A 57028-nucleotide genomic window follows, 5' to 3' on the forward strand; every position below is an offset into this window, starting at 1 on the left:
GATCAACGTGATCGTCGCGCCCGCGGTCGTGGCGGAGCAGCTCCAGTGGGCGTCGAAGCTCGACACCATCGTCGCGGACGCGTCCGGCTTCGCGGTCGGCGCGCTCGTCCTGACGAGCAAGAAGATCGACGCGCTGCCGGGCGATCTCAAGACCATCCTCCAGGACACGGGCAAGGTCGCCAGCGCGGCGCTCACGAAGCGCATCCGCAGCGAGGATGACGCCGCGTTCGGCCGCCTGAAGGGCAAGATGACGGTTGTCGAGCTGACGGCCGATCAGAAGGCCAAGTGGCAAGGCCTCTTCAAGCAGGTGCGCGGCCGTTTGGCGCAGGGCACGTTCCCGGCCGAGGTCGTCACCAAGCTCGAGGGGCTCGGCGGCTGACAGATTTCCAGAGACATTGCCCGCGTGCGCCGGGTCGCCTTTGAGAGGCCCGGCGCTTCGCTTTTGTCGTGTTCGGCGCGTTGACGGTGCATCGTCCACGGCGTATGCGTACGCCCCGTCCGTCCCAAGGAGCATCCATGCGCCGTTACCAGTTCACGTCCGAGTCCGTCACGGAAGGCCATCCCGACAAGATTTGCGACCAGATCTCCGACGCCATCCTCGACGGCATCCTCGCGCAGGATCCGACGGCGCGTGTCGCCTGCGAGACGATGGTCAAGACCGGCATGGCGATTGTGGCCGGCGAGATCACGACCTCTGCGTGGGTCGACATGCCCGTGGTCGTTCGCAGCACGATCAAGGACATCGGGTACACGGACTCGTCGATGGGCTTCGACTACGAGACGTGCGCGGTGCTCACGGCGATCGAGAAGCAGAGCCCGGACATCTCGCGCGGCGTGACGGAGGGCGAGGGCCTGTTCAAGGAGCAGGGAGCGGGTGACCAGGGCCTGATGTTCGGGTACGCGACGGACGAGACCCCCGAGCTCATGCCCGCGCCGATCTCGTTCTCGCACCGCATGGCGCGCAAGCTCGCCGAGGTCCGCAAGTCGAAGAAGGTCAACTGGCTCCGGCCGGACGGCAAGACGCAGGTGACGGTCGAGTACGAGAACGACGTCCCCGCGCGCATCGCCGCGGTCGTGCTCTCGACGCAGCACGGGCCCGACGTCAAGCACAAGGAGATCGTCGAGGCGATGCGCACGCTCGTCATCGACAAGGTCCTGCCGCAGAAGCTCATCGACAAGAACACGAAGTTCTACATCAACCCGACGGGCCGGTTCGTCATCGGCGGCCCCTACGGCGACGCGGGCCTCACGGGCCGCAAGATCATCGTCGACACGTACGGCGGCATGGGCCGGCACGGCGGCGGCGCCTTCAGCGGCAAGGACCCCACGAAGGTCGATCGCTCGGCTTGTTACTACGCGCGGTTCGTCGCGAAGAACGTCGTCGCGGCGAAGCTCGCGGCGCGTTGCGAGGTGCAGATCGCCTACGCGATCGGCGTCGCGCAGCCGGTCGGCGTCCACGTGAACACCTTCGGCACGGGCCGCGTCGCCGACGAGGTGCTCGAGAAGTACATCCTCGAGAACTTCGACATGCGGCCGAAGGCGATCATCGAGCAGCTCGACCTGCTCAAGCCCATCTACCGCAAGACCGCGGCGTACGGGCATTTCGGCCGGGACGAGTTCACCTGGGAGAAGACGGATCGCGCCGCGAAGATGGCCGACGATCTGCTCCGCCCGAGCGTGTCGGCCACGAACGGCTCCACGCAGGCGAACGGCAGCGGCAAGAAAGATCAGAAGAAGCGCAAGAAGGCTTCCGCGGCCTCGCCCGAAGCGTGAGCACGCGCGCGCCCGCGCCACGTTCCCACCCCTCCCGCGTCCTCCCGACGCACTCTTCTCCAGCACCACGGTAGCGCCCCGAGCGCGTGACAGCATGCCGGCCGTTCGGCTAGGCTAGGCATGCTTGCGCTCGCCGTGTCCATCGATACGCGCGTCTTCCTTTCCCCGAGGTACCGCTCGCTCGACGTGGCCGATCCGGCAGGCCATGGGTCGACGACGGCGACCGTGAGTCCCCGAGGAATCCTTTTTCATCACGAGGGCGTCGTCATGAAGCGGTCGAGAACATCCACATGGTTCGGGCTCGTCGGGTTGTGCGTCGTCGCCGCGACGGCGGCGGGCGCATGCGCCGCGGGCGGCGGCAGCGGAAACATGGGGGGCAACGGGGGAGAGGCTGGATCCGGCGGCGCTGGCGGTGTGGGCGGCACCGCCGGCAACGGCCAGGGCGGCGACGTCCTCATCACGACGAGCAGCTCGTCGAGCGGCACCGGCGGTGCGGGCGGCGGCGCTTGTGATGAAGGCTTGCCCGATAAGGACAACGACGGCGACGGCTACACCGAGCTCGAAGGCGACTGCAACGACTGCGACAAATTCGTCAATCCGAGCGCGGTCGAGGTCATCGCCGAGGAGGACGAGAACGGCAACCTCCCCGAGCCTGCGGACGAGGACTGCGACGGCACGGTCGACGTCCTGCCGCCGGCCTGCGACAGCGGCCTCGCGCTCGCCAGCCTCGATCCCATCGACGCGGCCAAGGCGATCGGCGTCTGCAAGTTCCTGAAGAGCGCGAAGTGGGTGCTCTCGGACGGCAGCCCGCCGCCGGTGAACGAGACGCAGAAGGCGAACTTCCACCTCGGGCACGGCATCGTCGCGAAGCTCGGGACGAACAACAACCCGCAGGAGGGCAACTCGATGCTCTTCCTGTCGTCGGGCAAGGCGCGGGACAAGGGCGACGCGGACGCCACGTACCGCACGTTCGACAAGGGCTACACGAGCAACGCGCCCTTCGGCTTCCCGAAGGCGAGCCCTTCGTGCCCCAACGTGATCACGGGCCTCCCGCACGACGCGACGGGCCTCGAGATCGAGGTCGACGTCCCCTCGAACGCGCTCAGCGTCTCGTTCGACTTCCAGTTCTTCAGCTACGAGTGGCCGGACTTCTTGTGCCGCGAGTACAACGACTTCTTCATCGCCTACATGATCCCGTTCCCGATGGGGCAGAGCGACGGGAACATCGCGTTCGACATGCTCGGCGCGCCGATCAGCGTGAACAACAAGTTCTTCGAGGCGTGCGGTTGTCCGGGCAACCCCGTGGGGCCCACGGGCGAGTGCGTGGCGAGCACCTTCCCGTTCAAGTGCTCCCTCGAGACGAAGCAGCTCGTTGGCACCACTTTCGAGAAGGACGAAGCGAACGCCGGGTGGAGCCATGGCTCGACGGGGTGGCTGCGTACGACGACGGCGGTGACGCCTGGCAGCCCGATCCGGTTGCGCCTGGTCACCTACGACTCGACGGACGGGAAGGTCGACTCGTCCACGTTGATCGACAACTGGCGCTGGTCGGGCAAGCCCGGGACGACGGTGACCGAGGTCATCATCCCGAAGTGACGCGCCCGGACGTGTCCGGAGCGTCCTCGAACCTGTGTCGCTCCGGACGCGATCTCTCTTCACGCCCCGACGTGCATGGGTACACTTTCGAATGCGGTCCGCGCGCGGGGTGTACGGCTCTGTGTTCGCGTCCGGCTTGGCTTGTCCTCCGTGCGAGCGGGGATGGAGAAGGATCATGAAGCGTAGCCATCTTGTTCTGTTCGGTCTCGCCGCAGTTCTGGGCGTCGCTGCGGCAGGCTCCGCGGGTTGCCAGGCGACCGGCGGTCGTAGCGTCTTCGACAGCGATGGCGGGTCCGGTGGAGAGGACTCGAGCGGCAAGGGCGGCTCGGGGGCCACCGGGCAAGGGGGCAACGGCGGTTCGGACAGCGTGGGCGCGTTCGTCGGCCCCGGCGCGACCGGCTCCGGCGGCGGCGGAGCGCAATGCAGCAACGATCAGAACGTCGACGACGACGGTGACGGGTTCTCGGAGGCGGCGGGCGACTGCAACGACTGCGACCCCAACGTCTCGCCGGGCTCGATCGAGGTCGCCACCAATCCGGACGATCCGATGGCGACGCCCGCGGACGAGGACTGCGACATGGTCGTCGACAACGTCGCGCCTGTGTCGTGCGACGACAACATCGCGCTCACGGATTCGAATCCGGAGAACGGCGCGCGCGCGCTCGACCTTTGCCAGTTCATCACGCCGGCCGACAAGAAGTGGGGCGTGCTCAGCGCGCAGTACGTGCGCGCGAACGGCAGCCCCGCCACGTACACGCAGCACATCGGCATCCAGAGCAACTTCGGGCCGAACGTGAACGTGCAGAAGGGCACGCGCATGCTCACGCTCTCCTCGGGCTACGCGCGCTTGCCGAACCAGCCTGGCGCTTGCGGCGGCCTGAGCTGCAGCCAGATCGGCGCCGGCACCGCGCCGGCGGGCTTCCCGCAGGACGTGCCGGGTTGCGCGGGCGAAACGGACATCAACGACGACGTCGGGCTCGAGCTGAAGATCCGGTCGCCGAAGAACGCGACGGGCTACAAGTTCAAGTTCAAGTTCTACTCGATGGAGTTCCCCGAGTACGTCTGCACGGCGTTCAACGATCAGTTCATCGCGCTCGTATCGCCGGCGCCGCAGGGCTCGATCAACGGCAACATCTCCTTCGACAAGAACACGAACCCCGTCAGCGTCAACATCGCGTACTTCGACGTCTGCGCGTACGACCCGATCTACCCGCAGTTCACCTGCCCGTCCGGTCCGGGCGAGATGGAGGGCACGGGCTTCGGCACGTGGGACGAGGCGGGCGGCACGTCGTGGCTGCAGACGCAGGCCCCGATCAAGGGTGGCGACGAGGTGACGATCCGCTGGGCCATCTGGGACACGGGCGACGACGCGTGGGATTCGACGGTGCTCGTCGACGGGTTCGAGTGGGTCGCGAACGGCGGCACGGTCGTCGTCGGCACGGATCCGATCGAAGATCCCAAGTGAGCTGAGCAGCTCGCTCCGAGGGAAAACGCCCTGTTCGCGCGGGGCGTTTTTCTTTTGTGGTCCTACGATCGATCCCGGCAGGCGAGGAGATCGGCCATCGTCGCGCCTTCGAGCGGGATCTCCGAGAGGCCCGCGTCTTCTCGTGCTGCGATGCGAGCGAGCGCCCAGCGCGGCGCGAGCACGTCTCCACCGAGCCAGGCGCGCCGCCCGCCTTCAGGCTCGACCGCGGCTTCGATCCAGCCGATCGGAACACGCACGGCCGGGCGAAGGATCAGGCCCTCGGGGACAGGATCGAGCGCGTGCTCGATCGGAGCGAACGGACGCGTATCGAGCTCCTCCGATGCGATCGTCATCGTTGCGCTCATCGGCTCGGCGCGTGTCCGCAAGCCTTCGAAGAGCGCGTGTGCAAACCGCTCGAGGTCGAGTGGCGCGTCGGTCGCGAGCTCGGCGAGCGAGGCGGGCTTCTTGCCGAGGAACCGATCGACCGCGCGTTCGCTCTCCGTCGTGATCTCTTCCGGCAGCGCGATTGCCGCCTCGTACCCGACGAACGCTTCCACGAGCACCGCGCCCGACGCCGCGACGTCGAACCCGAGCAGCACCGCCGGCCGACGACGCAGCGAGATCCATTCGCGTCCGAAGTAATGCGCGATGAACCCTGCGCGGGTAAACCCTCCGAGGAGCGGGCGCACGTTCCGGTTCAGCAGCGTCCGCGGCGTCGCGTCGGCGACCAGCGCCGCGACGTGCGGCAGCGCCAGTGTCACCACGAGGCCACGTCCGCCGAGCCAGGCAGCCGTCCCCGTCGTCGCGCGTCGCAAGATCGGGATGCCTCTCTGCGCGCACGCTGCGAGGTCCACGACGCGGCCTGCGCGTTGCGCCGCGCCGAGCACCACGGCCGATCCATCGATCAGGCTCAGCGCCACGTGCGCCGCCTGCGCTTGCTCGGCCCGCTCGAGAAGCGCGGGGCCGAGCGCGAGCGCTTCGGGGATCGCGCGCTTCTTCAGCTCGATCGCGTGCATTTTCGTCCTGCTCCGGTTGACAGCCTCCCGAGGCCCGCCTAAACCTTCCGTTAGGTAACCCTAACGCGTGCGTGAGGGTTGGAGTTTCGGATGCGGCCGGTTCGCCACCTACCTTTAGCGCGGGGTTTCGAGAGAGGTGTCCTTCCTCTCCCGGATGACGTTCGTGCGCATGGTGGTGTGCAGCGGGCCGAGGCGGGGCTCGTGCCGCCGGATCTCGACGACGATCGGGACGGGCACGGGGGCGAGCGCCTCCTTCAGGTCGGGGACATCGCGCGTGCCGTCGGCAAGACGGTGCGGGCGATTCACCATTATGAGGAGGTCGGTTTGCTTCGGCCGCACGCGCGGTCGAAGGGCCGGTATCGGCTCTACGATCGGGCGGCGGTCACGCGGGTCCGGTGGATCGGCAAGCTGCACGATCTCGGGCTCAGCCTCGCGCAGATCCAGGAGATCGTCGCGTTCTGGGAGAACGCGCCCTCGGCGCCCGAGGCGATGGCGCGGGTCCGATCGATCTACCTGCAGAAGCTCGAAGAGACGCGCGCGCAGATCGCGCGGCTCTCCTCGCTCCAGCGTGAGCTCGTGGCGAGCATCGACTACCTCGACACGTGCGACACGTGTGCTCCCGACGAGATCGTGGCCGCTTGCACGGACTGCAACGTGCACGATCGGACGCAGGCCGAGCCCGAGCTGGTGGCCGGAATTCACGGCGGAAACGGGCATTCCCGAGGTGGCGCGGACCGCTAGAGGGTGCTTCGAAGAGAGACGAAACCGATGTCGATCCAGATCCCGATTTACATGGACTACCACGCCACGACGCCGGTCGATCCGCGCGTCGTGGAGGCGATGCTCCCGTATTTCAACGCCCGGTTCGGCAACGCGGCCAGCCGGAGCCACGTCTTCGGGTGGACGGCGGAGGAGGCGGTCTCGCGCTCGCGGGAGATCCTGGCGAAGCTCGTGGGCGCGTCGAACCCGAAGGAAATCATCTTCACGTCGGGTGCGACCGAGAGCAACAACCTCGCGATCAAGGGCGTTGCCGAGCTCTACAAGGAGAAGGGCAACCACATCATCACCACGGTGATCGAGCACAAGGCCGTGCTCGACACGTGCAAGCGCCTGGAGAAGCAGGGCTACGAGGTGACGTACCTGCCCGTTGGCAAGGACGGGCTCGTGAGCCCGGACGACGTCGCGAAGGCGATCACGGACAAGACGATCCTCGTCTCCGTGATGCTCGCGAACAACGAGGTCGGCACGGTGCAGCCGATCGCGGAGATCGGCAAGATCACGCGCTCTCGCGGCGTCCTCTTCCACTCGGACGCGGTGCAGGGCGTGGGCAAGGTGCCGTTCGACGTCGAGGCGATGAACGTCGATCTCGCTTCGGTCACCGCGCACAAGATGTATGGGCCCAAAGGGGTTGGTGCGCTCTACGTGCGCCGGTCGAAGCCGCGCGTGCGCCTCGTCGCGCAGATGGACGGCGGCGGCCACGAGTACGGCATGCGCTCGGGCACGCTGAACGTGCCGGGCATCGTGGGTTTTGCCCGGGCCGCCGAGATCATGCTGGAGGAGGGACGCGCGGAGAGCGCGCGCATCCTCGCGCAGCGCGAAAAGCTCCGCCGGCGCATCACGAGCGAGCTCGACGAGGTCATCGTGAACGGTTCGCTCGAGCACAGGCTCCCGGGCAACCTCAACGTCTCGTTCGCGTTCGTCGAGGGCGAGGCCCTCATCATGGCGATCAAGGACGTGGCGGTCTCGAGCGGTTCGGCTTGCACGAGCGCGAGCCTCGAGCCCTCGTACGTCCTGCACGCGATGGGCATCGGCGACGACCTCGCCCACTCGTCGATTCGTTTTGGCCTCGGTCGTTTCACCACCGAGGAGGAGGTCGACTACGTAGCCGACCTCGTGATCCGCAAGGTAAACAAGCTCCGCGAGATGTCCCCGCTCTACGAGATGCACAAGGAAGGCATCGATCTCGCTTCCGTGCAGTGGGCCGCGCATTGATTTGAGGTAGGAGAGTTTCGAGCCATGGCATACAGCGAGAAAGTGATCGAGCACTACGAGAACCCGCGCAACGTGGGCACGCTCGACAAGAACGACGAACACGTCGGCACGGGGCTCGTCGGCGCGCCCGCTTGCGGCGACGTGATGCGTCTTCAGATCAAGGTGAGCGACTCCGGCGTCATCGAGGACGCGAAGTTCAAGACGTTCGGATGCGGCTCGGCGATCGCCTCTTCGTCCCTCGCTACGGAGTGGCTCAAGGGCAAGACGATCGACGAGGCCGAGCAGATCAAGAACAGCATGATCGCGGAGGAGCTCCACCTGCCGCCGGTGAAGATCCACTGCTCGGTGCTCGCCGAGGACGCGATCAAGAGCGCGATCGCCGACTTCCGGTCGAAGCAGGCGGCGAAGAAGGCCCTCGCGGGGCAGTGACGTCGCCTTCGGGACGGCGGACGGAGAACGTACGATGAACGCCAGCAGCGAAGTTTCGCAGGGCAACCAGACGGAGCAGCGGCCCGCGCCGACGGACGCGAAGAAGACGATCGGCGTGACCACGTCGGCGGTCGAGGCGATGCGGACGAACCTCGCCAAGCGGGGCACGCCCGACGCCGCGATCCGCGTCGGGATTCGCGGCGGCGGCTGCTCGGGTTTCTCGTACGTCATCGAGTTCGACGACGACGCCCCGCGCAAGGGCGACCTCGTCCTCGAGTTCCCCGAAGACGGCAAGAGCACGGTCCGCGTCTACTGCGACAAGAAGAGCATCCTTTACCTCGGCGGCTCGGTGCTCGACTGGGAGAAGACCCTGATGTTCCAGGGCTTCAAGTTCAAGAACCCCAAGGAAGCGAGCCGTTGCGGCTGCGGCCACTCCTTCACCGTCGGCTGAGCACGCGCCGCGCGCCGCGGCGCGCACGCTGCATTCCACCGCTCCTCTCACGATGATCGATCCCTTCCAGACGCTGGGCGTCGAGGCCCGCTTCGACCTCGATCCGGACGACCTCGCGCGCCGGCATCGTGACCTCTCGCGCGCGCTCCACCCCGATCGTTACGCGGGCGCGCCCGCGGCCGAGCGCCGTTTGTCCCTGTCGCGCGCGATCGAAGTGAACGACGCCTTCCGCGTGCTGAAGGACCCGATCCGCCGCGCCGAGGCGCTCCTTCGCCGCGCTGGCGTGCCCGTCGGAGAGACCGCCGAGCCCAAGCCGTCACCCGATCTCCTGATGGAGATGATGGAGCGTCGCGAAGAACTCGGCGATGCGCGGCGGCGGAAGGACCTTGCGGCTGTCCATGCGCTCGCGGATGCGATCCGCCTGCGTGAGCGCGAGGTGCTCGCATCGATGGGCCGCCAGTTTGCAGTTTCCGATCCGGACTCGACGAAGCTCGCGGCCGTCCTGCCCGAGCTCGGCGAGCTCCGTTATCTTCGGCGCTTCCTCGACGAGGCGAGCGCGATCGAGGAAGAGCTCTCTTCCTGATCCTGAAAGGCCCTCATGGAAACGATGGGGGCTCCCGGAACCCCCATGGCTCTACTCGAAATCTTCGACCCCAAGGCAGCCCCGAGGCCGATTGGCATCGACCTCGGCACCACGAACTCGCTCGTCGCGCGTGTCCGTGACGGCAAGCCCGTCGTCATCACCGACTGCAACGCGGAGAAGCTCGTCCCTTCGGTCGTGCACTACGACCCGCGCGGCCGCGTGATCGTCGGCGCCGACGCGCAGCGCCTCGCGGTCGATTTTCCGCGCGAGACCATCGTCAGCGTGAAGCGCTTCATGGGGCGCGGGGCCGACGATCCCGAGACGCGCCGGCTCGGCACGTACGAGTTCGTAGAGCCGAAGACGCCCGAGGAAGCGAAGAGCGTGCGGTTCAAGGTCCGCGATCGCTCGGTCACGCCTGTCGAGGTCTCGGCCGAGGTCCTCAAGGTTCTCCGTTCGCTTGCCGAGGACGAGTTGCGCTCCGTCGGCGGCGCCGTGATCACCGTGCCTGCGTACTTCGACGACGCGCAGCGGCAAGCGACGAAGGACGCGGGCAAGCTCGCGGGCCTCGACGTGTTGCGGCTCCTCAACGAGCCGACGGCGGCGGCGCTCGCGTACGGGCTCGAAAAGCAGAAGAACGGCCTGTTCGCCGTGTACGACCTCGGCGGCGGCACGTTCGACGTGACGATCCTCCTGCTCGACGACGGCGTCTTCCAGGTGCGCTCGACCGGCGGCGACAGCGCGCTCGGCGGCGACGACATGGATCGCGCGCTGGCCGAGCGTCTGCTCCAGGACCTCGGCGTTCCTGCGGACAATCGCCCGCGTGAGCTCGTGCGACTCGCGCTCGATACGGCGCGCAAGATCAAGCACGGGCTCACCGAGAACGATCGCGTCGAGGCCGAGATCGAGGTCCCGGGCGGCACGCGCAAGCTCGCCGTCACGCGTGACGAGTTCGAGGCGCTCATCAAACCCATCGTCGAGCGCACGGGCGTCGCTTGCCGGCGCGCGCTCCGCGACGCGGGCATCTCTGCCGACGAGCTCGACGGCGTCATCCTCGTCGGCGGCTCCACCCGCGTGCCGTATGTGCGGCAGTACGTGGAAAAACTTTTCGGCAAGCCGCCGCTTTGCGACCTCGATCCCGAGGAGGTCGTCGCGCTCGGCGCCGCGATCCAGGCCGACATCCTCGCAGGCACCAAAGAACGCGCCGACGAGGTCCTCCTGCTCGACGTCCTGCCGCTCTCGCTCGGCCTCGAGACCATGGGTGGCGTCGTCGAGAAGATCCTCCCGCGCAACACCACGATCCCGGCTGGCGCGCGACAAACCTTCACCACGTACGCGGACAACCAGACCGGCTTCGACCTGCACATCGTCCAGGGTGAGCGTGAGCTCGCGGTCGATTGCCGCTCTCTCGCTCGCTTTGTCCTCAAAGGAATCCCGCCCATGCCCGCGGGCCTCGCGCGCCTCGAAGTCACGTTCCGCGTGGACGCGGACGGCTTGCTCAGCGTGACCGCGAAGGAGCTCACGACGGGCGTCGAGCAAAAGGTGGAGGTCAAACCAAGTTACGGCCTCACGGACGAAGAGGTCGAGGCGATGCTCATGGCCGCGCTCGATCACGGCGAAGAGGACCTCGAAAAACGTCAGCTCATCGAGGCGCGCGTCGAGGCCGAACGGGTCGTGCTCGCCACGCGAAAGGCCCTCGTCGCCGACGCCGATCTGCTCGAAGGCGACGAGGAGCGCGCTCGCATCGACGAGGCGCTCGCCGGGCTCGAAGAGGCCATCCGCGGCACGCGCGCGGCGATCATCCGCGGCCGCACCGAGGTCCTCGACGACGTCACGCACGGCTGGGCGGGCAGGCGCATGGATCGCGCGATCGCGCGGGCGATCGCGGGCAAGGACGTGACGGCGATCGAAAGCACCGTGGCGCAGGCGAGGGGCGTCGAGGCCCACCTCGCCGAGCATGCGGGGCATAACGCACCGGAAGGCGACGCCTCCGGGACGGGGAGCTGATGGCAAAGGTACGGTTTCTGGCGCACGGGTCGACGTACGACGTCGAGGTACCGATCGGGACTTCGCTCCTCGAAGCGGCGCGCAAGGTCGAGGCGCCCGAGGGCTCGGCGTGTGGCGGCGTGTGCGCGTGCTCGACGTGCCACGTCTACGTTTTGCGCGGCAAGGAGCTGCTCTCCGAGGCGGAGGAGGACGAGGAGGACATCCTCGACAAGGCCTTCGACGTGCGGCTGAACTCGCGGCTCGGCTGCCAGGCGAAGATCCATCGCGAGGGCGACATCGAGGCCGAGATCACGCGCGAGAGCCTCGACGCCTTCTACAACGAGCACCCGCAGTACCCGGACCCGCGCAAGGCGAAGAGCTAGCGCTCGTGTCCGCCCGCGGGCTTCGGCTTCGCGTCGGGCAGGGCCGGGGCGCGCTTGGCTCGTTCGACGTTCGCGGCCACCTCGTGGGCGAGGTCGCGCGCCGCGTGCGCGAAGGCTTGCGCCGCCTCGCGCGCCGGCTTCGTGGAGAAGATCGCCACGACATGTTGCGCCGACGTCTTGCCCCCGACGGGGACGAGGAAAAACGCGAGGGCCCCGAGCAGGAGCACCACCCCGTTCACCAGGCGCTTGACGAGATCACCGAGCACGCAAAGCCGACCGTAGCCCGTAGGGCCCCGAACCCCCCAATTTTCGGCCGCGATCCTCGCCAGGGAGTAAGCTCTTCCCGCGATCGCGGCCCGCTTGAACATCCGGGGGCGCTCGCGCACCTTAGGCGGAGCCGGCCAGCTCGGCCGCTCCTCGACTTGCCACCGTGACGGACGCACCTCGAACCTCGACCCTGACGCCCAAGCCCGCTGCGGCCGTGGAGCGCGCGCCCGAGGGGGCCCTGAGCCCTGCCGTCGTCTGGCAGATGGTGCGCAAGTACTGGTCCACGGCGCTCGCGGCGGCGCTCGTGGTCTCGCTCGCGGCGACGTTCAATACGCTCGGCCAGGTCAAGATCTACCAGGCGCAGTCGACGATCCTCTTCGACCCGAACCCGCCGCGTCCCCTCGGCCAGAAGGTCGAGAATATCGTGGACCTCGGCGCTGGCAGCTTCTGGGACAACCGCGAGTATTACGAGACGCAATACAAGATCATCCAGTCGATGAAGGTCGCGACGGCCGTCGTGAGCGAGCTCGGGCTCCAGCACGACGGCAGCTTTCTCGGCAATCTCCCGCCGGGCACGCCCGCGCCGGATGCGAACGTGCCCGAGGAAATCGCGGCGGAGGTGCTTCGCGGCCGCGTCAAGGTCGACGCGATCAAGGAGAGCCGGCTCGCCGTGGTGAAGCTCGAGGACGCCGATCCACAGCGCGCCCAGCGCATTCTGAACGTCCTCGTCGATACCTACGTCCAGCAGAACCTCGACGACGCGGTGACCTCGACCGCGACGGCGGCCGATTGGCTGCGCAGCCAGCTCGACAAACTCAAGGTCGACCTCGAGTCGAGCGAAATGGCGCTGCACGAATACAAGGAGACGAAGAACATCCTCTCCGTCGCGATCGACGATCAGTCGAACATGCTGCGCGAGGAGATGAAGCAGCTCAATGACACGCTGACGTCGGTCCGTACGCGAAAAGAGGAGGTCCAGGCGCGGCGGGACGAGCTCGCGAAGGTGAAGGGGGAAAACCCCACGGATTTGCCGGCGAGCGAGCTTCTGGAGAGCCACGTCCTGATGGGCCTCCGGACCTCGTACGAGGAGGCGATTCGCACGCGCGACGGCCTGCTCGGCGAGGGCAAGGGGCGCAATTACCCCGACGTGAAGGAGGCCGACGCGCGGGCCGAGGCGGCGAAGAAGGCTTTGCTCGCCGAGGTGAAGAACATCCAGCGCGCCCTCGACAAAGACCTCGCCGTCCTGAAGCGTCAGGAGGCGGGGCTCTCGGGGCTCTTCGAGCGGGCGAAGAAGCAGGCCCTCGATTTGAATCTGCTCGAAATCGAGTACAACCGCCTCCGCCGCTCGAAAGAGAACAACGAAAAGCTTTATTCGCTCGTCCTCGAACGCACGAAGGAGAGCGATCTGGCGCGTGTGCTCCGCGTCAACAACATCCGCGTCCTCGATCGGCCGCTCGTCCCGCGCGCGCCCGTGCGGCCGCAGGTCACGCGCAGCATCGCGATCGGGGTTTTTCTGGGCGTCCTCCTCGGCATTGCGACAGCGCTCGCCCGGGGGCTGCTCGATCGCAGCTTGAAGACGCCCGACGAGGTCGAAAAAGACCTCGGTTTGCCGTTCCTCGGCCTTTTGCCCGAGATCGACGAAAATGGGGCCCGACCCGGTTCGTATTCGCCGCGGCGGCAGCGCGGCAAGCCCGTGCGCGTGGCGAACTCCGAGCTCATCGTGCACGAGCAGCCGACGAGTGGCATCGCCGAGGCGGCGCGCACCATCCGGACGAACCTGCTCTTCATGGCCCCGGACAAACCCTACCGCACCCTGCTCGTCACGAGCGCGGGGCCTTCGGAGGGCAAGACCACGGTGGCCACGTGCATCGCGATCGTCATGGCGCAGGCGGGGCAGAAGGTCGCGCTCATCGATTGTGATCTGCGCCGGCCGCGCGTGCACCGCGTCTTCCGGAAGACTTCCGAGGTCGGCGTGACGACGGCGATGCTCGAGGATTCGCTCGACGAGGCCGTGCTCGACACGGACGTGCCGAATCTGTGGGTGATTCCCGCCGGCCCGATCCCGCCGAATCCGGCGGAATTGCTCCATAGCGAGAAGTTCAAGAAGTTCCTCGACGACGTGAAGAAGCGCTTCGACCGGGTGATCATCGACAGCCCGCCGATCGTGCCGGTCACGGACGCGGCCGTGCTCTCCACGCTGGTCGACGGCACGGTGCTCGTCGTGCGCGCGTTCAAGACGACGAAGGATCTCGCGCGGCACGCGGTGCGCGCATTGCAGGACATCGGCGCGACGAAGGCGGGCGCGGTGCTCAACGCCGTGAACTTCAACCGCCACGAATACAAGTATCGATATTATTATTACCGCCGCGAAGGGTATTACGAGGGCGACGAGGCGGCGGCGGCGCGGCCCGCGCGGAAGGCGGCGGCACGGGCAAAAGCGGCCGAGGACGAGCACGGCGCAGGGAGCGCTCCGCCGGCTTGAATCGATCGGCATCCGCGTCCCGCGGCGCTCTCCTCGTCGCGGCGGCCTTCTGCGCGACCAAGCTCCTCCTCTGCCCCCTGCGCAGCGGCGATTGGCTTTCCCGACCTCTCGGCGACGACGCATTTTATTACCTGACCATCGCGCGGAACATCGGCGAGGGGCAGGGGATCACCTACGACGGCGCCCCGACGAACGGCTTTCACCCGCTCCAGATGGTGGTGTGTGTCGTGGTCGGTCTCGTCACGGGCTTCGACTTGCAGCTCGCGCCGATGGCGCTCGTCCTCTTCAATCTGGCCGTGTTTCACCTGCTCGGGACGTGGTTCCTCGTGCGCCTCGTGTCGCGCTTCGTGCCCTTGACCCTGCCGCTCGCGGCTTCGCTCGCCGTTCTCTGGAATGCTTCGGGCGCGGGACTTTCGAGTTATACGGGGCTGGAGACGCCCCTCGCGCTTTGCGGCTGGCTCTGGGTCCTCACGGCGCTCCACGATTACCACGCAGGCCCGTCCCTGCGCGCCGCGGGCTCACTCGGCGTGGCCGGGGGTTTTGCGTTTCTGGCGCGGAACGACATCGCCGTCCTCTGCGGCCTGGCCGTGCTTTCCATGGTGTTTCCGCGCATGCTCGGCGCCGCCTCGGCGGGAGCTCCACTCGGAGCGCGGGCCCGGTTCGCGTCGATCGCGGGCGCCGTCATGGCGATCCTCGCCTCGCCATGGCTCCTCCGAAACCTCGTCCTTTTCGGCTCACCCATGCCGCAGAGCGGGGCCGCCGAGGCCGTGGGCAGCCTGTACGACGCCGGTCGAATGGCGCAATGGCACGCCGTCGCCGTGTCCGCCGTCGTCAATCTGGCCGTCGCGATCATCCCCGTCGATTCGCTCGTGTGGCTCGGGCACGTCATGATCCTCCTCGGCGTCCCCCTCGCTCTCGCGGGCCTCGTGCTTCTGTGGCGCATCGAGCTTCGTGCTTCCACCGTGCTCCGTTGCGCCGCGGCGGCCTCGCTCGTCCTCGTTCTCGTCTACGGAACCGCGTTTGGCGCGGCGCACATGGTCCGGCGGTGGCTCGCGCCGCTCGTGGTGGTCGGGATCCTCGGGGCGACCGCGTTTGCGGCCTCGAAGCGCCCGCGCGCCCTCCACGCCTTCGCGGCCGCCGTCGGTTTGCTTTACGTGGCGAAGCTCGGCATCGAGGCGCGGCGCATTTCGAGCGGCGGCGGGAGCTTCCGCACGAATACCGTGGATCTCGCCGCGTTCATCGCGCGTCAGCCGGCGGGGACGCGGATCGGCGCGCTGCAAAGCGGGCTCCCGGGGTGGGTGCGTCCCGGCGTCACGAATCTCGACGGCAAGATGGATCGACGCGTCCTCGCGGCCATTCGGGCAGGAAACTTTCCCGCGTGGCTCGCCGCCTCGGACCTGGATATCGCCGTGGATCACGGCTTTTTCGGGCGGGACCTCGATCCCGCCGTCCTCGCCCGGTTCGACCGGTGCGTCGCGCCGCACGGCCTCATCGTGCTCCGGCGGCGAAGCAAGGACGTGGCCGCCTTGGATCCCTGCGCTGCCGCGGATCCTCGATAGCGGAGAACCGGCTCAAAACATGTCCATGTCCGCGTCGCGGTACTCCCACGCGTGATACGGCGAGAGATCCGCGTTCGTCGTCGCGATCCCCACGATGGGCGTCGAGGAGCGCCTCGATAGAAAACCCAGCGTCGCGAGCGCGCTCCCGATCCGGGCCGAGCGGGCGATCGTATAGACCTGCTCGAGGGAACGGCGGCGGGCTTCCATCGCGCAGGCCGCAAAAAGCGCTCGAAGCGCGCCGCGGCTCCGCGGGTCGACGAGGAAATCGCCGACGTGCAAGCGCGGCGGCTCGCTCGGGATGGGGAGGCGCGCCGCTGCCCAGCCGCGGAGCACGCCACGCTCGTCGCGGAGCAACACCTCGATGTATTCGCGCCGCGGACGGGACAGGCGCCAGCGGACGTACGCATGCGGGCGTTCGAGCATGCAATCGGAGGCGGCGAGCACCCTCGCCATGAAGCCTTCCCATTCGTGCCCGCCGGCCGGTCCGATCTCGTGCTGGTAGCGCCCGAGGCGCAGCGGCAGCATTCGATCGAACGCGGCGCCCGCGCATTCCGCAACGAAGACGCCGGGCCTGCCGAACCGCGCGCCGAGCGGGCCGAAGGACACCGGACGAGCGGATCGGTCCACGTGGAACATCGCCGAGAAGCCGAGGCGGCCCAGATAAATCCGCAGCGCGGTTTCGTTGGGCCAGCCGAAGACGGCTTCGTAGCCCCGTGCGCCCGCAACCTCGACGAGGTACCGGATCAACCGCTGGAAGAGCCCCTTGCCGCGGTAGTCAGGATGCGTGAACGCGCTGCTCAGGATCGCGGCCGAGACACGCCGCCCGTTCACGCGAAGGTGCTGCGCCGCGAAACCCACGTAACCGACGAGCTTGTCGCCATCGAACGCGCCCGAGAGCAGCCCCTCGTGCGTGGGGTTCTGGAAGAACCACCAGTCCATGAAATCGGCGTCGAATTCCTCCGGCCGCACGCCGTGGAGCAGCGCGAAGGACGCGACGTGATCCCTGACCTCGTCACGCGCGATTGCACGAACCAAAAGCTCCGTCATGGGCTCCTCAGGCGCGGCGGTGCAAGCTCGCGCGCAAGCGGCGCTCCACGCGGAACGTGAGGAGCTGCCGCGCCACGGGCGAGAGACGATACCGATCCCGCGGGCTCTGCATCGACGCGCTGATCACGTCGCGGTAAAGCCAGAAAATCGAGGTGGCGTCGTTCCGCGCCGGACCGAAGCTCGAGCACGCGGCCTCGTAGCCGGCGCGGCGCACGGCGCGGACCACGCGCGCGGAGAGCGAGCCGCCCGGATAAGCGAAAAGGGTGACGGGTTTGCCGAGCAGATCCTCGAGATCCTGCCGGCTGCCGCGGAGCTCCTCTTCCAACTGCGTATCGTCGAGACGCACGAGATCCGGATGCGTCCGCGTATGCGAGCCGATCGTCATGCCCGCATCCACGAGCGCCCCGAGCTCCGCGGGGCCCATCCGCTTCGGGCACGAAACGCCCTTCCGCAGGTGGTCCGTCGTGACGAAAAACGTCGCCGGGATCCCGAGCGCCCGCAGGATCGGCAGGGCGTGCTCGTACTGGTTTTGCCAGCCGTCGTCGAACGTCACGAATGCCGAGCGATCGTCCTCCGCGATGCCGTCGTCGATCTGGCGAACGAGGCCATCGAGCGAGCCGAACCGATATCCCCGCCGCTCGAGCTCCTCCAGGTGAAATCGGAACGCCTCGGGGCTGTGCCGGAAAAAGAGCCCATCCTCGTCGGAGAGGCCCGCGGCGTCGCCCTCGGGCAGGATATGATGATAAAGCAGAATCACCGCGGGAAAGCCTTGGCCATCCGAAAGCGGCCGTCAAGCCTTCTCAGGTCCCCGACGCGGCCTCGAGCGCCGGCGCTTCGGCCGCCTCCGCTTCCGCGAGCACCCGCGGCGCGAGGCGGCTCTTCACGCGCGCGAGGCTCGCCTCCACCAGGTCCGTCACGACCTGGAGCAGCACCTCGGTCTGCGGCGAGACGTCGCCAAAATCGCTGCGCAGGCCGAATTTGAGCTCTGCGCGCGCCGCGTCGTCCCGGCCGATCGGATAACGCGCCGACACCACGTCGCGGCCGTAGGGATCCTCGTCCGTCGGGTTCGTCCAGCGAAACGCCGTGGGCTCGCCGTCGGTCACGGGGAGAATCTCGACGTATGCGAGATGTCCTTCGAGCGCGAAGGTCCCGATCGCCGAGAGCACGTCGGCCTCGGACCGCGCCGCCTCGAAACGCGCGGGGAGCCGCGGCAAGAGGCGACGCAAGATCTCGCTGTCGCGCGAGCGCAGCCGTTCTTTTTGCCGCCGCCGCCCGTGTACCTGCTCGAAATACCCCACGGTGCGCACGAGCCCGATGAACACCACGCTGCTCGCCACGAGCGCGAGCCCCACTTGCCAGCTCCGGCCGAGCGAGATGCCGATCGCCGCCACCGTGAGCAGCACGCTCACGCCGTAAATGATGAGCACCGCGCGACGGTGCGTGATGCCCATGTCGAGCAGGCGGTGATGGATGTGCCCGCGATCCGGGGAGAACAGCGGCCGGCGTTCGAGCCAGCGCCGCACCATCGCGAAGAGCGTGTCGAAGATCGGCACGCCGAGGGCGACCACGGGCACGAGCAGCGAGACCGTGGTCGACGCCTTCTGCGTCGCGCCGATGAGCGACGTCGCGGCGATGATGTAACCGAGGAAATAACTCCCCGAGTCGCCCATGAAGATGCGCGCGGGGTTGAAATTGTAAAAGAGAAACCCGATGATCGCGCCCATCATCGTAGCCATGAAGAGCGCGGGCAGCGTGCCGAACGATAGATAAGCGACGACGAAATTCGTCAGGGCCGCGAAAAACACCACGCCCGCGGCGAGGCCGTCGAGCCCGTCGATGAGGTTCACCGCATTCACGATGCCCACGACCCAGAGCACCGTGATGGGCAGGGCGAAGATGCCCATCGAGAGCTCGCCCACGAAGGGCAGGGAGATCGCCTCGATCCGGAATCCGCAGGCGAACGCGAGCACGGCCACCGCCACCTGCGCGTAAAGCTTGTGCAGCGCGCGGAGGCCCCGCGTGTCGTCGATCGCGCCCACGGCGCAGAGGACCGCGCCGCCCGCGAAGAGGCCAATGACCTTGCGTACGTCCTGCGTGAAGGCCTGCGCCACCACCGATTGCACGAAAAACAGGCCCACGAGCGGCGCGAAGAACCCCGCGCAAATCGCGAGGCCGCCGAGCCTCGGCGTCTCGTGGCGGTGTACGTGCCTGCCGCCGGGACGCGAGACCGCACCGAGCCGGAACGCGAGGAGGCGCACGAGCGGCGTGAAAATCCCACTGACGAGCGCCGAGAGCGCGAACGCCGCCAGGTAGGTCCTCATGAGCCGATGCCTCCCATCATCGCTGGATCTTGGTTGTGCGGTGGGTCTTCCACATTCAAGCGTGCTGCGCGACGGGGGTTCGGGGGCGTAGCTCCGCTCGCCGGAGCGTAGCCCCCGAGCGGTAACTACGGGCTTTCTTTCGACGCCTCCTTCAAGAGGGCGCGGAAGCGGGCCGAGGATACGGGACGATCGTACCGTTCGTCGAAGATCCTGCGGGCCCGCGCGCCTTTCTCGTCCCACGCCGCCCTCCGCGTGACCGCGTCCTCGAGCGCGCGGCACAGGCCTTCGACGTCGCCGGGGCGACCTGTCCAGCCGAGATCGTCCTCACGCACCACGCGGGCGACCTCGCAGCGCGGCGGTCCGAGGTAGATCACCGGCCTTCCAGCAGCGAGCGCGCCGTAAAGCTTGCTCGGGACGAGCAGGCCTTCGAGATCCTCGCGCAGTGACACGAGGTGCGCGTCCGCGGCGGTGAGGCTCTCACCGATCGCGTCGTGGGGCTGATACGGCAGGAAACGCACGTTTTCGAGGCCCTTCGCGAGCCCCTCGGCCTCGGCGCGCCGCGCGCCGTCGCCGATGAACAGCATGACGAGCTCGGGCAGCTTGTCTTTCAAGCGCCGCGCGGCCTCGACGAACGTCCGGACGTCGTGCCCGATGCCGAGGTTGCCGCTGTACATCGCCACAAATCGTCCGTCCAAACCGTGGGTTTTTCGGAAAGGATGGCTCTCGCGTCCGCGCGGTGACACGAGGCGGCCGTCGGACCAGTTCGGCAAAACGCGGATGCGCTCGCGGGGCGCGCCCTGCGCGACGAGTCGGTCGGCCATGCCTTCGGAGAGCGCGACGATACGGGCGGCGGCGCGGTGCGTGGCGTGGCCGAGGCCGAGCAGCGCGAGCGACGCGGGGCCGCGAGGCGCGAGGTAGCCGAGCTGGATTGCGGCCTCCGGGTAGACGTCTTGCACCCACGTCACGAGCGGCAGGCGGCGGGCGAGGGACACGAGCGCACCACCCGCGGCGATCATGGGCGGGGTCGTGAGGACGAGCAGCACGTCGGGTTTGGCTTCGCGAGCGGCGGCGAGCACGCTCGTGGCCCAGAACGACAGGTAATCGGCGAGGCGACCGGCCATCGTGGCCTTGCCGAAGCGCGTGGCGAAGGGGCGGACGACGTCGACGCCGCGGATGTGCTCGCGGGCGGGCAGCGCCTCGCCGCCGAGGTATCCGCCGCGGCTCGCAATGACCGTCACGTCGTCGCCCGCGGCGGCGAGGTCCTCGCAGAGCTCCGTAAGGAGCTGCGAGGTGGCGGCGTGGTCGGGGGCATAAAATTGGTTGACGGCGACGACGCGCATGCGAAGGAGATCCCGCGGGCCCGGGCCGAGCCGGCTTGACGCTGCCCGCTTTCGATCGCTACCTTCCGCCTCCGCGCGCCCTGAGCGCAACGGAGAAATGAATGTCTCGTCTGGTCTTGGGCATCAATTCGGCCCACGGGGATGCGTCGGCGGCGCTCATCGGTGAGGGGGGCATCCTCGCGGCGATCGCCGAGGAGCGGATCAACCGGAAAAAGCACTGCGCAGGTTTTCCGCGCCTCGCCGTGGCCGAGGTCCTGCGCCTCGCCGGGGCGACGCCGGGGGACGTCACGGACATCGCGGTGGCGCGTGATCCGCGGGCGAACGTCGCGTCGAAGGTCGCGTTCATCGCGTCGCGGCCGTTCACGGGCGTCCCGAGCGCGGTGAAGCGGCTCGCGGTGCATCGCGAGGTCGCGACGAGCGGCGGGCTCGTCGCCGAGGCGCTCGGCGTTCCGGAGGCCTCGATCCGGGCGAAATTCCACCGGGTCGAGCATCACCTCGCGCACGCGGCGAGCGCGTTTTACTGGTCGCCGTTCGATCGGGCCACGGCGATCACCTGCGACGGCGCCGGCGATTTCGCGACGAGCCTCGTCGGCCTTTGCCAGGGCAATCGCATCGAGATCCTGCGCAAGAACCTCTGGCCTCACTCGCTCGGCGTGTTTTACACGGCCATCTGCCAGTTCCTCGGCTTCGACAGGTTCGGCGAGGAATACAAGGTGATGGGTCTGTCGGCGTACGGCGTGAATCGATTCGCCCGGGAGATGCGCCGCGTCGTTCGCTGGGATCCCGAGCAGGGCATCCGGCTCGATTTGACGTGGTTTCGGCACCACAAGACGAGCGAGGGAATGGAGACCGTGGACGGCGCGGAGATCCAGGTCCCGCGGCTCTGGTCGGACGCGATGGCCTCGCTCTTCGGCCCGGCGCGGCGGCGCGGGGATCCGATCACGGATCGGGAGCGGGACGTCGCGGCGTCGCTGCAGACGCGGTTCGAGGAGGTGTATCTCGCGCTGGTGGCGGACGCGGTCGAGCGTACGGGCGTGCGCAGCGTGGCGATGGCGGGCGGCTCGGTGCTGAATTCGGTCGGCAATGGTCGAATGATCACCGAGGGCTGGGTCGACCGGGCTTATTTCCAGCCCGCGGCCTCGGACGACGGCACGGCCGTGGGCGCGGCGCTCTGGGTGAAGCATGGCGTGCACGGCGAGGCGCGGACGCCCGAGGTGCGGCATGCGTACTGGGGGACGAGCTTCCGCGACGACGAAATCGAGGCGGCGCTCGTGAATTCGGGCCTCCCGTTCCGCAAGCTCGGCCGGGACGAATTGCTCGGGGCGGCGGCGCAGGCGCTCTCCGAGGGCAAGATCGTCGGCTGGTTCCAGGGCCGCGAGGAATGGGGCCCGCGGGCGCTCGGCAACCGCAGCATCCTCTGCCACCCCGGCTGGCCGGGGATGAAGGCCACGCTGAACGCGCGCATCAAGAACCGCGAGCCTTTCCGCCCCTTCGCGCCCGTCGTGCGGCTCGAGAAGCTCAGCACCTGCTTCCGCGGGGATCACGAGGTGCCGTTCATGATCATCGTCTACAAGGTCCGCCCGGAATGGAAGGACAAACTCTCGGCGATCACGCACGAGGACGGCACGGGCCGGGTGCAGACGGTGCGGCGGGCCGACAATGAATTGTATTACGACCTGCTCGGGGTCTTCGAGGAGAAGACGGGGATCCCGGTGCTGCTCAACACGTCGTTCAACGAAAACGAGCCGATCGTGCACACGCCCGACGAGGCGATCGATTGTTATCGGCGCACGAAGATGGATGCGCTGGGGATCGGGTTGTTCTGGCTGGAAAAACCGGGCGGGGAGGGCTGACGGCGTATCGGCGGGGTGTTAGGGTGAAGGTGGAGGTGCGGGGGGCCATGATGGAGCCGGCGAGGAGGCACGACGTTACGTTCGCCGAGTATCTGGCCTTCGAGCTGGCGAGCGAGACGAAGCACGAATACGTGGACGGGCAGATCCTGGATAGGTTCGGAGATAGCCCGGAACATGCGCTCGTATCGGCGAATGTGGTGGCTGAGCTGGGCAACGAACTCCGTGATCGGGATTGTCGCGTTTTCGGCCCTGATGTCCGTATCCGCGTCCAAGCGACAGGTGCGTCGATGTACCCCGACGTAACCGTCGTTCGCGGCAAGCTCCAGCTCGATGCCGAGGACAAGGACGCCATCGTAAACTCCGTCGTGCTCGTCGAAGTTCTTTCGCAGCGCACCGAAGGTTACGATCGCGGCGACAAGTTCGCGCATTACCGGCGGATCCCCTCGCTCCGCGAATACGTGCTCGTCTCCTCCAAGACGAGGCGCGTCGAGGTGTTCCGGCGCCACGATCTCGGCGGCTGGGCACTGTACGAGGCGCAAGGCAGCGAGACGATCGAGCTCATTTCGATCGGCTGCACGCTCGCGCTCGACGAGGTGTATCGCGGAGCTTTCGAGGAGCCCGAGCTCGCCTCCTGATCGGACGGCCGTGTCCTCCCTCCTCCGCGCCGCCTTCGTCCGTGTCCCCGGCCAGCGGGATCGTATCTACGTCCACCGGAGCAACGGCACCGAGGTCTCCTGGGTCTTTCCGACCTACGGCGACGAGCTGCCGCACGACCTCGTGCACATGGTCGTCGAGGCGGCGTTTGGCCTGAAAAAAGGATTTTGGGGGCGCGTCGACGCGGGCTTGGATCCGGCGCGCATCAACGACGAGGCCAATCGCAAGGGCGGGGGAAGCAAGTACGCGGGCTTCGGGGACGATCTCGAGGAGCTCCTGCTCGCCGAGGGGCTCGCGGGCGCTCCGTGGTCGGATGCGGAGGTCTCCGACGCCGCGATCCTGGAGGTCATCGCGTCGAATTGCGCTCGCGCCGGTATCGAGGCCGCCGCCGTGCTCACGACCGATCGGGTGCGCGAGGTGCGGCGCGTGCTCCCGCGCCTCCGGGAGCAGTGGCGCGCGTTCGCTGGAAAAGGGACGATCACGATCGTCTTCGACCCGCAGGATCCGGCGCGGGGGTTTGCAGAGCTCCTCCGTGCGTGACGCGGCGCGAGATTGCGCCGCCCGTCCGCTTCGTGGTACCTTGCGCTATCGCATTAACGCCGAGGAATGGCATCATGGCGAGATTGCTTGGTATTTGCTTGATGGTCGCCGCGCTGCTCACGACGGCGTCGCTCGTCTGCGCGGAGGAGACATCGCCCCCGGCGCCGGCCGCGCCGTTCACGTACGATCCCACGCTCCTCGCGGCGTTGCCGCGGATGTGCAGGCCTGGCGCGCAGGCTCGTTGCGCCTGCCAGGACGGGCGGCCGGGCACGCAGACCTGTGATTCGCGGGGCATCTTCTCGCTGTGCGCGTGCGCTTCGGTGACGATCGACGTTCCGCAGTTGCCCGTGGTCTCCGCGACCCCCGTGGAGGTCGACGTGGAGCGGCTGCGGCGGCCCAAGAAAAAGAAGACGCGCTCGTCCGGCGTGGGGCTCCTGATCGGCGGCGCCATTACCCTCGGGATGGGTACGGCGAGCCTCGCCTGGGGCATCGATCGCGTGCGGGACAAAGGAAAGGACCCGCTCGGCATCGTGCTCATCTCGACGGGCGGAACGGCCATGCTCGTGGGTTTGCCGCTCACGATCGTCGGCATCGTCTTCGTGGCGACGCGCCCGTCGAGCCCGGACAAACCGACGAGCGCAGCGCGGAAGGACGAGAGCAAGGTCCGGTTCCTGCCGACGGCGGACGGTTTCGCGCTTTCGTTCTGAGAGCGACGCTCCTACCAGAACAAATGCAGCACGAGGACGTTCTGGCCTGACGGGGTCTTCGTGCGCTCGATGCGTGGCACCGCGTCGCCCTCGCCCGTGTAGACTTCCACGAGCGCGCCGTGCTCGGCATGCCCGCTCTCCAGATGGAGATCGAGTCGCTCGAGTCTCTTCTCCGGAACGTCGCTCAGCGCCCAGTCCCCGAGTTTCGATACCAAATGCACGCCGATGATGGAGCGAATCGCCGGCGTATCATTCGGAGCACCGATCACGATGTGAGGTCTCCCGGCGTCCGGGAGCAAGCGCTCCACCGAGACAGGCCCATCCACGATGTGACTCAGCGCCGTGGCGATGAGCTGCACGAGCATCTCCTCGCGAGCCGCGTCCTTCGCCACCTTGCCGCTGACCTTGCGGTGGATGAACTCCGCCACGCGCCCGAGCGCTTTCTCCAAGAATTGCGGATCCGACCTTGGAATACGCGTCGGTCCTCCCGCTTCGAGCTCATCCGCAGCCGTCTTGCTCAGCGCCGTGCTCATGCGCCGCTCGTCCACCACGTTCGCGAGCAATGCCGGATCGTCCACCTTCGCCGCCGCGGCCCGCGCCACCTTTTTCGCCACCTCTTTTGGCATCCGGCTGCTCGGCGCCTCGATGCCCAGCACCTTCGCGACCTGCCTTTGCACGGCCTCCGGCGCGGCTTCCACGGCCTCCTCCGTCGCCTGGGCCAGATGCCTCCGCAATACGCTCGGCGTCCGTTTCTTCTCGGGCACGGCGAACGTGTGGGTGTATCCGTCCTTCGCGTCGTCCGGAAACACCTTGGTATCGAGCACCCACGGATCCGCGCCCGAGGCGTACATGTACGGGGTGATTCGCACCTTGCCCGATCGCGGACGGAGCTCGCCGAGCAGGCAACCATTCGGCCACGGGCTTCCCTGATAGGCCGACGGCGCCGCGAGCTCGACGAACCCGCCGCGCTGCGAGGCAATGCCGCGGCTCTTCGGCTGGTGCATGTGACCGCGCAGCACGAGGTCGAAGAGGCGCTCGAAGCGATGCTCGATGATGTCGCGCTCGAGCTCGTGCAGTTCCTCGAACGGGTGGTGCAGGAGCGCGATCGCGGCCTGCGCGCCCTCGTCCGCGATGCGATCGCCGGCCCGATCCACGTTGGGCTCGCCGAGCCAGAGCTTTCCGTGATCGTCGTCGCCCTGCGCGAAAAACGCCGAATTGAACGATGCCACCGCGATCCGCGCGCCGCGCACCGTCACGACCTCCACCGCATTCGCGCCGACGCCGAGGCCGAGCGTGCGGTCCTCTCCGAGCAGCGACGCGAGCGCCACACGATACGCTTCGAGCTTTTGCGTGTGGAATCGCCGGGCGTGCTCGTCCTCGAAGAAGACGATGGCCTCCTCGTCCTTGTCGAGCGTGCGCCGGAGCCATCGGCCCACGTCGCGATCGACGTCGTGGTTGCCGGGGACGACGAAGAAATGGGATGGCGGGACGCCCGTCACGTCGAGGATGCGCTGGAAGAGGTCGACCACGAGCTCGAACTCTTCGGGTTTGCCGCTGTGGGCGAGGTCGCCCGTGATGAAAATGAGGTCGAGCGGGAACCTCTGGTGATCCTGCTCCAGGAAATCGACGAGGCCGCGGAGAACACGATCCTGATCGTACCGTTTCACCCGCTGGGGCCTCAAATGGAGGTCCGAGAGGTGGAGGAATCGAATGGGCGGCTCCTCCGAGGGCACGCCGGGCGCGCGGTCCGGCAGGGCGCCGAGCTTCCGGGCAATCGCGACAAGCTCCGCGGGCGCGGGCAGCTCGTACGTCCGCGCGGCCCACGTGAAGAAATCGGGCGCTTTTTGCCGAAGAATACGCTCCGTATCGCGGGAGACGACGAGCAGCACGGGCCCCGCAAGCCGGCGCAAGAATTCGCGCTCGGCATTCAGCAACCCCGCGAACGCGCCGCCGCTGAACGGACCCCACGGCGCCGCGGAGAGCACGTAGGCGTCCGCCGCGCGCTCGTGCGTGAGCTCCACCCAGCGCGCGGGGCCCATGTCGACGTCACACGCGCCGAGGTCCTCCACGCGCATCTGCGCCCTTTGCAAAATGCCCACGAGCAGCTTACGCGCCTCGTCGAGCGTCGCGTCGGATTCGGCCACCACGACGAGCAGGGACGGCGATCCCTGCGCCAGCGAGATACGCGCGGAGAGCTCCTCGATGCGCGCTTCCGGCGTCATCCGGCCCAGGTCTCCATTTGCCGGAGGAGCTGCTCGACCGGATCGGGCAGCGAATACCAGGCGATGCCATTGCGATATTCGATCACCCAGAGCCCGTAGAGCAGCTGCTTCGTCACGTCGCCCTGGCCTTCGAGGCGGAACTCGCGCCGCACCTTTTCGAGCACCGGCAAGAAGCGCGGATCGTAGGCGCGGCGGAACGATTCGCGCTGGTCGGCGATCGCGGCGGACACGTCCTGCTCCTCGATGAACGTGCCGCGGCGGACGTGCGCCTTGACCACGCTCGATTGGAGGAGCCGCGCGAGCTCGCGGATGTTGCCGCCCGAGCCCACGATCGCGCGCTCCACGGCCTCGGGCATCACGATCCGCGCATCGATCGGCTCGACGCGCGCCTCCACGATGCGGCGCATGATGCTCACGCCCTGCTCGGAGCGCCTGCGCGTGTTCGTGTGGGGGTTGAGATCGTAGAGACGAACCGCGGGGAGGACCGCGCTGCCCGCGTTGTTGTACCTCTCCGAGAGGACGTTGAACGTGGGCTCGTAGATCAGCGAAATCGGGATCGTCAGGATCGCCGCGCCCGGCGCCTCGACCATCGGCTTCTTTTCGTCGCCGAGGAATGCGTCGCGCGCCTGCACGGGCGGGAGTTTGTCGAGGCCGTCGAGCAGCACGACGGGCCTGTGCTCTTCGAGGTCGTCGAGCAAGCCCGCGAGCATGTCGATCGGCTCGAAGCCCGACTCCTTGATTTGTCGGCGCAGCTCGTCGCGCAGGAGCTTGCTCTCGCGCACCGTCGAGAGCAGCCGGCGGAGCGCGGCGCCGAGGGCGTCGAGATCGGGCGCGACGGGCGAGGCGAGCAGGCGTTCGAGGGCGCTGCGCAGCATCTCGGCCGTCTTCTCGGAGAGGCTGATTCCCGCTTTTTTCACCTCGGCCACGAGCTCGGCCTTGGCGGCGAGGTACATCTCGAGCGAGCCGAGGTCCTGCACGGCCGTCTGCGCTTCGAGGTCGACGAACGCGACGAGCCGCCCCTCGCGCCGCAGCCGGTGGGCGATGCTGAGCAAGAGCGTGGTCTTGCCGCAACCGGGCTGGCCTGCGAGCAGGAGCTTGGCGTTGTCGTTCAGGTCGAGCGCGGCTTCGAGCTCGGCGCGATAGTGCTCGTGCGCTTCCGGGACGTACGACGAGCCGGGTCCGTCGTCGGCGTCGAGGTACGGCCGGTAAATCGGGTCGAAGACCCGGGTCAGCGCACGGAATTTCGCTCGAGGATCGGGGCTCATGCCAGAAGCTCCGATGAAACTAGCGGCCCCGTGGCCGGGGGGCAAGCGGGCGGCACGGTCAGCTCCGCGGCTTCCGCGCGACGAGGAGTTGGATGTCCCCGATCTGCGTGACCACGCTCTGCCTGCGGCGCTCCCACGCGCCCGGGTCGAAATGACGAAGCGCGCGCCCGAGGACGACGCCGACCAGCACATTTCGAAGGCGCCGCGCCACGTACCTGGGCGCCGAGCGCTCGAACGAGGGCGTCGAATACACGACGTCGAGGCCCGCGGCCCAGACGAGGCGCGAGAGCGATCCGTACGAGAAGACGTGAATGTGCTCGGGCGGGCAGAACCAGTGCGAGCGCGCCGCGACGTCGCGCTCCGAGGCGTCGCCGCAGAGGGGCGTATCGCAAAAGAAAAAACCACCCGGCTTGAGGACGCGGCGCACCTCGCGCATCGCCGCGTGCGGGTCGCGGACGTGCTCGATCACGGCCCAGGACGTGACGGCGTCGAAGCTCGCGTCCTCGAACGGCAGCCCGCCCTCGGCGTCGAGGTTGCCCGGAAAAACCCGGACGCCGGGCGGATATTCCTTTCGCACCGAATAATCGCACCCGACGGCGTCGAAGCCAGCTTCGAGGGTCTGCGAGAGGAACCCGCCTTCCCCGCAGCCGACGTCGAGCAGGCGGCCGGAGGGCTGGTGACGACGCACGAGCGCGAGCTTCGCGGCGTGGCGCTTCGGCATCTCGCGGGCGAACCGCTCGGCGCCCATGCCGGCTGTGTAGCTTTCGGAAAAACCTGCGTAATGTTGGGCCAGCTCTTCCACGGTGGGCAGAACGTTCGATTGCACCGTGCCGCAGGTGGCGCAGCGGAAACAAGCGATCTCCTCGAAGGATTCTTCCGGCGCTCCACGCGCCCCGCAGATCCGGCACGCGGAACGCGTGGTTTCGCCCGTCATGCTCATCGCGCCGCCGAACGTAGCGGGAGCGCGGCGCGGGGGCAAGCGCGCGGGTTCATCGCACGCGCAGCCGATCGAGCCGCGGACCCAGCGCGGCGAGCGCGTCCATGGCGAGTTTTCCGAGCCGCGGCGGGCGCGCGCGGGCCGGACCTTCGGCGATCGCGCGCGCCACGGGCGAGAGCCGCGCAGGATCCTCGTCCCGCGGAGGACCACGCCGCGCCTCGCCCCGCGTATACCGCTGGAGCACCGCACGAAGGGATTCGGCATCCTCCGCGACCTCGATCCGCCCTTCATGCCCCAGGGCCGCGACGATTTCGAGCTGGTGATCGTTGACGATCTCGCCAAACCCGGCGCGGCGCGCGGCGACGATCGGGCGATGGCCGCGGCGAAGGGCCTCGGAGAGCGTGCCGACGCCGGCGTGGCAGACGACCACGTCGGCGTGTTCCATTTCGCGCTCGAATTCGGCGCGGGAGAGGTGCTCGCGTGGCGTGAGCTCGCGCGGACGAACCAGGCTCGGGCCGTGCTGGCAGAGGCCTTCCACGGGCACGTCGAGCGCGGACGTGGCCTCGTCGACCCAGCGGAGGAGCCGGTCGAAGGGGACGAGCGCATTGCCGACGGTGACGAAGATCCTCATCCGAAATGAATGCTCGCCTTCTCGGCCCGCGGGAAGAACCGCGCGAGCGTGTCCCATTGATAGAAGAAACGATGCGCGAGCGGCGCCATCAGCCGACCCGTGAGCGTGGGCCGGACGATCGCCGCGGCCGTCTCGACGAACACGACCCGTGCCCGCGTGCCCATCCGCGCCACGAGCGCGACCGGGACCGCCGGCCCCGCGCCGGCCGAGAGCACGATGTCGGGATCCTCGTGGCGCAGGATCCGCGCGGCTTCGAGCAGGTTCAAAAGCACGCGGATGTCGCGCTCGGCGTGCGCGATGCGGTAGACCCGGGCAAACGGGAAATCCGGCAATGCGGCGTCGTCGTTGAGGACGAGGACCACCTCATGGCCGGCGAGGATCGGGGCGAGCTGCATGATCTCGGTCAGGTGACCGCCCACCGAGGAGACGACGAGGATTTTCATGGTCGCCTCTCGCCGGCGACGATCTCCTCGTAATGCCCGAGCATCTGCTTTGTAATGGCGTCCCAGCCGAACCCCGCGGCCACGGCGCGCCCCGCTTCTCCCATGCGCCGAGCGCGCGCGGGGTCTTCGAGGACCGAAAGCAGCGCCTCGGCGATCCGCTCGGGCGTATTCTCGACCCAGGCGCCCGCGCCGCGCTCTTCCAGGATTTTCCAGGGACAAGCCTTGCTCACGACGACGGGTGTCCCCGCAGCGAGCGCCTCGGCGACCACAATGCCAAAATTCTCGCCGTGCGAGGGCAGCACGAGGACCGTGGCCGAAGCGAGAAGCTCCAGTTTGTCGTTCCCATACACAGGCCCGAGAAACCGCACGCGGGGGCGAGGTGTGACGCGGGCGAGGAGCGCCTCGACACGCGCCTGTTCCCCATCTTCGTCGGGGCCGGCGACGAGCGTTTCCACCTCGGGCATCACGGACGCGACGCGAGCGAGCGCAGGCACGAGCACGTCGAACCCCTTGACGGGATGAATGCGGCCCAGAAAAACGATCCGCTGCTTCTCGCGGGGCACGTCGGGAAGCACGTCGGGCAAATCGACGCCGTTTGGCACGACGAACGTGCGCGCCCCGGGGACGTGCCGGAGGATCTCGCGCGCTTCCTCGTCACTCGTCGCATGCACGCCCGCGGCGGAGAGCACGTTCTTCCGCTCGACGAGCTCGATGTACGGCGCCTTTTTCCAGCGCTTCGAGCCAATGGCCCAGGGCATGAGCGTGCCTTGGGGCGAGAGCACGGCGGGCACACCCGCGCGCCGCGCGAGGGCCATGGCCGCGGCCGAAGAAAACGAGAACAGGGCCGTGACGTGGACCAGATCCCACCGCGGGATTTCCCGGGCGAGATGAAGCGCGAGGGGCGCGGAGAACGCGAAACGCGTGCGAGGCCGCCGCGGAAAATAACGAACGGGCACGCCCTCGGCGAGCGTCTTTTCCGCGTGGGGCACGGGCAGATCCCCCGCGCCGTCGGCGTCTGTCGTGACGACCTCGACATTCACGCCGAGGCGAAGAAGCCGCTGACAAAGCCGGAGCACGCCTTCGATCGGTCCGCCATACCGCGTCGCGGGCCAGAAGCTCGGAATGACGTGGAGAACGCGGAGGGCCATGAAACGTCAGGCGAAATCCGCGAGGATGGTTTCGAGTCTGTGCCGATACGTGTGCTCGGCGAGGGCGCGCCGCGCGCCGGCCTCGCGGATCGCGAGCATGTCGGCCGGGAAGCGGCGCGCGTGTTCGAGGTGGCCGCGGAGCTCCTCGTACGTTTCGAACGTGAGCACCTCTTTACCGGGCTCGAAGCACTGGAGCAGCGTCGGCCGGAACTCCACGAGTTGGAGCCCGCCCGCACCCGCGATCTCGAACGCGCGGCAATTCAGCGAATTGCCCTCCGCCAGCGCGAACGTATTCAGGCAGGCCATTCCCGCCCCGAACACGCGGCTCTTCTCCTCGCGGACGACGTATTTTCCGGAAAAACTCGCCCGGATCTCCTTCGCCGACCAGGGCGGAGGCTCGGTGCCGTAGAGTTCGAGCCGCGCGCCGTCGCGGAGCAGCCGCAGGAGGACGGCTTGTCGGAACGCATAATAGTTTCCGGCGACGACCACGGCATCACTCGTTTGCTTCGCGAGCGGCCGATGCCAGCGCGGATTCATCGCCTCATGCAGGAGCGCGCACGCCTTGCCCGCGAGCCGGAGTTTTTTCACGGCGTCCGGATCCTTGACGTACACCTTGTCCCAGAAGGGATTCACGAGCCCGAACCTGCGACTGTTCGCGGGCGCGTCGCCCCACCAGAGAATGCGCCGCCCCGGCACGAAGCGGCCGAGCGCGTCGAGGATCTCCGGGTGCACGTCCCACGTGAGCGCGAGCAAGACGTCCGGGCGTCGATCCTTCACGAGCCGGAGGAGCTTGCGATCCTGCGGCAAAGGCGCATCCCCGAAGACCCGCTCCTCCACCATGCGCAGCGCGCGCCGAGGGACCGACCAGTACGCGGCGTGATCGACCTCCTCCGCTCCGAGGACCTCGTGGCCCATCTCGACGAGCGTCTCGGCGACGTTGTCGGCAAAGCCGTCCGCGAATCGGGGGCCGAGGACGAGGATACGCATGGCGCCGCCTAGCCCTCCTTCCGCAGCCGGAAGAGCATGTCCGACGAATAAATCCCGCCGCGCGTCGCCCCGTTTTCCACGAGAAACCACGCCTCGATCGCGCCGCGCAGCGCGCGCCAGGCGACGTACCGGATCGCGCTCTTCACGCCGTACGGCACCGGGCCGCACTCGCGGAACTCCACGCGGTCGCCCCAGCCCGTCATCGCCGCGAGCTGCGTGATGCTGTTCGGCGTGAACGCGATCCGATGCGTGATGTCCCAGTATCGCGCCGCCGCGCCGAACGGAGAGACGGCGTTCGGCACCATGCCCACGAGCGCGCCGCCAGGGCGAAGCACGCGGTGCGCTTCGCGGAAGAAGTCGATGAGCCGATCCTTGGGCAGGTGCTCGACGATGTTGAAGGCCGTCACGAAGCCGTAGGCGTCCTCGCGCTGCGCCGCGAGGTGGTCGATCACGTCGCCGACGACGAGCTCGCCGCGCACGAACTTCCGGGCTTCGTCGAGCTCCTCGACGCAGAGGTCGACGCCGTGTGTACGAGTGAAACCGCGCTGCTCGAGCGCGTAGATGAGCTCGCCGCAGCCGCACGCGAGGTCGATGCACGGCGTCGTGCGATCTTCGGGGAGCCAAGAGCCGAGGCGGCGGAGGAGGCCCGCGGAGCTCGTTTTGTAGTGTTCGGCGGTCGGGCGATGGCCACGCGAGGCCGTCGTCTCGTAGTAGCGCCTGGTGATGTCTTCGAGCGACGCCATGTGCGGGAGCGCATGGTGAAGAAGCCGGAGCGCCGAGGCAAGGGCGCGGCAGCGGTTCAGCCCGCGGCCGACATCTCGCGGTACTGCGCGACCGTGAAACGCGCCCAGGCGCCCCGCGCGTCGCGCAGGTGCACGGCCACGGGTTCGAGGGCGTCGAGCGCGCGAGGATGCAGCTTGCACTGCACCCCGCGCGAGCCGCGGCGATCGACGGCGAAATCGGGCTGCGTCTCTCCTTCGGCCGGCTCGGCCGGGGCCGTGGTCTTCGGCTGCGCCGGCGTGTCACGCCCGCCTTGCAAGGCACGCGTCGTCCGCAGCTCCAGCACCGCCGCGGGCCCGCCCGAGCCCGCGCGCCCGGCGTCGAGCGCGGTCGACGTCGCGAACGCCGAGCCCGTCCGCCCGTTCACGCTGGCCCCGATCCCCGACCGCAAAAGGACGTTGAGCCCGGCATAACTCGTCGCATGATACAGCGCCGAGCCGGACGCCAGCGTGAGCGCGCCGGTTTTCCCGGGCGCCGAAAGGCGTTGCGCGGCGCCGGATCCGTTTGTCCGAGCCACCGTGGCCGGATGCGGGGACCGCTCCTTGCGCGCGCCGCCGGGCGCGGACGTTTTTCGTTGCACCGTGGCCGGATGCGGAGGCCGCTCCTTGCGCGCGCCGGCCTTCGCGGTCGACTTCTTTTGCACCGTGGCCGGGTGCGGCGGCCTGCTCGGACGTTTTTCGGGCTGCGCCGCCGTCGTTTTCCGCTGCACCGTCGCCGGATGCGGCGCCCGCTGCTTTTTCCCCTCGCCCTCGCCGTTCGCCATCGCCGCCTCCTCCGCGTCGTTCCCTCGGGAAAAACCTTATCGCAGTTTTTCGTACACGTCGCGCGGCCCGCGTACGGATCCGCTCACGGGCGTCTTCACGTCGGCCGCGCGGAGCACGTCGAGCGCGAAGGCCGAGCATTGCTTCGATTGCAGGTTGAACCGGTGTCGCCCCGATTGATACTCGGCCACCTTCGCCATCGCCGCCTGCGCCTGCGCCGCGTCGATCGGATATTCCTTGAGCCGCACCCCGGGCTTCTCGAAGGCCGACTTGTCGTCGTGCACCACGCCGGGCACGCCCGACATGAGCTTGCCGAGGTCCCGGTGTGGATCATAAGAGCCGTAATTCTGGGGCGAAAAACCGAAGGCGTGCCGTTCCCCGGTCGGCTCCTCGAGCGCGACGAAGCTGTGGCCGGCGAGCGGCTCCGGGAGGCTCTCGTTTTCGTGCATGTACGTCCCGAAGATGAGCCGATATCCCGCGCCCTTCGCCTGCGCCGCCCGCATTTGCAACGGACCGACGTTCTGCGCCGGAGGCCCGAAAGCGGGGAAGGGGCGCGCATTCGCCGCCATCTTCGGTTGCCCCGTGGCCACCGCTCTCCCCATGCGATCCGCCTCTGCTTCCAGCTCGAAATCCTGCACCACGGCGATTCCGTCGCCCAGCGGATTCGCCACCCGCCCCTCGCGCTGCTGCACCACGTGCGTCAGCTCGTGCCCGAGGAGCTCCTGCCCTCGCGACGTGTGTGGCTCGTAAAACCCGGGCGCGAAATGGATGTCGCTGCCCAGCGTGAACGCGATCGCCCCGATCGACGCCGCCTCGCCGCCCACGTGGACCCGCACGTCGGAGAAATCGGCCTCGAAGAACGTTTCCATTTTTCGAAGCACCGAGGGCGGGAGAGGCTGCCCGTCACGCGCCGGTTTGCCTTCGAGGAAACCCGCGGGCGGCTGGAACGCGTGCACGCCCGAGGGCTGCGCCGGGTTGATGGCGGCCGTTTCGTCCGTGGCGCGCCTTTGCAGCGGGGCGCCACGCGTCGCGGCGTGAGGCGGACGTTCCGTGGGCCCCGGGGTTGCGCTTTTTCGTTGCGCCACCGTGGCTGGATGCGGGGGCAGGGACGTCGTGCTTCGCTGGATGGCCTTGGCCGCGTGCGGCGGTCTCGTCGCGTGCGGCCGGAAAAAGGCCTGCGCCAGCATCGCTGCCGGGATACGATTGGCGGGATAACACGCCTGGATGACGCGTTGTTTCGGGCTCATGGCGATCGCGTCCGGGCTGCACGGGGGCCGGGCCCATGCCCGGGGCCCTCCGGGGCCAGATAAGATTGAGCGTACCACCGCACGCGACGAACCAGCAACGGAGCGGCATTTTCCGTGCGGCCCCCCCAGGTCACCGTGCTCGCGGCCAGCAAAAGGAGGACCAGCGCCGGCACCCCGACGAGCGCCGGCCGGAGGCGCCGTAAAAGCGCCCGCCGCGCTTCCACGCGCCGCGCCATTTCCGCCCGCCGCGCCGCCTCGCGCTGCGCGCGCGCCTCCACGAGCGCCTCTTCCCCGAGCGTCCGGTCGACGAGATAGACGAGCCCCGCCGCCGCGCTCCGATGCCCGAGCGGATCCTCGACGTTCGCGGCTGTCGAAAACCAGAGATCGTGCCCGGGCCATCGCGTCCGCATGAAGTCCGCGATGTCCGTCGCGAAGGCGGATACGTCGGCGTCCACCGCCGCGGCCTCCGCGCGCCGCGCCTCGATCTGCGCGGGGTTCGTGAATGCCCCCCGATCGGCCGGCAACATGCGACCATACCGCGCGAAGAGCCGATCCCGCGCCGCCGCGTCCTCGTCGTCGGTGCTCCCGAGCGCGACGAGATCGGCGAAATTGAGCTGCACGGCAATGGGCACGTCGCGGGCGTCCTTGCCCATGCGCCCTGCGAATTGCTCCACGAACGCCATCACGGCGTCGATCCGCGCGCGCACCTCCTCCATCTGCGCGGCCGCGGGCTCGGCCGTGGCTTCGCCAGCGGGGAAAAGGTCGCCATACGCCGGCACGAGCGAGGGATGTACGTGCCCTGGGACCAAGCCTTTTCGTCGCGGCGGCACTGGCGGAGCCACGCAAAGGACGATGCCTCCGATGCGACCGATCCGCGGCTCCAGCGTATCCCGCAGCGCCCCGGCGTCGTCCCGCGCCGCGTCCACGATCGCCCCCGGCACGTCGATCACCCGCACCGCGCGCTCGCCGATTTCGACCCGATGCTCCGTCACCGCCGCCGTCGGCGCCGGGTTTGCCCCCGTCTCTACCCGCGGAGGCCCGATTCCCTCGGCCGTCACCGGCGCCATGCGGGCGTACTGGCTCCAGCGCATCCGCGTCCGGGTTTTTCCGGACCGACGCCAACCGAGCAGCAGGATCACAGGCTCGCGTTCCCGATCCGGCGCGGGGCTCCCGCTCATGCGCGACCCTCGGCGGTTCGTGGGCCGAGGGCGCGGAGGACAAACCCCGTCACGCGCGCACGCTCGCCCTTGCCGATCCACTCCACCGCGGGCAAACCTTCGATTTCGTCGGGTCGAATCCGATTCGTCAGGAAATGCAAACGCTGGTTCGACGAGCCCCGCAAGGGCAGCCGTGCCGCGAGCTCGGCCTCGTACCGGCCGTCGATCAGCAGATCGACCTCGGCGAGCAGCGCCCGGGCGTGGGGCCGCACGTCTCCTTCGATCTCCTCCCGGGTAAAACCCGAAAACGCCACGATGTCCGCGCCCTCGGCCCGAAGCGCGCGGCAAAGCGTCGCGAAGCCGAGCGCTTGCTCGAAAGGCTCACCGCCGCTCAACGTCACCCCGCGCAAGCCTCGAAACGAGCGCACCCAGGACGCGGCTGCATGCACCGTGCAGATACGCCGTGGCGCCGGGCCCCAAGTTTGCGGGTTGTGACAGCCCCGGCACTGGAGCGAGCAGCCCTGCGCCCAGAGGACCGCGCGCGCGCCGGGACCGTTCGCGCGCGACGGCGCGACCGCGTCCGCGAGGTTGAGCAGGAGGTCCGTCACGACGACCCCTGCCTCCCCGTCGTCGCCCCGTTTTGCAGGACAACCACCGCGCCGCCCGCGCCGTCGCCCCCCGCGGGCCACAAGGCGCGCCCGTCCTCGCCGTAAAGCTCGGCCTCGACGCCCTGCGCCCGCAGCGCCCCGAGCACGTCCGCATAACCGCCATGCACGCAGGCCGGGCCGTCCCACTCTGCGGGCCCCCGCATTTCGATCGCGTCGATCTCCGGGAGCGCGGCCCACGACACGAGGTGCTCTGCGATCCGCGCGAAGACGCCGTGATCATCGGAGAGCTCGGCGACGAACGCGCCTTCGCGCGCCTCGAATCGGACCTCCGAGGCCCGGAGCCCCGCCGCGACGCCACCCTCGCAGAGCGATACGACCCGCGCCCGCGCCCGTGCCGCGAGGAGCGCGTCGAGTTCGCCGAGCAGGCTCGCGACATTTGCAAGGCCATCTTGCATCCTTCGTCCCGCCAAACCTCGGAGATCGGCCGCGAGCCCGGGGCGAAAGGCTTCGAGCTGGCGCTGCCACGCGGGCGCTTCCAGCACGGCGAGCGCGCGCGAGAGCGCCTCCTGCCGGGCTGCAATAACTTCTTCCAGCGTGCGCGGCGAGACCCGCGCGACGAGCGCGTCCACGGCCCCGATCCGCGCCGCGTCCGGCTGACGCGTGAATTCGACGAGCCCGCCGCGGGCCTGCTCCGCCTCGCGATCGAGCGCAACACCGAGCGCGACGCACGCCGACAAAAGCCCGATCGACCGCTCGACGCGACGGAGGCACGCCTCCACGGGAGCCGTCCTTGGCACATGGACCGGCGGCAAAGGCTTCGAGGCTTCTACCTTCGAGGCCTCCTCGCGCGCCTGCTTCGCGCGCTCGGCCGCGGCCCGCCGCAAAGCCTCCTCGTCCCTTTGGCTCGACCGAATGCGCAGCGATTTCACCCCGCTCATGGCCTAACCCCCTTGCCAATCGATCTGGGCCTCGATGCGCTTCAGGGCTCCGTCCTCGCCGCTGTCGTCGACGGGCGGGGAAGGGGGCGCCTCGGCGGGGCGGGGCAGGGGGCGCGGCCGCTTCGGGGGCGCGGGCGGGCGCAGGCACGTGTACTCGAAGATCGGCGCCTGCCCGAAGCGGAGATCGTGCCGATGCGTGACGAGCCAGCTCTCGAGCTTGCGCAAAAGGCCTGCGCGATCTTCCGGGTCGAGCCGCGGCCCGGCGGTCTCGATCTCCCATTGCGTGAAGAGGGATTCGGCGAGCGCCGAGAAGCTCTGCCGCCGGTCCAGCGTGAGCTCGCAGAGCGCGGTCCGTCCCTCGTCGCGCGTGGTTCGAATACGAATGGTGACCAGCATCGGGCCTTCCGGGCGAGTTTCTCCCTCCGGTGGGACGAGGGTACCAGGCGTCGCGAGGGCAGGGCCAAGTAGCTGGCGACGGCGCACCACGCGTGGTTGTGCATCGCCGCGGATCCACGTACGATCGGCGCGATATGTCGCGCGTTTCCAAGGCTCGGACCCTCGCCCTCGCGCTCCCCGTCGTCCTCGGCATGGGGTGCTCGCTCATCCCGCTGCAAGTGCAGACGCAAACGCAGACGAGTGGCTTTGGAGAGCCCGAGCCGGCCCTGATCCCGCCGGAGAATCGCGCCGCCGCGCGGGTCGCCGAGGTCGAAAAGGAAGGGGACGCGGAGGCTGCGCGCGTGGAGGAGATCCAGAAAGAGCTCGCGTCGCTGCGCGTGGAGATCACGGAGGGCAAAAACCTGGTCGACGACGCCACGTCCTTCGCCGAGCACGTGATTGAACTGAGGCGCACGAAGGTCGCAAGGAACGGCGAAATAGAGGTGGCCAAGCTGGAGTTCGAGGCCGCCGGGTACCTCGAAAGGGCGATCGAGAAAGCTCCCTCGCTCGAATCGTTCGACCTGCTCACCGAAGTCGCGCCACACGCCGATGCCGACGCCATCGTTCTCCGGGCCTGCCATCGCGTGAGGCCCAAGGTTTCCGCGGACGATGTCCCTTCCTTTACCCGCGCGTGCCTCCATTGGGCGCACGACGACCCGAAAAAATTGAAATGGGCGAGCGCGACGAGCGACGTCGCCCAGTTTCGCAAGCTCGAGGCCGAGCGTATCGCCGCCGAGGCCGCGGCCCAGGAAGCCGAACGAAAAGCGCAGGCGAAGACCACGCGTTACGTGGCCGCCGCGGTCTTCGCCGCGGGCCGATGCAAGTTCAGCAATTGCTTGAAGGACGGCTGGACGGCCTCGACGCCCGAGGGCGACATCGACGTGCATTGCTCCTTCGGCGACTGCATGAAAGACGGCTGGGAGGCCCGCTACCCGGATGGCACGACGGCGCGGACGCGGTGCTCGTTCTCCAATTGCATGAAGGACGGCTGGGAGACGAGCTTCCCGGATGGCACGACGGCGCGGACGCGATGCTCGTTCTCCGATTGCCTGAAGAACGGCTGGGAAACGGACTTGCCCGGCGGTGAAACGGCCCGCACACGGTGCTCGTTTTCCGATTGTACCAAGGATGGCTGGACCACGGACCTGCCGGGCGGCCGGAGCGTGGCATGCCGCTGCAATTTCCAGAAGTGCTTCGAGAACGGGGCTACCTGCAATTGACGAGCAGAAAACTTGCTGCCCCGCGCGCGCCCTGCTCGTCTGCCCGGGCGCCTCATGGAGATCCCCGCCCTCGTCCAGAGCCTCGACCTCTCCCGCGAGGACGAAGTCCCCTCGATTGGCTGGCTCGCCGAGAGCTGCGAGACCCCGGATTCCTTCTGGTCCGCCCTCTTCGAGTTCGTCCGCGAGAAAGGCCCGCCGCTTCGGAGCCGCCCGGGAAAACCGCAGGATCTCTATCACGACGCGGTCCTGCGCCACGTCGCCGCAGGCCGGCCAGCGTTTGTCTGGTATGAACGTTCCACAGCGCGCTCGCTCTCGTTCTCCGCGCTCGACGCCCGCGCCTCCGCGTGCGCGGCCGCATGGGCGCAACGCGGCGCCAAGGCAGGCGCGCCGATCGCCATCGTCCTTCCCCTTGGACCTGCGTTCGTCGTGGCCCTCGCCGCGGCCCTGCGCCTCGGCCTTTGCGTCTCCATCCTCGAACCCGCGGGCGCCCACGCGCTCGCCCCGCGCCTCGAAGCGCTCGGGCCGGCGCACGTCGTCTTCGATCCCGATGACCCGCCGCTCGGCGATTTTGCCGCGCTCGCATTGCCGCTCGTCGAGAATGGCCCGGCCCTGCGCGCGCCCCCATATGCGTACGCGCCCGACGAACCCTGCGCCCGGCTCTTCTCCCCGCTGCGCGCGCCTCTGCTCGTCCCCGTCGATCTTCCCGCCGCGCGTGCCCTCGAAGACGCCTTGCGCGACGCCCTGTTCGCTTATCGCATCGGCCCCGGCGATGCTCTCGCAGCGCCGGATTTTCCGATGCAACAGCACATGCCGGCCCTGCTCCTCTCGACCTGGCTCGCGGGCGCGGCATTCGTTCACATTCGAAAGGCCGACATCGAAGAAGACCCGACCCTCCTCGAAAAATCGCCGATCACCGTGCTCGGCGTGGCTCCGGCGGTCGCGGCCCACCTTCGCCGCAAACCCGCGCGTCTCGCGCGCCTCCGCCACGTCTTCCGGAGCGTCGACGAGCCGCTCGACTGGATCGCTCACAACGAGTTCGTCAAGAAAAACGACCTGGCGCGTGTTCCCGTGAGCAACGTCCTCGTCGACGCGGCCAGCGGCGGCTGCCTGCTGTTCTCCACCCGCCGGCCTGGCAGCAGCAACGCCCGCGTTTTGCCCGCGCCCGGTCGCCCGTACCTCCTGCTCGATTCCGGCGGCAGCGGTGAACCTGCCGTGGGCGCGACCGGGGTCTTCGTCCCCCTGCCCGGCAAAGAAGGGTTTTTTCTTGTCGCGAGCCTGGGCGCCGAGTTCCTTTATGGCTCCACCCTCGTCCCGCGCCGCGCCGCGCGCGTGTATCCCGCGAGCGAGGTCACGGCCCGCGTCTCCACGCTGCCCGGCATCGTGGGCGCCGCCGTCGTGCCCGTGCCGACCGGCGAACCCGGCGCCCGCTGGGCCTTCCTCCTCCTCGTCTTCATCGGCGCGAACGACGTCTCCGCAAAGGACGTCTCCGCCCTCGTTTCCCGCACGATCCGCGAGGATCTCGGCGAGGACTTCCTCCCGGAGCGCGTGGAGGTCTTCCCCCTCTTCCCCCGGCGCGTCGGCAAGGAATTGGACCTCGACTGGTGCCATCGGCAATACTCCTCGGGCATCCTCCTGCGGAAGGCGGGCAGCCCAGTCTTTCGTGATCTGACCGCCCTCCGGGCGCAGATGCTCGGGATCTGAAAGGTCTGTCCCGACATACACCCGGTCCGAGGTCTTCGTCATGCTCGATCCGAACCTCGTCACGCACGCCCTCTCCGGCCCCGGAATGGATGCGACCACCGCGGCCGTGGACGATACGTTGCGCCTCGCCCAGGGGGGCGAGCTTCGCGCCGCCGCCGAGCGTGCCTCGCTCTCGATCGAGGACGGCGCGACCGACGCCCGGCTCATCGCGGCCTTCCTGCTCGGGGTCTTCGCCGAGCGAGGCCCGGTGGCATTGCCCGAGATCCTCGCGACCGCGCGTTTCGCACTCGAAGGAGGCTTTCGCGCGCTCAGGCCGTTCCAGCGCAAAACGCGCGTCGCCGACTCCGCCTGGACGCTCTTGTTTCGGGGGATTCGATCATCCATCGATTTCTACGAAGCCAAGCGAGACGCGACGTGGAAGACCTGGGCCACGACGATCCCGCGCGATTTGACGGCGAAGACCGCCGTCGAGGCCGAGGCGCTCGCCAAGGCCATCACGGCTGTGATCGAGTCGCCGCAATCCGTGCGTGAGCTCGCCGCGCTCCGCGCCCGCAGCGAGAGCGTCTTCCAGCGCGTGCCGCCGCCGCCGCCGCCGCCCCCGGCGGAGGTCACGCCCACGGAGCCGGCGCCGATCGAGGTGCAAGTCGTGGACGAGCCCGAAGAGAAAGCGCCCTCCGATCCCGAGCCTGTGTTCGATTCGGAAAAACTCCATCCCAGCGCGCCGCCCGCCCGCACGATCGAGGTCTCGGCCGCGCTCGAGCAGTTCATCCGCAAACTCGAAGCGTTCGAGCTCCTCGTGAGCCGCGGCGACATGGGCAAAGCCGCGATCGTGGCCCAGGACGTCCGCCGCGTCGTCGATCGATTCGATCCGCGCGTGTACCTGCCCGCCTTGCTCGCGCCCCATTTCCGCCTCCTCTCGGCGAACATCGGCGACATCGCGCCCCACTGGGAGGCCGAGGGGGGCCCGGCGTGGCAGGCGCTGGAACAACTCTATCAGGTCGACCTCGACGCGTTTGTCGGGACCTGACGCATGGACGGGCCGGCGCCGCTGTCCTCCGAAATGCCCAACGCCCCGCCCGGCGCAGGCCGCGCCGCGCTGGAAGAGGCCATTTCGCGCGCCGCCCCCGCCTTCGAGCTTCCGGCCCTCGTGGCCTTGCTCCGCGCGCGGTTTCCCGACCGCACTTTGCGATTTCGCAGCCACCCCTCGCTCGCGCTCGAACCCACGCTCGTTCGTGCGGTCGAGTTTGTCGGCGACCATATCGCCGTCACCCTGAACCTCGGCCTGCGCGCGGTCACGACCCCGCTGCCGTCGTATTTCCAGGAGCTTTTCGCGCATCCACAAGCCGGTCCGGCGCTCGAAGGCATCGTCGCGCTCGCCGACCATCGCCTCCTCGCCGATCACGCCGACACGCGCGCGCCCGTGGAGAACGAGCGCCTCGTCCCGCGCCCTCGTTCCCTGCGCAGCTCGGCATTCACGCTCGCTCGCCCCTCGTCGCCGATGACGCTGGGCTGGCTTTTTCGCAAGGTTTATCCCGAGCTCGAAGTCTCGGTGCGCCGCGCCGGACACGAGCGTCGTTTGCCCGCGCCCGACGCGCGGATTGGACAGGCGACGCTCGGCATTTCCGCGCTCGGCGGCGAGGCTGAGGTCTCGGTGCCCGGGATCGACGCCATTCTGGTCACGGACGCGTCGCGGACCTGGACGAACGAGCCGTGGACGCGCGAGGCGCGCGCGCGTCTCTTCGATCACGTCTTGCCCGCGCTTTCCGGCGCGGCCGTGCACCTGCGCGTGCTGCTCGTCGACCACGAGGCGTCGGGCAAGCTCATCGTCCGCGGGCCAGGCGAGCTCGGCTGGGATCCACTCGCAAAATCGCGGCCTTCCGAGATCCACACGCTCTTCGAGGGACGCCCGCCCGACCGCCCTGCGTGACGCAAATTTGTCCCTGGGAGCGCACCCATGAAACGCTATGCGCGATTGGAACCGTAAAGCCCCGAGCCCCCACGGTTCGGTCCTCGGGTTTTCTGCACGAGGGGGGCAAAGGCGAGCGGCGCATCGCTGGCAAACGCGCGCCTTGCCTCGTTTTGACGAGGTGGTGGGGAAGGAGAACCGATCTTGAGCAAGTACATCCAGGACCAGATCTTCAAGTCCAGGCTCACCATCACCTACCGGACCAACATCACCGGCACGCCGCAGCAGGAGAAGCTGCCCTACCGGATCCTGGTCCTCGGTGAGTTCGAGGGCCGCTCCAAGCGCGCAGCGGGGCTCCTGCCCGCCCTCTCCGAGCGGAACATTCGCTCGATCAAGCGCGGGACCACCGTGGACGATCATCTCCACGAAATCGTGCCGACCTGGCATTTGCCGAAGGCGCTCTCGCACCTCAAATCGAGCCTGCCCGGCACCGTGACCCTCGACCGGATCGTCTGCACGGTCCCGAGCGGCGCCATCGCCCGCAAGGAAGCCGGCAAGTATCCGCTCACCGGCAAGGCGCATTTCCAGAGCACGCCCGAGGAGAACGGCCTGAGCCGCGTCGACGGCGAGATCGTCGTGGGCGGCACGCTCGACGTGAAGTCGATCGACGACGCGGGCAATCTCGAGGTGCAGGGCGCGACGATCACGTTCTCCGGCGAGGTCGCCGGCGATACGATCGACCCGTCGACCCGCAAAAAGGTCGGCCTCGTGACCGGCCTTTTGCGCAATCGCGTGGTCGCGCTCGAGGCGGCGAACGTGCCGAAGCCCGAGGCCCAGGACAGCGACGACGACGACGTCTCGAAGGGCAGGGTGTATGTCCTGCCAATCACCACGCCGCTCAAGGTCAGCGCGGAGCGCACGGTGCCCTTCGCGTCGATGAAGGATTTCTCGCCGGACGCCGTGGCCAGCAGCATCCCCGAGCTCCAGCGCCTCCGCGTCATCAAGCTGATGATGCTCGAGCTCCAGTCCATGCTGCGCAACCGTCCCGAGCTGCGCGCCCAGATGAAGCGCGCGCTCGCCTCGCCCGACGGGCTCAAGGAGCTCCAGAAGTGGGCGAAAGACAATTACAAGGTGCTCGAGATCTGAGGTCGAGGAGCGATCATGCCTGCCACCAATACAACTCCCAAAAACGCCGACGAACTCAAGGCGGATCTTCTCGGGGCGTTCGGCGAGACCGCGGGCGACCTCAAGGAAGGTGACTCGCTCAAGCTCCTCATCAGCGAGGTCAAGCCGGCGGCGCAGCCGAGCGACGGGTCCGGCGGCGCGCTTTCTCTCGCCGACGATTCGAGCGCGACGGCGCCGCTCAAGTTCGACGACCGCAACGTCAACATCAACGACGGCGCGCGGTTCATGAACGACCTCGCGGCGCTGCTCGTCAATTGCGGCGACGACCTCACGCTCTCGCGCGGCGAGGAGCTCGGACCGCTGCACGTCTTCGCGAGTTATTCGAACGTCGTCGAGGCGATCGCGCTCGTCGCGCAGAAGGTCGACGAGAAGCTCGGCAAGCACCTCGACGACGTCTTCCACGACGATGATTTCCAGGCCCTCGAAGCGGTCTGGCGGGGGCTCCACCACCTCGCGTCCGGCGTCGAGAGCGAGGACGTCATCATCGATTTCCTCGACGGGAGCAAGGCCGAAATCGGCGCCGACGTCATCGATCACGATACCGACATCTTTGGCGGCAGCCTCTTCAACAAGGTCTACATCCAGGAGTACGATCGGTACGGCGGCAAGCCCTTCGCCACGATGATCGGCCTCTACGAGTTCGACTCGTCGGACGAGGACATCGACTGGCTGCGCGCCATGGGCCGCGTGGCAAACGCCTCGCATTGCCCGTTCGTCTCCTCGGTCGCGCCCACGTTCTTCACGCCCTGCAAGACGATGCAGGAGGTCGCGGAGATCGGCGACCTCGACGCGGTGCTCACGCATCCGCATTTCGGCAAGTACAACGAGCTGCGCGACACCGATTACGCCGCGTACCTCGGGCTCGTGCTGCCGCGGTACCTCCTGCGCCGTCCGTTCGGCCATTCGTACAAGCTCGAGCCGGGCAACGTCGTCGGCTACAAGGAGACCGTCCAGCCGGGCCTCACCGACGACGCGAGCAATTTCCTCTGGGGCAACGCGGCCATTCTCTTCGCGAAGAACATGGTCCGCTCCTTCGAGGGATCCGGCTGGGCCCAGCACATCCGCGGTCCGCGCGGCGGTGGCCTCGTCGAGGGGCTCACGGTCTACACGTACGAGAAGAACGGCTACGAGCACCAGCAGCCGCCCGTGGAGATCGCGATTCCCGATTATCGCGAGCTGCAGTTCGCCTCGAACGGCTTCATCCCGCTCGTGCACAAGAAGAACGAGGCGGTGGCCACGTTCTTCAGCGCGCAGTCGCTCAAGAAGCCGCGCACGTTCGTGGAGGATCTCAACACGAAGAATGCGCACCTCGTGACGAACCTCGCGTACTCGTTCTCGATCACGCGCATCGCGCATTTCGTCAAGCGCATGATGCGCGAGTACATCGGCAGCACGGCCGACGGGCCGTACATCCAGCAGGTGCTGGCGAACTGGCTCGGCGGATATGTCACGACGGTCGTCAATCCCGACGATCTGACCTTGCGGTTCTATCCGTTCAAGGCCGTGACTGTGGCCGTGGAGCCGAAGCCGGGGCCGTTCGGCTGGTACAAGTCGGTCATCTCGGTCCTGCCGCACGCGCAATTCGAAGGAATGGACGTCGAGCTCCGGCTCGAAGCGGCCCTGGGCGGGCCCTGATACGGGATCGAGCATTCAGGAAAGGATGAGCGGCCATGCCGGAATTTCGTAAAGTCCTCGACGTTTATCAGGGCTTCAACTACAAGAAGGACAAGCAAACAGCGGTCGGTTTCATCACGTCGATCAAGGTCGGAGATACGACGCTGACCGCCGATCTCACCTGCAAGAACCCCATGAACCCGACCGAGGACCTGGCGGTCGTCGCGGTCCTGCGCGACATCCTCTGGGAGACGGGCGTCACCGACGCGGTCTATCTGACCGGGCAGGTCTCCGCGACGAACAAGCAGAACATCGCCCTCCTGATTTACACATCCATGACGAACGTGCTGGTCACGTTCCAGTTCTCGGTCTACGAGTACGACCCGGTGCAGAAGGAGTATTACCTCTGCTTCCACTCGAACTCGACCGACATGAATGGGATCCTGGAGAAGCGGGGCGATGAGCTGAACCTCTCGGTGGCGGACGACGCGTCGGCCGAGGTGCAATCGCCCATCAACTTCACCTTCAACACCGGCATCAAGCCCCAGCCCTCGGCGCAATCGCTGCAGGTCGCCGTTGGCAAGGGGAAGAACTTCGCCAAGCTCTGGGGCTTGGCGCAAAGCTAGCCGGGACGAACCGTGGCGGCGCTGGCACGGCCGAAATGGCGGATCGGGCAGGTCCTGCTCCCCGAGCATTTCCTCGGTCTCGAGGATGCGCTCTCGGCCGAAGCCGCGCTCAGGGCGAGCCTCCTCGGTTTGCCCCTCACCGGGATCGCGCGGCTCGAATGGAACGGCGACGATCCCAAGAATGGCGTGCTCTGGGTGTCGGGCCTCTCCGCCGTCCTGCCGGACGGGGCGCTCGTGGACGTGCCCGGCAATGCGCGACTCAGCGCGCCGCTCGATCTCAAGGCCGCCGGGCGGCGCCGCGTCGAGGTGTTCGCCCACATCCTGCCTCCGGACGACGAGGCGAACGCGGAGGGGGCGCTCGAACCGCCCTCGCCCAGGGAAATCCCGCGCGTCTTCCTCCGCGTCGTGCTCTCGTCCGAGGCGAGCATCGAAGGCAGCATGGGCCGGGCGGAGCTCGGCCATTTCGAGGTCACGACCGGGGGCCAATTCCGCCTCGCGACCGATTTCATCCCGCCGCTCGTGCGGATCGGCCCCACACCCTACCTCGCGCCGCGCCTCACGCGTCTGCGCGGCGAGCTCGCCGAGATCGAAGGCGCGCTCGACGAGCTCGCGCTGGAGGCCGTGGCGCGCGGGGATTCGGCGGCGCCGCTCTTTCGTGTGCGTGTCGAGGCCCGCAAGCTCGGCGGGCTGCTCGGCGACATGGACCGCGGGGTGCACCTGCACCCGTATCCGGTCTATTCGGCATTACGCAATTTCGCGCTCGAGCTCGGCCTGCTCGACGAGCGGGCCGCGCCGTTCGCGGCGCCTCCCTACGACCACCACGATCTCGCTCGCATCTTCGGCGTCGTGCTCGACGAGATCTCCTCGCGCGCCCGCGTGCCCCTGCCCGAGGAGCCGGCGCTCTCGTTCGTCGCCGAGAATGGTCGCCTCGTCGCCGGGGATCTGCCGCAGCAGGCCCTCGGCGCGACCGAGCTTTACGTGGTGGTCCTCAAGAATCGCACGGCGGACAAACTGCCGCTCGAAGGCACGGTGCTTTCGAGCCCGGGGCGGCTCCGCCTCGTGCGTGAGCACGCGCTCCGCGGCATGCGCCTCGTGTATTCGCCGAACCCGCCGTTCCGGCATCGGTTCGGCGGGCCGGTGGATTTTTTCCGGATCGTAGGGGCGGGCTCGTCGGCGGGCGACGACGCGCGCGAGTGGGGGGCCGTGCTCCGGGAGCGGGCGATCTGTTTTTTGATGCCCAAGGAGCTCGAGGGCTTGCAGGTGCTGCTCTCCTGGAGGCGGTCGTGATAGAAGGGACCGCGGAGGAGGCCGTCGTTGTCGTTTTACGGCAAGCTCAGGGGCGATCACGAGCCCCGTCTGGAGAGCATCGCGCGCAACCTCGAGGTGTCGCTCAACGCGAAGGGCGGGTATGCCTCGGCGGTCGAGGTGTACGGGCTCGGCCGGTACGACGGCCATTTCGCGACGAAGCCGCTGCTCGACGAGCTGTGCGCCGAGATGCTCGGGGTCGTTCGGTCGTACGAGCCGCGGCTGCTCGAACCGAAGCTCACCCTGATCGGCCGCGACCGGGGCCTCTGGGTGCGATTCGCGCTCACGGGCCTCGTGGGGGGACAGTCGGTGACGTATCACGTGTTTTTTCACAGCGTCCTCCGGAACGTGTCCGTGCGTCGCGGGTAGGCTCGGCCGGCGGGGGCGGGCCTTGAAGGAAAAACTCGAAATCACGCTGACGCTCGCGGTCGGGGGGACGGAGCATACGATCCCGGGCGGCAACGTGCGGGGTTTTTCCTTGCGCATGGAAGCGTGGGGCGTCTCGGGTTCTGTCGAGTTCGTCATGCAGGACGACTCGTCGTGGGGCGGGAAATACACCGACGACCTGCTCGCGGATTTCGTGAAGGCCGACCTCGGCGAGGTTTCCCTTTCGATCAAGCCGGGGCACCTCGAGACCGACACCGAGGCCGACGACGCGGAGATCAAGACGAGTGGCCTCGTGCTCGAAAAATCGGTGCGCGAGGAGACGACGCAGCGGGTGATGGACGAGCCGGCAGTGCTCTTCCGGCATTACCGCGTGACGTTCGTGGACCCGGCGCAGGCGCTCTGGCGCCAGCATTTCCCCTGCGCGCTCTACACCGAGACGACGTTCAAGGACGTGATCGAGGCCCACAAGGGCGACAAGATCAGCCTGACCTACGATTGGGACGTCATCACCACGACGGTCTCGCAGATCTTTTTCCATCTCGACCCCGCCGCGCGCTCGAGCTTTTACGATCTCGTGATCTGGTACGTCCGCCACCGGAACGGCGTTTTCACGTACGATCATGCAGAGGGCACGTATTCGATCAAGGGGGCCAAGGACACGAGCGGGGAGGCTTCGGAGCTCTTGCTCGACGACCTTTCCTCGATGACCTCGTTTTTCCCCGAGGTCCCGCGCTACAAGCCGCGCGTCCTGAACTCGTACACCGAGAGCACGGCGACCCAGCTCGTCGACAACACGAATGCGGCTACGGGCATGTATCGCGACACGCTCCTCCGCACGCCGATCGCGCAGGACGTCGACGATCGCGTCACGCTGGAGACCGCGCGGCCCCTCCTGCCCAAGCGCGAGGTCGAGCTCTCGTTCCGGCGTTTTCCCACGGTGGCCGTCTCGCCGGGCAGCTTGCTCGACATCTCCACGACGGGTGGTCATAGCTCGAATCTGATCGCGGCGACCGAATCTTTCCGCGTGGTTTTCCTCTCGCTCGAAGCTCGCGCGTCGGGCGCCGGGCCCGAGCCGACCTATGGCGATACCGCGGCGAGCTTTTCCGTTGATTGCACGGCGCGCCTCGAAGAGAAGAGCGAGCCGCGCGTTCGCCTGCCGTCCATCGTCGATCCGCGCTTCCCCGGGCACCTCGAAGGCAAGATCGTGAGCGCCGTCGGGGCAGATACCGACATCACGTACGATTTCGCGACGGACGACGACACCTCGATCGATCAATACACGGTCAAGATCCCGCTCTTCGAGAGCAAGGAGATCAGCGCGCCCTACGAGCCGGAGAGCGGGGCGGGGAACCTGTATCTGCCGCTCTACAAGAACCAGCGCGTGCTCGTGGCCCTCGATTTCAGCAAGGCCACGGTCATCCGGATGATCGATTGGCGTTCCGAGGCGCGTGTGGCCAAGGACGGGCAGGGGCAGCACCTCTTCCTCGGGAAAACCTCGACGAACAACACCTCCGTGCTCCACGATTACCAGGACGAAAAACCCGTCCTGCGCGTGCTGCGCACGAACGACAAGGACACCGTGCTCCTTCGGCTGGAGGAGGGCAAGATGACCCTCAAAGTCGAGGAGACGGGAGGGTAGTCGGTCATGCCGCTGGTCTGCACCATCGAGATGGACAAGACGGCGGGGATCACCGTGACCGTGGTCAACGCCGACGCGAGCATCACGCAGACCATCGTGATGGACGGGACGAAGATCGAGATCAAGGTCGCCGGTGATTCGGCCACGAGCACGATCACGCAGACATCGGAGAAGATCGCGATCGCCTGCAAGCAATTCGAGGTCACGGCCGACGAGACGATCACCATGACGTCCACGAAGGCGTCGAGCTGGACGAGCCAGGATACGTTTTCCGTGCAAAGCACGAAGGACGCGACGATCTCCTCGGACGCGAACGTGGCCATCTCGGGGGCGCAAAACGTGACCGTCGAGGGGACGTCGAAGGTGGGGCTCACGGGCGCGAGCTCGAATACGTTGACGCTCGAGAGCGCGGGCGCGACGCTGTCCACGTCGGCGACGCTCACGCTCGAAGGGACGAGCCAGATCTCGGCCAAGGGCGCGATGATCGAGGCCAAGGCCGATGGCACGATGAACCTCGAATCGTCCGGCATCGCGACCCTGAAGGGCAGCATGACGAACGTGCAGGGAAACCTGGTGAATCTCGGATAGGAGGGGACGATGGCAGAGGCCGAGACCTTGAATTCGCTCTTCCTGGAGGAGCTCTCCGCGCTCGACGCATTCGCCGCGCGTCGCGAGGCCGAGGGCGCGCTTTCGCTCGGGGCCGAAGATCCCGACGTGCGTCGGATCCTCGAGGCGCAGGCGTTCTTTTCGGCGAGGACACGCGCCGCCGCCCAGCGCGCGACGGCCGCGGCCGTTCGTCGCATCGCCGCCGGCACGCTCGACGAGCTGCTCGTCCCGGCGCCCGCGTCGATGATGGTCGAATGCGTGGTCGGCGAGGAGCGCGTCGAGCCCGCGATTTTGCCGCGAGGCACGCTCTTCCGCGCGATGTCGGCCGAGGGCAAGGTCGGGCTCTTTTCGATGATGCGGCCGCTCTCGATCCTGCCGATCGACGTCACGGGCGCGCGGCTCGTCGAGCAGAGCCGGCGGCTCTTCGTGCGGATCCGCCTCCGCGCCCGGCGTTCCTGGAAAAACGCGGCCACGCTCTCGTTTTACGTGCGGCGCCTCGACGATTATCGCGCGTCGCTCGCGCTGCACGACGCGCTCTCGCGCCACCTCACGCGCGCCTTCGCCGTGGCCGGTACCGACGGGCCCGAGATCGCTTGCCGCGTCTCCTTCGGCGCCCCGCGCGCGAGCGCCCTCGAAGACGGCGACGACCGCGGCCCGCTCGCACGCATTCGCTCGTTTTTCCACCTGCCCGAGCAGGAGCTTTTCGTGCAGGTCGAGGTGCCGCAGACACGCACGGCATGGGACACGCTCGACCTCTTCCTGGAGCTCGACGAGGAGTTCCCCACGAGTTTGTCGGTCTCGAACGATACGTTTCGCCTGCACGTCGTCCCCGTGGAGAACACGTGGGTCGATTTCGGCGAGCCGATCCTCTGGGACGGGACGCGGACGTCGGCGCCCGTGCGTTCGCCGTCGCCGTTGCTCGAAGGCGTCGAGGTCGCGGGCGTGCGCGGGGTCTACAAGGCGACCGATCGCGGGCTCGTGCCGATTCTGCCCGCCGCGCTCGCGCAGGATGGCGATACGTACGAGATCGAAGAAGGCGACGGGGTGACCGAGCTCCGTCTCTCGATCGACGGCGCCTTCGAGCAGCCCTGCAAGGTGCTCGCGGAGGCGCGTTTTTCGCAGCCGGTGCTCTGGTCGGCGTCGCCTGGCAAGCTCGCGCTCGGCTTGCAAACGCGGCATTTGCCGGGTGTGTCGTTCCGGCTCGTGGGCAGCATGCGCGCGCCCGCGGAGAGCCCGCTCGCGCGCGATCCGGCGCGCTGCCTCGACGTGCTGTCGCTCCGCATGCGGCCGTCGCTCGGGCGGCGGGATCTCGTGGGGATGCTGGAGATCCTCGGCGCGAGCGGAGATGGGGCGTATCGAGGGTTTGCCACGCTCGTCGACGAGCTCGATTCGCGCGAGGCGCCCGATCCGGCCCGGCGCGCCGGCGGAATCCGGCGCGTGTATCGGCTCGCGGTGCGGCAAAGGACGCCCGAGGAAGCGCCGCTCGTGCGGCGGCTCTCGGCGGAGATCGCGGCGCTTCTCGACGCGTGGACGGAGGAGCCCGTGGACGTGGAGATCACGACGCGCCCGATGGCGGGCCAGCGCGCGCTTTCCGGAGGGACGAAGGCATGAGCGCGACGGGCACGCTCGATACCCGCGCGTTCGCGGAGATCGTCGCCTGTATCGAGGACACCGGGCGAATCCTCGACGCGGCCGTGCGAAACAACAGGACACGTGACGTCGAGGCGCTCCGCGCGAAGCTCCGGCGCAGGCTCGACGACCTCGACGCGAAGCTCGACAAGATGGTTTCGCCGAGCACCATGGAGGGCGTCCTCGTCCCGCTCGTGGTTTTTTTAGACGAACGCGTGCAGACGCGGCTCGCGCGCGAGGGCGATCCGGAGAGCCCGCCGTGGCCGCTCTTGCAATGGGATCTGCTCGGCGAGACCGACGGCGGCGACGAGTTCTTCGAGCGCGCGGGGCGGTTCACGCCCGAGAGCAAGTCCGAGCCGCTCGTGGTCGCGACGTACCTGCATTGCCTGGAGTCGGGTTTCGTGGGCCGCCATTTCGACGAGCCCCAGGAGATCCGCGCCTGGAAGGAGAAGCTCGCGCGCTGCCTGCCGCGGAGCGAGGACCCGGCCAAGACGGCCGCGGCCCCCACGGTCCGGGCCCGGGCCGCGCTGCGGTACGCGCTGCTTGCCCTGGGCGTCGCGGCAGGTTTTCACGCGGTTTTTGCCCTCGTCAGCCTTCTGTGGTGAAGTGCCGAGGGAATGGCGGCCGGAGGCAAGGAGAGTGATCCGCGGTCCTCGCTGCTCGCACGATGGCGAGCGAGCGGGCGCCGTCCGTCCGCGCCCCCACCGCCTCCCCGGGTCGATGTCGAGGCCGCGCCCCGCTCGCCGCTTCCGCCGGACGCGGCGGCCCTGCTCGCGGCGGTCGAGGCGCACGCCGCGGGCGTCGTGCCTCCGCATGTCGTCGCGGCCGTCGTGAAGCCCATCCGCGAGGCCCTCGCCCTGCCGCCCGAGGCGCGGGATCCGAAGGCGCTCGCGCTGGCCTTCGATCGGGTGGAGGAGCTCTTCGAGGCCTTTTTCTTCGCCGGGCAACGTATGCCCGCGGGGAGTTAGGGCGGCGAGGAGGCGCGCGCGATGCAGCAGGCCGCAGCGCTAGGAGCGTCCTTGAACCCCTGGGTGATCGCCGCGATCGCCCTCGTGGGGGTCTTGCTGCTCGTCCTCGGCATTTATTTGTTCGTACGGTCGCGTAAGAAGTCCGGCGAGGAGGCGCCCAAGGTGCCCTCGCCGCGCTCGCTCGGCCGAACGTGGGACGATTTCGTACGCCGCTTGCCGGAGAGCGTGCAGGGCGCGCCGATCGTCGTCGTGCTCGGCGAGCGTCGGGCCGGCAAGACGAGCGTGATCCAGACGGGGCTCGCGCGTTCGGGTTCGGCCTCGCAGGTCGCGCCGAGCGATACGTCGGACGCGCGGCTCTCGATGTTCGCGGGCCAGCACGCGCTCGTGCAGGAGATCAGCGGCGAATTGCTCGAAGACACGCGGCCCGAGGCGCGCTCTTCGCTCGCGGATCTCTGGAAGCCGGTCGCGCTCCGGGTGCCGGTGGTCCTTTTCGTGATCGACGCGCGCGCGCCCTCGTTCACGCCCGCAGGCCTCAGGCGCCTCGGCGCGCTCGGGCGGGACGTGGTCGATCGTCTCACGTCGCTCCGGCGCGGGCGCGCGCCGCGGGTGCGGGTCGTCCTTTCGCATCTCGACGAGCGCCTCGAAGGCTTCGTCCCGCTCGCGCGCGTGGCCGAGGACGAGGGACATGCGACGCAGACCTTGAAGCCTGCGGGCCGGCGCGCGGCGGACCTCGAAGTGTTGCTCGCGCCGCTCGACCCGTGTTTGTCTTCCGCGATCAAAACGCTGCCGGCCGCGCAGACGGCGGCGGTGACGAAGCTGCTCGCGGGCGGCGGGGGCAGCGTGTTCGCGGCGCTCGAACCGTTTCTCGACGCATTCGTGGGGAGCGCGACGCAGGTCGCGACGCCGGCGCTCGACGGGATCGTGGTCGCGGGTTTGCCCGAGGGCGCGGACGCAGGGATGGTGGGCGAGCCGCTCGGCCTCGACGCGCAGGCGGTGCAATCCGATTTCAATGCGCACGAGCAGCGGCGGACGCTGGGCGCGCTGATCGTCGGGGCCTCGATCGCGGGGCTCATTGGCGCGCTTTATTTGTGGCACTGGCAGGACGTGAAGGCCGTGCCCGCGCAGGTCGCGGGTTTCACCACGCTGCGCCCGCCGCGCAACGTGGAGATCGATCGAGCCGAAGGGAAAGCCGCGAAGGCGCTTCGAGCGGCGCTCCGGCCACGCTGGTGGCCTTTGCGATTCGCGTATCCGAACGCAAAGGAGGAGATCGACCGGCCGCGGACCGAACGCGACGGAGGCGGCGAACGCGAGGCGTTCCTCGGAAAGATCCGCGAAGTGTATCTCCTGCCGGCGGCGAGGGCGTCCTCGCTGCCGGTGCGGCTTTATGCGGTGGCGCTGCTCAGGGCCTCGGAGGAAAACGATCTCGGCGAGCTCGCGCTGCGCGACAAGGAGACGTTCGCCCGGGTGCTCGAGGTGCCGGAGAGCGTGGTCAGCGATTACGTGACGTTCTCGTATTCGCCGTGGCGGGGGGCGATCGAGGGGCTCGACCAGGGCATTCCGCGGGGCGATTGGGAAGGGTTTCTGGGCTCGCTCGACGATTCGTTGAAGAAGGGCGCGGTTCCGCCTGGCGAGATCGGCGCGCTCTCGGAGAGCGCGCGCAGGCTCTCGGATGCGCTGCGCGGTGTGGATGACGCGCCCTCACAGAAGGAGCTCGAGTCGCTGCTCCGCACGGAGAGCCCGGAGGACGCGGATAAACTGCTCGGCCCCGGAGGAAGCCACCAGATCCCGGACTGGGCGCAGCAGAAGAGCAAGGAGCTCGAAGGGCTGCTCGGCGAGGTCGACGGATCGAAGGTCGAGGTGCCGAGCGCGGAGAACCGGACGCTGCGGCAGATCGTGGGTGATCTCGAGGGGATGAAATGCCCCGCGGGGGACACGGCCTCGAAGGAGACGTATCCGATCGACAAGAACCACGTTTATCGCGCGGAGGACTGGGACAGGCTCGTCGCGTCGAGCAAGTCGTCGGCGTACGTGAAGGCGTTCGTCGAGGATGTGCGTGCAAAGCAGCGCTCGCCGTTCTTTGGGCCAAACCAAACGTTCCCCGCGGTGGGCGCGAGCGACATGCCGGGGCGTGGACCGAGCCGGCCTTTGCCGGGGCTTTACACGGTGCGGGCCGTCAATGACGAGCTCGTGCCCGCTTTCACGAAGCTCGACGCGGCGCTCACGGGGGCGTGCGTGCAGCAGACCGAACGCGACGAGCTCGCGCGGCTCGCGCGCGACGGGATGGACCAGTACGCGACGGCCTACCAGAACGCGCTGTTTTCCTACGTGCAGGGCTTCGGGTTCTCGTCGGGCTCGCTCGCGTCGCTGCGGACCGATCTGCAGGACATGGCCACGCCGAGCTCGTGGTTCGGCCAGTTCTGGACCACGGTGGCGGAGAACGCGGCGGTCGATCCGGGGAGCGACCCGTACCTCGCGATTCTGCGAAATGCGCTTCGCTCGTTCGATCCGATCGTGGCGCTCCAGCCCGAGAAGGGCAAACCCGTCAATCTCGACAAGTATTACGCGATCCTGACGCCGCTCATCGCCTCGCTGGAGGACGGGCCGCTCCAGGCGGCGGGCGCGCCGCTCGGGGATCGTTTGCCGCTCGTGGGAAAGCTGGGTTTGTCCTTGCTCGACCCCGACCCGAAGCACCCGCTGCCGCAAGTGAAAGCGTGGCTCGACGCGGCGCGGATTCCGGGCGGGGACATGCGGCGGCCTTTCCTTCTGCCGGTGAATCAGGTCTACGAGTATGCCCTGACGAACGTGGAGAAGGCCGTCGAGAAGATCTACAAGAGCGAGATTCGACCGCTCGGCGAGCCGCTCTGGGTGCGGTTTCCCTTCATGCCGACGGCCAAGGTCGAGGCGCCGCCGAGCGAGGTCGATTCGGTCTTCGGCGTCAAGGGCACGATGCGCCTCGCCTTCCAGGACGGCGTGGCGCCGGCCGCGCGGCGGAGCGACGGCGGGGCGTGGGTGGCGAAGCGGCCGCTCGATTATCGCGCGGTCGTCTTGCCGAAAGAGGCGCTCGAGGTCGGCGGCTGGTTCGACGCGCTTTCGGGCCTGCTCTGGGACGAGGCGGGCAAACCCAAGGCAATCGCGCTTTCGGTGCGGCCGCATGCGCTGCCCAAGGTGGAGCGGGATGATCGGGTGGCCGTGACGATGTCCTCGCTCAGCGCGGGAGAGACGACCGTCGCGGGGTTCAATCAGGCGCCGGCGTGGAAACCGCTGCCCGTGCCCTGGTCGACGTCGACACCGGCGATCGTGAGCGCGGAGCTCACCGACCTTTCGAGCGGCGGGAAGACGTCGCGGTCGCAGGAGGGGACGGGCGAGGCATGGCAGACGTTGCGGCTCGTCTGCGAGGCGCCGACATGGCGGGGATCGACGGTGTCGTGGATGCTCGGCGCGCGCGTGGCCTTTGATCTCGGCTCGGATCCGTGGGAGGTGCTGCTCCCGCCGCCGAACCGCGGGGTTCGTTGCCCGTCGCGGCCACAGCCCACCACGACGACGCTAAGTGGACAAGCCACGACGCCTCGTTGATACTGCGCTCGTGCGAGGTCACGCCTCCCTCTGCGGCCTGACCGCGCTCCTCGCCTCGATGCTCGGGGCCGGTTGCGCGTCGTCGAATGCTTCCCAGGTGGAGCTCGTGCTCCGCCCGGCCGCCGACGCGAATGGCGCGCGCTCGGTTTACGTGCTCGCCCGCGCGATCGACGAAAAGACGTTCGGCGCGGAGTCGTACGAGTCCGTCGCGGCACGCGTGACCACGCCCGACGAGTCGGTGCAGACATCGGTGGTGGTGCTGCCCGGGCAGACGAAGGTGATCCAGGTGCCGGTGCCGGAAAAGGGGACGCTCGCGATTTACGCGCTCCTCGAACGGCCGGACCGCGACGCGTGGCGGGTGCTTCTCTCGTCACCGCCGCCGGAGAAGATCGAGGTGCGGATCGAGCGGAGCAGGCTTTGCCGTGTCTCGAAATCGGGCGAAGTCTGCGTGCCGGAAGCGCCCTGACGCGGGGCGGGTGCCTCCTGCGAGGGACTTGATTTCTACCATGTCGGCCACCTCGAGCCACCTTTGGGGCTCGTCGTTCGAGTGGCAGTAGGGGCAGCTCTCTTCTTCCGTGTCGGTTTCCTCGGGCCACCATTGGGGCTCGTTGTCCGTGTGGCAACTGGAGCACTTTTCCCTGATCTCGCGATCGATGGGCCCCACGAAGG

The 57028-nt window shown here is 68.2% G+C and carries 54 protein-coding genes (2 of these 54 running past the window's edge); 33 read left to right on the plus strand and 21 right to left on the minus strand.

The annotated features are described in order from the left end of the window. From dctP to KEG38_RS08250, 4 genes are all read left to right on the plus strand, one after another. Positions 1–379, plus strand: the end of a protein-coding gene (gene dctP, locus KEG38_RS08235; protein ID WP_272418540.1) for a TRAP transporter substrate-binding protein DctP. The gene continues 623 nt to the left of window position 1, outside the view; the window shows 379 of its 1002 coding nt (coding positions 624–1002); its start codon lies beyond the left edge, outside the window; it ends in the stop codon at positions 377–379. 137 nt (positions 380–516) lie between these two features. Then, positions 517–1773 (plus strand): methionine adenosyltransferase, encoded by a 1257-nt coding sequence (metK, locus tag KEG38_RS08240; protein WP_272418541.1) that lies wholly within the window; start codon positions 517–519, stop codon positions 1771–1773. Between the two features lie 120 nt (positions 1774–1893). Next, on the plus strand, positions 1894–3369 hold the full coding sequence (locus KEG38_RS08245) for a choice-of-anchor L domain-containing protein (protein ID WP_272418542.1): 1476 nt from the start codon (positions 1894–1896) through the stop codon (positions 3367–3369). A gap of 175 nt (positions 3370–3544) precedes the next feature. Next, positions 3545–4834, plus strand: a complete 1290-nt coding sequence (locus KEG38_RS08250; protein ID WP_272418543.1) for a choice-of-anchor L domain-containing protein — start codon at positions 3545–3547, stop codon at positions 4832–4834. Positions 4835–4896: 62 nt separating this feature from the next. On the opposite strand, the gene KEG38_RS08255 is transcribed toward KEG38_RS08250, so the two are convergent. Beyond that, the gene (locus tag KEG38_RS08255; RefSeq protein WP_272418544.1) at positions 4897–5850 is read right to left on the minus strand and encodes a lipoyl protein ligase domain-containing protein; all 954 of its coding nucleotides are present in this window, start codon (positions 5848–5850) and stop codon (positions 4897–4899) included. 177 nt (positions 5851–6027) lie between these two features. Between KEG38_RS08255 and KEG38_RS08260 the strand changes: the two genes are divergently transcribed. From KEG38_RS08260 to KEG38_RS08290, 7 genes are read left to right on the plus strand one after another with little or no spacing between them, the layout of a single operon-like run. Further along, positions 6028–6591, plus strand: a complete 564-nt coding sequence (locus KEG38_RS08260; protein ID WP_272418546.1) for a MerR family transcriptional regulator — start codon at positions 6028–6030, stop codon at positions 6589–6591. 27 nt (positions 6592–6618) lie between these two features. Then, complete coding sequence (locus KEG38_RS08265) at positions 6619–7842, plus strand: IscS subfamily cysteine desulfurase (protein ID WP_276072245.1); 1224 nt, start codon at positions 6619–6621, stop codon at positions 7840–7842. Positions 7843–7866: 24 nt separating this feature from the next. Beyond that, complete coding sequence (gene iscU / locus KEG38_RS08270) at positions 7867–8271, plus strand: Fe-S cluster assembly scaffold IscU (RefSeq protein ID WP_272418547.1); 405 nt, start codon at positions 7867–7869, stop codon at positions 8269–8271. 34 nt (positions 8272–8305) lie between these two features. Then, positions 8306–8722, plus strand: coding sequence for a HesB/IscA family protein (locus KEG38_RS08275; RefSeq protein WP_272418548.1), 417 nt, complete (start codon positions 8306–8308; stop codon positions 8720–8722). Positions 8723–8774: 52 nt separating this feature from the next. Then, positions 8775–9305 (plus strand): Fe-S protein assembly co-chaperone HscB, encoded by a 531-nt coding sequence (hscB, locus tag KEG38_RS08280; RefSeq protein WP_272418549.1) that lies wholly within the window; start codon positions 8775–8777, stop codon positions 9303–9305. 45 nt (positions 9306–9350) lie between these two features. Beyond that, positions 9351–11309 carry a Fe-S protein assembly chaperone HscA gene (hscA, locus tag KEG38_RS08285; protein WP_272418550.1) on the plus strand — a complete coding sequence of 653 codons (1959 nt, stop codon included), beginning with the start codon at positions 9351–9353 and terminating at the stop codon, positions 11307–11309. Next, on the plus strand, positions 11309–11671 hold the full coding sequence (locus tag KEG38_RS08290; RefSeq protein WP_272418551.1) for a 2Fe-2S iron-sulfur cluster-binding protein: 363 nt from the start codon (positions 11309–11311) through the stop codon (positions 11669–11671). Before hscA ends, KEG38_RS08290 begins: the two co-directional genes overlap by 1 nt. On the opposite strand, the gene KEG38_RS08295 is transcribed toward KEG38_RS08290, so the two are convergent. Continuing rightward, positions 11668–11937, minus strand: a complete 270-nt coding sequence (locus KEG38_RS08295) for a hypothetical protein (RefSeq protein WP_272418552.1) — start codon at positions 11935–11937, stop codon at positions 11668–11670. The two genes, KEG38_RS08290 and KEG38_RS08295, sit on opposite strands and share 4 nt — an antisense overlap. 164 nt (positions 11938–12101) lie before the next feature. On the opposite strand from KEG38_RS08295, the gene KEG38_RS08300 reads away from it, so the two are divergent. After that, positions 12102–14420, plus strand: coding sequence for a GumC family protein (locus KEG38_RS08300; RefSeq protein WP_272418553.1), 2319 nt, complete (start codon positions 12102–12104; stop codon positions 14418–14420). Then, a complete protein-coding gene (locus tag KEG38_RS08305; protein ID WP_272418554.1) occupies positions 14417–15979 on the plus strand; it encodes a hypothetical protein in 1563 nt (520 codons plus the stop codon). The genes KEG38_RS08300 and KEG38_RS08305 overlap by 4 nt, the downstream gene beginning before the upstream one ends. Positions 15980–15991: 12 nt before the next feature. Here KEG38_RS08305 and KEG38_RS08310 read toward each other — a convergent pair whose 3' ends face one another. From KEG38_RS08310 to KEG38_RS08325, 4 genes are all read right to left on the minus strand, one after another. Further along, complete coding sequence (locus KEG38_RS08310) at positions 15992–17026, minus strand: GNAT family N-acetyltransferase (RefSeq protein ID WP_272418555.1); 1035 nt, start codon at positions 17024–17026, stop codon at positions 15992–15994. Between the two features lie 7 nt (positions 17027–17033). Further along, positions 17034–17783: a polysaccharide deacetylase family protein gene (locus KEG38_RS08315; RefSeq protein WP_272418556.1), complete on the minus strand. Its 750-nt coding sequence runs from the start codon at positions 17781–17783 to the stop codon at positions 17034–17036. Between the two features lie 43 nt (positions 17784–17826). Next, entirely contained in the window at positions 17827–19347 is a 1521-nt protein-coding gene (locus KEG38_RS08320) for a glycosyltransferase family 4 protein (RefSeq protein WP_272418557.1), read from the minus strand. A gap of 125 nt (positions 19348–19472) precedes the next feature. Then, a complete protein-coding gene (locus tag KEG38_RS08325; protein ID WP_272418558.1) occupies positions 19473–20687 on the minus strand; it encodes a glycosyltransferase family 4 protein in 1215 nt (404 codons plus the stop codon). A gap of 101 nt (positions 20688–20788) precedes the next feature. Between KEG38_RS08325 and KEG38_RS08330 the strand changes: the two genes are divergently transcribed. The 4 genes from KEG38_RS08330 to KEG38_RS08345 all read left to right on the plus strand — a co-directional run bounded on the left by KEG38_RS08330 (position 20789) and on the right by KEG38_RS08345 (position 24441). Beyond that, the gene (locus KEG38_RS08330; protein ID WP_272418559.1) at positions 20789–22540 is read left to right on the plus strand and encodes a carbamoyltransferase family protein; all 1752 of its coding nucleotides are present in this window, start codon (positions 20789–20791) and stop codon (positions 22538–22540) included. A 47-nt stretch (positions 22541–22587) separates the two neighbouring features. After that, positions 22588–23175: a Uma2 family endonuclease gene (locus tag KEG38_RS08335; RefSeq protein ID WP_272418560.1), complete on the plus strand. Its 588-nt coding sequence runs from the start codon at positions 22588–22590 to the stop codon at positions 23173–23175. 10 nt (positions 23176–23185) lie between these two features. Beyond that, complete coding sequence (locus KEG38_RS08340) at positions 23186–23734, plus strand: hypothetical protein (protein WP_272418561.1); 549 nt, start codon at positions 23186–23188, stop codon at positions 23732–23734. Positions 23735–23808: 74 nt separating this feature from the next. Further along, on the plus strand, positions 23809–24441 hold the full coding sequence (locus KEG38_RS08345) for a hypothetical protein (protein ID WP_272418562.1): 633 nt from the start codon (positions 23809–23811) through the stop codon (positions 24439–24441). An 11-nt stretch (positions 24442–24452) separates the two neighbouring features. On the opposite strand, the gene KEG38_RS08350 is transcribed toward KEG38_RS08345, so the two are convergent. From KEG38_RS08350 to KEG38_RS08415, 14 genes are read right to left on the minus strand one after another with little or no spacing between them, the layout of a single operon-like run. Beyond that, positions 24453–26663 (minus strand): metallophosphoesterase family protein, encoded by a 2211-nt coding sequence (locus KEG38_RS08350; RefSeq protein WP_272418563.1) that lies wholly within the window; start codon positions 26661–26663, stop codon positions 24453–24455. Then, positions 26660–27928: an AAA family ATPase gene (locus KEG38_RS08355; RefSeq protein ID WP_272418564.1), complete on the minus strand. Its 1269-nt coding sequence runs from the start codon at positions 27926–27928 to the stop codon at positions 26660–26662. Before KEG38_RS08355 ends, KEG38_RS08350 begins: the two co-directional genes overlap by 4 nt. A 58-nt stretch (positions 27929–27986) precedes the next feature. Continuing rightward, positions 27987–28868: a class I SAM-dependent methyltransferase gene (locus KEG38_RS08360; RefSeq protein WP_272418565.1), complete on the minus strand. Its 882-nt coding sequence runs from the start codon at positions 28866–28868 to the stop codon at positions 27987–27989. Positions 28869–28917: 49 nt separating this feature from the next. Beyond that, a complete protein-coding gene (locus KEG38_RS08365) occupies positions 28918–29496 on the minus strand; it encodes a glycosyltransferase (RefSeq protein ID WP_272418566.1) in 579 nt (192 codons plus the stop codon). After that, positions 29493–29939, minus strand: a complete 447-nt coding sequence (locus tag KEG38_RS08370; protein WP_272418567.1) for a glycosyltransferase family protein — start codon at positions 29937–29939, stop codon at positions 29493–29495. Before KEG38_RS08370 ends, KEG38_RS08365 begins: the two co-directional genes overlap by 4 nt. Further along, positions 29936–31087, minus strand: coding sequence for a glycosyltransferase (locus tag KEG38_RS08375; RefSeq protein WP_272418568.1), 1152 nt, complete (start codon positions 31085–31087; stop codon positions 29936–29938). The genes KEG38_RS08370 and KEG38_RS08375 overlap by 4 nt, the downstream gene beginning before the upstream one ends. Before the next feature lie 6 nt (positions 31088–31093). Beyond that, positions 31094–32074 carry a CgeB family protein gene (locus KEG38_RS08380; RefSeq protein ID WP_272418569.1) on the minus strand — a complete coding sequence of 327 codons (981 nt, stop codon included), beginning with the start codon at positions 32072–32074 and terminating at the stop codon, positions 31094–31096. Between the two features lie 8 nt (positions 32075–32082). Further along, positions 32083–32817 carry a class I SAM-dependent methyltransferase gene (locus KEG38_RS08385; protein WP_272418570.1) on the minus strand — a complete coding sequence of 245 codons (735 nt, stop codon included), beginning with the start codon at positions 32815–32817 and terminating at the stop codon, positions 32083–32085. A 56-nt stretch (positions 32818–32873) separates the two neighbouring features. Further along, on the minus strand, positions 32874–33617 hold the full coding sequence (locus KEG38_RS08390; protein WP_272418571.1) for a hypothetical protein: 744 nt from the start codon (positions 33615–33617) through the stop codon (positions 32874–32876). Between the two features lie 36 nt (positions 33618–33653). Continuing rightward, positions 33654–34862, minus strand: coding sequence for an eCIS core domain-containing protein (locus KEG38_RS08395; protein ID WP_272418572.1), 1209 nt, complete (start codon positions 34860–34862; stop codon positions 33654–33656). Continuing rightward, on the minus strand, positions 34859–36040 hold the full coding sequence (locus KEG38_RS08400) for a hypothetical protein (protein WP_272418574.1): 1182 nt from the start codon (positions 36038–36040) through the stop codon (positions 34859–34861). The genes KEG38_RS08395 and KEG38_RS08400 overlap by 4 nt, the downstream gene beginning before the upstream one ends. Next, a complete protein-coding gene (locus KEG38_RS08405; RefSeq protein ID WP_272418575.1) occupies positions 36037–36627 on the minus strand; it encodes a 4Fe-4S single cluster domain-containing protein in 591 nt (196 codons plus the stop codon). The genes KEG38_RS08400 and KEG38_RS08405 overlap by 4 nt, the downstream gene beginning before the upstream one ends. Next, entirely contained in the window at positions 36624–37565 is a 942-nt protein-coding gene (locus KEG38_RS08410) for a hypothetical protein (RefSeq protein WP_272418576.1), read from the minus strand. The genes KEG38_RS08405 and KEG38_RS08410 overlap by 4 nt, the downstream gene beginning before the upstream one ends. A gap of 3 nt (positions 37566–37568) precedes the next feature. Further along, positions 37569–37961: a hypothetical protein gene (locus tag KEG38_RS08415; protein ID WP_272418577.1), complete on the minus strand. Its 393-nt coding sequence runs from the start codon at positions 37959–37961 to the stop codon at positions 37569–37571. Positions 37962–38095: 134 nt separating this feature from the next. On the opposite strand from KEG38_RS08415, the gene KEG38_RS08420 reads away from it, so the two are divergent. The 16 genes from KEG38_RS08420 (at position 38096) to KEG38_RS08495 (ending at position 56825) form a co-directional block, all read left to right on the plus strand. Next, on the plus strand, positions 38096–39220 hold the full coding sequence (locus KEG38_RS08420) for a hypothetical protein (RefSeq protein WP_272418578.1): 1125 nt from the start codon (positions 38096–38098) through the stop codon (positions 39218–39220). Positions 39221–39274: 54 nt separating this feature from the next. Then, positions 39275–40921: an AMP-binding protein gene (locus tag KEG38_RS08425; RefSeq protein WP_272418579.1), complete on the plus strand. Its 1647-nt coding sequence runs from the start codon at positions 39275–39277 to the stop codon at positions 40919–40921. 40 nt (positions 40922–40961) lie between these two features. Continuing rightward, entirely contained in the window at positions 40962–41948 is a 987-nt protein-coding gene (locus KEG38_RS08430) for a type VI secretion system protein IglI family protein (RefSeq protein WP_272418581.1), read from the plus strand. Positions 41949–41981: 33 nt separating this feature from the next. Then, entirely contained in the window at positions 41982–42848 is an 867-nt protein-coding gene (locus KEG38_RS08435; protein ID WP_272418582.1) for a type VI secretion system baseplate subunit TssG, read from the plus strand. 183 nt (positions 42849–43031) lie between these two features. After that, the gene (locus tag KEG38_RS08440) at positions 43032–43973 is read left to right on the plus strand and encodes a type VI secretion system contractile sheath small subunit (RefSeq protein WP_272418583.1); all 942 of its coding nucleotides are present in this window, start codon (positions 43032–43034) and stop codon (positions 43971–43973) included. A gap of 15 nt (positions 43974–43988) precedes the next feature. Next, entirely contained in the window at positions 43989–45647 is a 1659-nt protein-coding gene (gene tssC, locus KEG38_RS08445) for a type VI secretion system contractile sheath large subunit (protein WP_272418584.1), read from the plus strand. A gap of 35 nt (positions 45648–45682) precedes the next feature. After that, complete coding sequence (locus KEG38_RS08450; RefSeq protein WP_272418585.1) at positions 45683–46252, plus strand: hypothetical protein; 570 nt, start codon at positions 45683–45685, stop codon at positions 46250–46252. 12 nt (positions 46253–46264) lie between these two features. Continuing rightward, on the plus strand, positions 46265–47539 hold the full coding sequence (tssK, locus tag KEG38_RS08455) for a type VI secretion system baseplate subunit TssK (protein ID WP_272418586.1): 1275 nt from the start codon (positions 46265–46267) through the stop codon (positions 47537–47539). 27 nt (positions 47540–47566) lie between these two features. Then, complete coding sequence (locus KEG38_RS08460; RefSeq protein WP_272418587.1) at positions 47567–47926, plus strand: GPW/gp25 family protein; 360 nt, start codon at positions 47567–47569, stop codon at positions 47924–47926. Between the two features lie 22 nt (positions 47927–47948). Continuing rightward, positions 47949–49583 carry a hypothetical protein gene (locus KEG38_RS08465; protein ID WP_272418588.1) on the plus strand — a complete coding sequence of 545 codons (1635 nt, stop codon included), beginning with the start codon at positions 47949–47951 and terminating at the stop codon, positions 49581–49583. Between the two features lie 6 nt (positions 49584–49589). Then, positions 49590–50171, plus strand: a complete 582-nt coding sequence (locus tag KEG38_RS08470) for a hypothetical protein (RefSeq protein ID WP_272418589.1) — start codon at positions 49590–49592, stop codon at positions 50169–50171. A gap of 9 nt (positions 50172–50180) precedes the next feature. Then, on the plus strand, positions 50181–51800 hold the full coding sequence (locus tag KEG38_RS08475; RefSeq protein ID WP_272418590.1) for a type VI secretion system baseplate subunit TssF: 1620 nt from the start codon (positions 50181–50183) through the stop codon (positions 51798–51800). Beyond that, positions 51797–52423, plus strand: coding sequence for a DotU family type IV/VI secretion system protein (locus KEG38_RS08480; protein WP_272418591.1), 627 nt, complete (start codon positions 51797–51799; stop codon positions 52421–52423). The genes KEG38_RS08475 and KEG38_RS08480 overlap by 4 nt, the downstream gene beginning before the upstream one ends. Before the next feature lie 12 nt (positions 52424–52435). After that, positions 52436–52786 (plus strand): hypothetical protein, encoded by a 351-nt coding sequence (locus tag KEG38_RS08485; RefSeq protein WP_272418592.1) that lies wholly within the window; start codon positions 52436–52438, stop codon positions 52784–52786. Between the two features lie 21 nt (positions 52787–52807). Beyond that, positions 52808–56359 carry a type VI secretion system membrane subunit TssM gene (locus KEG38_RS08490; RefSeq protein ID WP_272418593.1) on the plus strand — a complete coding sequence of 1184 codons (3552 nt, stop codon included), beginning with the start codon at positions 52808–52810 and terminating at the stop codon, positions 56357–56359. 10 nt (positions 56360–56369) lie between these two features. Next, positions 56370–56825 (plus strand): type VI secretion lipoprotein TssJ, encoded by a 456-nt coding sequence (locus KEG38_RS08495; RefSeq protein WP_272418594.1) that lies wholly within the window; start codon positions 56370–56372, stop codon positions 56823–56825. Here the strand turns inward: KEG38_RS08495 and KEG38_RS08500 are convergent. Then, positions 56730–57028 carry the end of a hypothetical protein gene (locus KEG38_RS08500; RefSeq protein ID WP_272418595.1) on the minus strand. Its footprint extends 574 nt past the window's final position, so 299 of the gene's 873 nt are visible here — the last part of the coding sequence; the start codon falls outside the window, past its right edge; its stop codon occupies positions 56730–56732. The two genes, KEG38_RS08495 and KEG38_RS08500, sit on opposite strands and share 96 nt — an antisense overlap.

It is taken from the genome of Polyangium jinanense, from assembly GCF_028435265.1.
In the GTDB taxonomy this organism is placed as follows: domain Bacteria; phylum Myxococcota_A; class Polyangia; order Polyangiales; family Polyangiaceae; genus Polyangium; species Polyangium jinanense.

Coding starts and splice junctions, on each gene's coding strand:
- metK (WP_272418541.1), top strand. CDS start 517: ATGCGCCGTTACCAGTTCACGTCCGAGTCCGTCACGGAAGGCCATCCC.
- KEG38_RS08245 (WP_272418542.1), top strand. CDS start 1,894: ATGCTTGCGCTCGCCGTGTCCATCGATACGCGCGTCTTCCTTTCCCCG.
- KEG38_RS08250 (WP_272418543.1), top strand. CDS start 3,545: ATGAAGCGTAGCCATCTTGTTCTGTTCGGTCTCGCCGCAGTTCTGGGC.
- KEG38_RS08255 (WP_272418544.1), bottom strand. CDS start 5,850: ATGCACGCGATCGAGCTGAAGAAGCGCGCGATCCCCGAAGCGCTCGCG.
- KEG38_RS08265 (WP_276072245.1), top strand. CDS start 6,619: ATGTCGATCCAGATCCCGATTTACATGGACTACCACGCCACGACGCCG.
- iscU (WP_272418547.1), top strand. CDS start 7,867: ATGGCATACAGCGAGAAAGTGATCGAGCACTACGAGAACCCGCGCAAC.
- KEG38_RS08275 (WP_272418548.1), top strand. CDS start 8,306: ATGAACGCCAGCAGCGAAGTTTCGCAGGGCAACCAGACGGAGCAGCGG.
- hscB (WP_272418549.1), top strand. CDS start 8,775: ATGATCGATCCCTTCCAGACGCTGGGCGTCGAGGCCCGCTTCGACCTC.
- hscA (WP_272418550.1), top strand. CDS start 9,351: ATGGCTCTACTCGAAATCTTCGACCCCAAGGCAGCCCCGAGGCCGATT.
- KEG38_RS08290 (WP_272418551.1), top strand. CDS start 11,309: ATGGCAAAGGTACGGTTTCTGGCGCACGGGTCGACGTACGACGTCGAG.
- KEG38_RS08310 (WP_272418555.1), bottom strand. CDS start 17,026: ATGACGGAGCTTTTGGTTCGTGCAATCGCGCGTGACGAGGTCAGGGAT.
- KEG38_RS08320 (WP_272418557.1), bottom strand. CDS start 19,347: ATGAGGACCTACCTGGCGGCGTTCGCGCTCTCGGCGCTCGTCAGTGGG.
- KEG38_RS08325 (WP_272418558.1), bottom strand. CDS start 20,687: ATGCGCGTCGTCGCCGTCAACCAATTTTATGCCCCCGACCACGCCGCC.
- KEG38_RS08330 (WP_272418559.1), top strand. CDS start 20,789: ATGTCTCGTCTGGTCTTGGGCATCAATTCGGCCCACGGGGATGCGTCG.
- KEG38_RS08335 (WP_272418560.1), top strand. CDS start 22,588: ATGATGGAGCCGGCGAGGAGGCACGACGTTACGTTCGCCGAGTATCTG.
- KEG38_RS08345 (WP_272418562.1), top strand. CDS start 23,809: ATGGCGAGATTGCTTGGTATTTGCTTGATGGTCGCCGCGCTGCTCACG.
- KEG38_RS08350 (WP_272418563.1), bottom strand. CDS start 26,663: ATGACGCCGGAAGCGCGCATCGAGGAGCTCTCCGCGCGTATCTCGCTG.
- KEG38_RS08355 (WP_272418564.1), bottom strand. CDS start 27,928: ATGAGCCCCGATCCTCGAGCGAAATTCCGTGCGCTGACCCGGGTCTTC.
- KEG38_RS08360 (WP_272418565.1), bottom strand. CDS start 28,868: ATGAGCATGACGGGCGAAACCACGCGTTCCGCGTGCCGGATCTGCGGG.
- KEG38_RS08365 (WP_272418566.1), bottom strand. CDS start 29,496: ATGAGGATCTTCGTCACCGTCGGCAATGCGCTCGTCCCCTTCGACCGG.
- KEG38_RS08370 (WP_272418567.1), bottom strand. CDS start 29,939: ATGAAAATCCTCGTCGTCTCCTCGGTGGGCGGTCACCTGACCGAGATC.
- KEG38_RS08375 (WP_272418568.1), bottom strand. CDS start 31,087: ATGGCCCTCCGCGTTCTCCACGTCATTCCGAGCTTCTGGCCCGCGACG.
- KEG38_RS08380 (WP_272418569.1), bottom strand. CDS start 32,074: ATGCGTATCCTCGTCCTCGGCCCCCGATTCGCGGACGGCTTTGCCGAC.
- KEG38_RS08385 (WP_272418570.1), bottom strand. CDS start 32,817: ATGGCGTCGCTCGAAGACATCACCAGGCGCTACTACGAGACGACGGCC.
- KEG38_RS08390 (WP_272418571.1), bottom strand. CDS start 33,617: ATGGCGAACGGCGAGGGCGAGGGGAAAAAGCAGCGGGCGCCGCATCCG.
- KEG38_RS08395 (WP_272418572.1), bottom strand. CDS start 34,862: ATGAGCCCGAAACAACGCGTCATCCAGGCGTGTTATCCCGCCAATCGT.
- KEG38_RS08400 (WP_272418574.1), bottom strand. CDS start 36,040: ATGAGCGGGAGCCCCGCGCCGGATCGGGAACGCGAGCCTGTGATCCTG.
- KEG38_RS08410 (WP_272418576.1), bottom strand. CDS start 37,565: ATGAGCGGGGTGAAATCGCTGCGCATTCGGTCGAGCCAAAGGGACGAG.
- KEG38_RS08415 (WP_272418577.1), bottom strand. CDS start 37,961: ATGCTGGTCACCATTCGTATTCGAACCACGCGCGACGAGGGACGGACC.
- KEG38_RS08420 (WP_272418578.1), top strand. CDS start 38,096: ATGTCGCGCGTTTCCAAGGCTCGGACCCTCGCCCTCGCGCTCCCCGTC.
- KEG38_RS08425 (WP_272418579.1), top strand. CDS start 39,275: ATGGAGATCCCCGCCCTCGTCCAGAGCCTCGACCTCTCCCGCGAGGAC.
- KEG38_RS08430 (WP_272418581.1), top strand. CDS start 40,962: ATGCTCGATCCGAACCTCGTCACGCACGCCCTCTCCGGCCCCGGAATG.
- KEG38_RS08435 (WP_272418582.1), top strand. CDS start 41,982: ATGCCCAACGCCCCGCCCGGCGCAGGCCGCGCCGCGCTGGAAGAGGCC.
- tssC (WP_272418584.1), top strand. CDS start 43,989: ATGCCTGCCACCAATACAACTCCCAAAAACGCCGACGAACTCAAGGCG.
- KEG38_RS08450 (WP_272418585.1), top strand. CDS start 45,683: ATGCCGGAATTTCGTAAAGTCCTCGACGTTTATCAGGGCTTCAACTAC.
- KEG38_RS08470 (WP_272418589.1), top strand. CDS start 49,590: ATGCCGCTGGTCTGCACCATCGAGATGGACAAGACGGCGGGGATCACC.
- KEG38_RS08475 (WP_272418590.1), top strand. CDS start 50,181: ATGGCAGAGGCCGAGACCTTGAATTCGCTCTTCCTGGAGGAGCTCTCC.
- KEG38_RS08480 (WP_272418591.1), top strand. CDS start 51,797: ATGAGCGCGACGGGCACGCTCGATACCCGCGCGTTCGCGGAGATCGTC.
- KEG38_RS08485 (WP_272418592.1), top strand. CDS start 52,436: ATGGCGGCCGGAGGCAAGGAGAGTGATCCGCGGTCCTCGCTGCTCGCA.
- KEG38_RS08490 (WP_272418593.1), top strand. CDS start 52,808: ATGCAGCAGGCCGCAGCGCTAGGAGCGTCCTTGAACCCCTGGGTGATC.